The 55328-nt window shown below is 61.1% G+C and carries 58 protein-coding genes (2 of these 58 only partly in view); 38 read left to right on the forward strand and 20 right to left on the reverse strand.

Annotated features, from left to right (window positions below):
* From tal to VM94_RS06615, 4 genes are all read left to right on the forward strand, one after another.
* On the forward strand, positions 1-74 hold the final stretch of the coding sequence (gene tal, locus VM94_RS06600) for a transaldolase (protein WP_046682754.1). The gene continues 877 nt to the left of window position 1, outside the view; 74 of the gene's 951 nt are visible here — the last part of the coding sequence; its start codon lies off the left edge, out of view; it ends in the stop codon at positions 72-74.
* Between the two features lie 55 nt (positions 75-129).
* Positions 130-1065, forward strand: coding sequence for an ABC transporter substrate-binding protein (locus VM94_RS06605; RefSeq protein WP_138829099.1), 936 nt, complete (start codon positions 130-132; stop codon positions 1063-1065).
* A gap of 83 nt (positions 1066-1148) precedes the next feature.
* Positions 1149-2648: a sugar ABC transporter ATP-binding protein gene (locus tag VM94_RS06610; RefSeq protein WP_046682755.1), complete on the forward strand. Its 1500-nt coding sequence runs from the start codon at positions 1149-1151 to the stop codon at positions 2646-2648.
* Between the two features lie 36 nt (positions 2649-2684).
* Positions 2685-3695, forward strand: a complete 1011-nt coding sequence (locus VM94_RS06615; RefSeq protein ID WP_046682756.1) for an ABC transporter permease subunit — start codon at positions 2685-2687, stop codon at positions 3693-3695.
* 108 nt (positions 3696-3803) lie between these two features.
* Here the strand turns inward: VM94_RS06615 and VM94_RS06620 are convergent, their stop codons facing one another.
* A complete protein-coding gene (locus VM94_RS06620) occupies positions 3804-4229 on the reverse strand; it encodes a GNAT family N-acetyltransferase (RefSeq protein WP_046682757.1) in 426 nt (141 codons plus the stop codon).
* Between the two features lie 68 nt (positions 4230-4297).
* On the reverse strand, positions 4298-5098 hold the full coding sequence (locus tag VM94_RS06625) for an AraC family transcriptional regulator (RefSeq protein ID WP_046682758.1): 801 nt from the start codon (positions 5096-5098) through the stop codon (positions 4298-4300).
* Positions 5099-5223: 125 nt separating this feature from the next.
* Between VM94_RS06625 and VM94_RS06630 the strand changes: the two genes are divergently transcribed.
* Complete coding sequence (locus VM94_RS06630; protein ID WP_046682759.1) at positions 5224-6420, forward strand: FAD-dependent oxidoreductase; 1197 nt, start codon at positions 5224-5226, stop codon at positions 6418-6420.
* 73 nt (positions 6421-6493) lie between these two features.
* Here the strand turns inward: VM94_RS06630 and VM94_RS06635 are convergent, their stop codons facing one another.
* The 3 genes from VM94_RS06635 to VM94_RS06645 all read right to left on the reverse strand — a co-directional run bounded on the left by VM94_RS06635 (position 6494) and on the right by VM94_RS06645 (position 9185).
* On the reverse strand, positions 6494-7492 hold the full coding sequence (locus VM94_RS06635) for an NADP-dependent oxidoreductase (RefSeq protein WP_046682760.1): 999 nt from the start codon (positions 7490-7492) through the stop codon (positions 6494-6496).
* An 85-nt stretch (positions 7493-7577) separates the two neighbouring features.
* Positions 7578-7880 (reverse strand): Dabb family protein, encoded by a 303-nt coding sequence (locus VM94_RS06640; RefSeq protein ID WP_046682761.1) that lies wholly within the window; start codon positions 7878-7880, stop codon positions 7578-7580.
* A gap of 126 nt (positions 7881-8006) precedes the next feature.
* Complete coding sequence (locus VM94_RS06645; protein ID WP_046682762.1) at positions 8007-9185, reverse strand: acetyl-CoA C-acyltransferase; 1179 nt, start codon at positions 9183-9185, stop codon at positions 8007-8009.
* Between the two features lie 230 nt (positions 9186-9415).
* Here VM94_RS06645 and VM94_RS06650 point away from each other — a divergent pair, with 230 nt between their 5' ends.
* Complete coding sequence (locus tag VM94_RS06650; RefSeq protein ID WP_046682763.1) at positions 9416-11116, forward strand: MFS transporter; 1701 nt, start codon at positions 9416-9418, stop codon at positions 11114-11116.
* 87 nt (positions 11117-11203) lie between these two features.
* Here the strand turns inward: VM94_RS06650 and VM94_RS06655 are convergent, their stop codons facing one another.
* Positions 11204-11407 carry a hypothetical protein gene (locus VM94_RS06655; RefSeq protein ID WP_046682764.1) on the reverse strand — a complete coding sequence of 68 codons (204 nt, stop codon included), beginning with the start codon at positions 11405-11407 and terminating at the stop codon, positions 11204-11206.
* Positions 11408-11602: 195 nt separating this feature from the next.
* Between VM94_RS06655 and VM94_RS06660 the strand changes: the two genes are divergently transcribed.
* The gene (locus tag VM94_RS06660) at positions 11603-12352 is read left to right on the forward strand and encodes a nucleotidyltransferase domain-containing protein (RefSeq protein ID WP_046682765.1); all 750 of its coding nucleotides are present in this window, start codon (positions 11603-11605) and stop codon (positions 12350-12352) included.
* On the opposite strand, the gene VM94_RS06665 is transcribed toward VM94_RS06660, so the two are convergent.
* The gene (locus VM94_RS06665) at positions 12349-13254 is read right to left on the reverse strand and encodes a LysR family transcriptional regulator (RefSeq protein ID WP_046682766.1); all 906 of its coding nucleotides are present in this window, start codon (positions 13252-13254) and stop codon (positions 12349-12351) included. The two genes, VM94_RS06660 and VM94_RS06665, sit on opposite strands and share 4 nt — an antisense overlap.
* 96 nt (positions 13255-13350) lie before the next feature.
* Between VM94_RS06665 and VM94_RS06670 the strand changes: the two genes are divergently transcribed.
* The 3 genes from VM94_RS06670 (at position 13351) to VM94_RS27150 (ending at position 15099) form a co-directional block, all read left to right on the forward strand.
* On the forward strand, positions 13351-13644 hold the full coding sequence (locus VM94_RS06670; RefSeq protein ID WP_046682767.1) for a DUF2798 domain-containing protein: 294 nt from the start codon (positions 13351-13353) through the stop codon (positions 13642-13644).
* 101 nt (positions 13645-13745) lie between these two features.
* The gene (locus VM94_RS06675; RefSeq protein ID WP_046682768.1) at positions 13746-14144 is read left to right on the forward strand and encodes a VOC family protein; all 399 of its coding nucleotides are present in this window, start codon (positions 13746-13748) and stop codon (positions 14142-14144) included.
* Between the two features lie 106 nt (positions 14145-14250).
* Positions 14251-15099 carry an alpha/beta fold hydrolase gene (locus VM94_RS27150; RefSeq protein WP_052755582.1) on the forward strand — a complete coding sequence of 283 codons (849 nt, stop codon included), beginning with the start codon at positions 14251-14253 and terminating at the stop codon, positions 15097-15099.
* Between the two features lie 108 nt (positions 15100-15207).
* Here VM94_RS27150 and VM94_RS06685 read toward each other — a convergent pair whose 3' ends face one another.
* Positions 15208-17295, reverse strand: coding sequence for a 3-hydroxyacyl-CoA dehydrogenase NAD-binding domain-containing protein (locus tag VM94_RS06685; protein ID WP_046682769.1), 2088 nt, complete (start codon positions 17293-17295; stop codon positions 15208-15210).
* Positions 17296-17915: 620 nt separating this feature from the next.
* On the opposite strand from VM94_RS06685, the gene VM94_RS06690 reads away from it, so the two are divergent.
* Genes VM94_RS06690 through VM94_RS06705 form a run of 4 tightly spaced genes read left to right on the forward strand, consistent with a single transcriptional unit; the run spans position 17916 to position 22778 of the window.
* A complete protein-coding gene (locus VM94_RS06690; protein ID WP_313902978.1) occupies positions 17916-19916 on the forward strand; it encodes a methyl-accepting chemotaxis protein in 2001 nt (666 codons plus the stop codon).
* Positions 19917-19919: 3 nt separating this feature from the next.
* Positions 19920-20744: a CheR family methyltransferase gene (locus VM94_RS06695; protein WP_046682770.1), complete on the forward strand. Its 825-nt coding sequence runs from the start codon at positions 19920-19922 to the stop codon at positions 20742-20744.
* A complete protein-coding gene (locus VM94_RS06700) occupies positions 20741-21265 on the forward strand; it encodes a chemotaxis protein CheD (RefSeq protein WP_046682771.1) in 525 nt (174 codons plus the stop codon). Before VM94_RS06695 ends, VM94_RS06700 begins: the two co-directional genes overlap by 4 nt.
* Positions 21252-22778, forward strand: a complete 1527-nt coding sequence (locus VM94_RS06705; RefSeq protein ID WP_235432865.1) for a chemotaxis protein CheW — start codon at positions 21252-21254, stop codon at positions 22776-22778. The genes VM94_RS06700 and VM94_RS06705 overlap by 14 nt, the downstream gene beginning before the upstream one ends.
* A gap of 6 nt (positions 22779-22784) precedes the next feature.
* Here VM94_RS06705 and VM94_RS06710 read toward each other — a convergent pair whose 3' ends face one another.
* Positions 22785-24437, reverse strand: coding sequence for a 3-(methylthio)propionyl-CoA ligase (locus VM94_RS06710; RefSeq protein WP_046682772.1), 1653 nt, complete (start codon positions 24435-24437; stop codon positions 22785-22787).
* Positions 24438-24663: 226 nt separating this feature from the next.
* Here VM94_RS06710 and VM94_RS06715 point away from each other — a divergent pair, with 226 nt between their 5' ends.
* The 7 genes from VM94_RS06715 (at position 24664) to VM94_RS06745 (ending at position 30038) form a co-directional block, all read left to right on the forward strand.
* Positions 24664-26142, forward strand: coding sequence for a protein adenylyltransferase SelO (locus VM94_RS06715; RefSeq protein WP_082127628.1), 1479 nt, complete (start codon positions 24664-24666; stop codon positions 26140-26142).
* 9 nt (positions 26143-26151) lie between these two features.
* Positions 26152-26553, forward strand: coding sequence for a peptide-methionine (R)-S-oxide reductase MsrB (gene msrB, locus VM94_RS06720; RefSeq protein WP_034756083.1), 402 nt, complete (start codon positions 26152-26154; stop codon positions 26551-26553).
* A gap of 80 nt (positions 26554-26633) precedes the next feature.
* Positions 26634-27263, forward strand: coding sequence for a septation protein A (locus tag VM94_RS06725; RefSeq protein WP_046682773.1), 630 nt, complete (start codon positions 26634-26636; stop codon positions 27261-27263).
* Positions 27260-27547 carry a BolA family protein gene (locus tag VM94_RS06730; RefSeq protein WP_046682774.1) on the forward strand — a complete coding sequence of 96 codons (288 nt, stop codon included), beginning with the start codon at positions 27260-27262 and terminating at the stop codon, positions 27545-27547. The genes VM94_RS06725 and VM94_RS06730 overlap by 4 nt, the downstream gene beginning before the upstream one ends.
* Positions 27548-27631: 84 nt before the next feature.
* Positions 27632-28411: a peptidylprolyl isomerase gene (locus tag VM94_RS06735; RefSeq protein ID WP_034756076.1), complete on the forward strand. Its 780-nt coding sequence runs from the start codon at positions 27632-27634 to the stop codon at positions 28409-28411.
* A 111-nt stretch (positions 28412-28522) separates the two neighbouring features.
* Positions 28523-29299, forward strand: coding sequence for a peptidylprolyl isomerase (locus VM94_RS06740; RefSeq protein WP_034756072.1), 777 nt, complete (start codon positions 28523-28525; stop codon positions 29297-29299).
* Between the two features lie 58 nt (positions 29300-29357).
* Positions 29358-30038, forward strand: coding sequence for a DNA alkylation repair protein (locus VM94_RS06745; protein WP_046682775.1), 681 nt, complete (start codon positions 29358-29360; stop codon positions 30036-30038).
* On the opposite strand, the gene VM94_RS06750 is transcribed toward VM94_RS06745, so the two are convergent.
* Positions 30001-30684 carry a TetR/AcrR family transcriptional regulator gene (locus tag VM94_RS06750; protein WP_046682776.1) on the reverse strand — a complete coding sequence of 228 codons (684 nt, stop codon included), beginning with the start codon at positions 30682-30684 and terminating at the stop codon, positions 30001-30003. The genes VM94_RS06745 and VM94_RS06750 overlap by 38 nt on opposite strands.
* Before the next feature lie 107 nt (positions 30685-30791).
* Between VM94_RS06750 and VM94_RS06755 the strand changes: the two genes are divergently transcribed.
* Complete coding sequence (locus tag VM94_RS06755) at positions 30792-31490, forward strand: DAPG hydrolase family protein (protein ID WP_046682777.1); 699 nt, start codon at positions 30792-30794, stop codon at positions 31488-31490.
* Between the two features lie 9 nt (positions 31491-31499).
* Here VM94_RS06755 and VM94_RS28900 read toward each other — a convergent pair whose 3' ends face one another.
* Positions 31500-32393: a GNAT family N-acetyltransferase gene (locus VM94_RS28900; RefSeq protein WP_082127598.1), complete on the reverse strand. Its 894-nt coding sequence runs from the start codon at positions 32391-32393 to the stop codon at positions 31500-31502.
* A 153-nt stretch (positions 32394-32546) separates the two neighbouring features.
* Between VM94_RS28900 and ypfJ the strand changes: the two genes are divergently transcribed.
* Positions 32547-33437, forward strand: a complete 891-nt coding sequence (gene ypfJ, locus VM94_RS06765; protein WP_046682778.1) for a KPN_02809 family neutral zinc metallopeptidase — start codon at positions 32547-32549, stop codon at positions 33435-33437.
* A 53-nt stretch (positions 33438-33490) separates the two neighbouring features.
* Here the strand turns inward: ypfJ and VM94_RS06770 are convergent, their stop codons facing one another.
* The 5 genes from VM94_RS06770 to VM94_RS27155 all read right to left on the reverse strand — a co-directional run bounded on the left by VM94_RS06770 (position 33491) and on the right by VM94_RS27155 (position 40472).
* On the reverse strand, positions 33491-34249 hold the full coding sequence (locus VM94_RS06770; RefSeq protein ID WP_046682779.1) for a substrate-binding periplasmic protein: 759 nt from the start codon (positions 34247-34249) through the stop codon (positions 33491-33493).
* Entirely contained in the window at positions 34249-35115 is an 867-nt protein-coding gene (gene nadC / locus VM94_RS06775) for a carboxylating nicotinate-nucleotide diphosphorylase (protein WP_046682780.1), read from the reverse strand. The genes VM94_RS06770 and nadC overlap by 1 nt, the downstream gene beginning before the upstream one ends.
* Positions 35112-36245 (reverse strand): quinolinate synthase NadA, encoded by a 1134-nt coding sequence (gene nadA, locus VM94_RS06780; protein ID WP_034756048.1) that lies wholly within the window; start codon positions 36243-36245, stop codon positions 35112-35114. The genes nadC and nadA overlap by 4 nt, the downstream gene beginning before the upstream one ends.
* A 237-nt stretch (positions 36246-36482) precedes the next feature.
* Positions 36483-38081 carry an ABC-F family ATPase gene (locus VM94_RS06785; RefSeq protein ID WP_034756044.1) on the reverse strand — a complete coding sequence of 533 codons (1599 nt, stop codon included), beginning with the start codon at positions 38079-38081 and terminating at the stop codon, positions 36483-36485.
* A gap of 519 nt (positions 38082-38600) precedes the next feature.
* Positions 38601-40472 (reverse strand): polysaccharide deacetylase family protein, encoded by a 1872-nt coding sequence (locus tag VM94_RS27155; RefSeq protein ID WP_052755585.1) that lies wholly within the window; start codon positions 40470-40472, stop codon positions 38601-38603.
* 1135 nt (positions 40473-41607) lie between these two features.
* Between VM94_RS27155 and VM94_RS27165 the strand changes: the two genes are divergently transcribed.
* The 4 genes from VM94_RS27165 (at position 41608) to VM94_RS06815 (ending at position 44475) form a co-directional block, all read left to right on the forward strand.
* On the forward strand, positions 41608-42156 hold the full coding sequence (locus VM94_RS27165; protein WP_052755588.1) for a DUF2939 domain-containing protein: 549 nt from the start codon (positions 41608-41610) through the stop codon (positions 42154-42156).
* A 98-nt stretch (positions 42157-42254) separates the two neighbouring features.
* Positions 42255-43151, forward strand: a complete 897-nt coding sequence (locus VM94_RS28135) for a hypothetical protein (RefSeq protein WP_138829100.1) — start codon at positions 42255-42257, stop codon at positions 43149-43151.
* A gap of 157 nt (positions 43152-43308) precedes the next feature.
* A complete protein-coding gene (locus VM94_RS06810) occupies positions 43309-43980 on the forward strand; it encodes a hypothetical protein (protein WP_046682784.1) in 672 nt (223 codons plus the stop codon).
* Between the two features lie 48 nt (positions 43981-44028).
* Positions 44029-44475 carry a GNAT family N-acetyltransferase gene (locus tag VM94_RS06815; RefSeq protein WP_046682785.1) on the forward strand — a complete coding sequence of 149 codons (447 nt, stop codon included), beginning with the start codon at positions 44029-44031 and terminating at the stop codon, positions 44473-44475.
* Positions 44476-44552: 77 nt separating this feature from the next.
* Here the strand turns inward: VM94_RS06815 and VM94_RS06820 are convergent, their stop codons facing one another.
* Positions 44553-45245 carry a DUF3334 family protein gene (locus VM94_RS06820; RefSeq protein WP_034756036.1) on the reverse strand — a complete coding sequence of 231 codons (693 nt, stop codon included), beginning with the start codon at positions 45243-45245 and terminating at the stop codon, positions 44553-44555.
* Positions 45246-45551: 306 nt separating this feature from the next.
* Positions 45552-45809 carry a DUF1488 family protein gene (locus VM94_RS06825; RefSeq protein WP_046682786.1) on the reverse strand — a complete coding sequence of 86 codons (258 nt, stop codon included), beginning with the start codon at positions 45807-45809 and terminating at the stop codon, positions 45552-45554.
* A gap of 232 nt (positions 45810-46041) precedes the next feature.
* Here VM94_RS06825 and VM94_RS06830 point away from each other — a divergent pair, with 232 nt between their 5' ends.
* The 10 genes from VM94_RS06830 (at position 46042) to VM94_RS06875 (ending at position 53251) form a co-directional block, all read left to right on the forward strand.
* Entirely contained in the window at positions 46042-47712 is a 1671-nt protein-coding gene (locus VM94_RS06830; protein WP_046682787.1) for a DUF6138 family protein, read from the forward strand.
* A gap of 97 nt (positions 47713-47809) precedes the next feature.
* On the forward strand, positions 47810-48484 hold the full coding sequence (locus VM94_RS06835) for a hypothetical protein (protein WP_046682788.1): 675 nt from the start codon (positions 47810-47812) through the stop codon (positions 48482-48484).
* 25 nt (positions 48485-48509) lie between these two features.
* Positions 48510-48842: a hypothetical protein gene (locus tag VM94_RS06840; protein ID WP_046682789.1), complete on the forward strand. Its 333-nt coding sequence runs from the start codon at positions 48510-48512 to the stop codon at positions 48840-48842.
* A 129-nt stretch (positions 48843-48971) separates the two neighbouring features.
* Complete coding sequence (locus VM94_RS06845; RefSeq protein WP_052755589.1) at positions 48972-49574, forward strand: hypothetical protein; 603 nt, start codon at positions 48972-48974, stop codon at positions 49572-49574.
* Positions 49575-49659: 85 nt separating this feature from the next.
* On the forward strand, positions 49660-50511 hold the full coding sequence (locus tag VM94_RS06850; RefSeq protein ID WP_046682790.1) for an alpha/beta hydrolase: 852 nt from the start codon (positions 49660-49662) through the stop codon (positions 50509-50511).
* 96 nt (positions 50512-50607) lie between these two features.
* Positions 50608-51462 (forward strand): undecaprenyl-diphosphate phosphatase, encoded by an 855-nt coding sequence (locus VM94_RS06855; RefSeq protein WP_046682791.1) that lies wholly within the window; start codon positions 50608-50610, stop codon positions 51460-51462.
* 60 nt (positions 51463-51522) lie between these two features.
* A complete protein-coding gene (gene mntP, locus VM94_RS06860; protein WP_046682792.1) occupies positions 51523-52092 on the forward strand; it encodes a manganese efflux pump MntP in 570 nt (189 codons plus the stop codon).
* A gap of 94 nt (positions 52093-52186) precedes the next feature.
* Positions 52187-52393 (forward strand): hypothetical protein, encoded by a 207-nt coding sequence (locus tag VM94_RS06865; protein ID WP_046682793.1) that lies wholly within the window; start codon positions 52187-52189, stop codon positions 52391-52393.
* A gap of 233 nt (positions 52394-52626) precedes the next feature.
* On the forward strand, positions 52627-52932 hold the full coding sequence (locus VM94_RS06870) for a hypothetical protein (protein WP_046682794.1): 306 nt from the start codon (positions 52627-52629) through the stop codon (positions 52930-52932).
* A 73-nt stretch (positions 52933-53005) separates the two neighbouring features.
* Positions 53006-53251: a hypothetical protein gene (locus tag VM94_RS06875; RefSeq protein ID WP_046682795.1), complete on the forward strand. Its 246-nt coding sequence runs from the start codon at positions 53006-53008 to the stop codon at positions 53249-53251.
* A 7-nt stretch (positions 53252-53258) separates the two neighbouring features.
* On the opposite strand, the gene VM94_RS06880 is transcribed toward VM94_RS06875, so the two are convergent.
* The gene (locus VM94_RS06880; RefSeq protein WP_046682796.1) at positions 53259-53480 is read right to left on the reverse strand and encodes a hypothetical protein; all 222 of its coding nucleotides are present in this window, start codon (positions 53478-53480) and stop codon (positions 53259-53261) included.
* Positions 53481-53622: 142 nt separating this feature from the next.
* Between VM94_RS06880 and VM94_RS06885 the strand changes: the two genes are divergently transcribed.
* Positions 53623-54339: an SOS response-associated peptidase gene (locus VM94_RS06885; RefSeq protein WP_082127601.1), complete on the forward strand. Its 717-nt coding sequence runs from the start codon at positions 53623-53625 to the stop codon at positions 54337-54339.
* On the opposite strand, the gene VM94_RS06890 is transcribed toward VM94_RS06885, so the two are convergent.
* Positions 54336-55328, reverse strand: the 3' portion of a protein-coding gene (locus tag VM94_RS06890; protein ID WP_052755591.1) for a DUF418 domain-containing protein. 150 nt of this gene lie beyond the right edge of the window; the window shows 993 of its 1143 coding nt (coding positions 151-1143); the start codon falls outside the window, past its right edge — the gene reads right to left on this strand; its stop codon occupies positions 54336-54338. The genes VM94_RS06885 and VM94_RS06890 overlap by 4 nt on opposite strands.

Raw genomic sequence — 55328 nt, forward strand, 5'->3', positions numbered from 1 at the left:
CCGAAGGCATCCGCGGCTTTGCCGTCGATGCGGGCAAGCTGGACGCCATGATCGAGAAATTACGTAATCAATAAGTTTTTCACCCGTAGCACCGTTTGTTTTTCACAATAAAAACCCTTGGAGATCCACATGAAAAAAGTCATTACCGCCTCCCTGCTGTTGTCCGCCGCCTGCGGCGCTTTCGCCGCTGACAAACCGCTGAAATCGATCGGCGTGAGCGTGGGCGACCTGGCCAACCCGTTTTTTGTCGCCATTGGTCGCGGCGCGGAAGAAAGCGCGAAAAAGCTGGGCGGCCCTGGCGTGAAAGTCACCACTGTTTCCAGCAAGTATGACCTGAACACCCAGGTGGACCAGATTGAAAACTTTATTGCCAACAAGACCGACATCATCATCCTGAACGCCGTTGATTCCAAGGGCATCGCCCCTGCCATCAAGAAAGCGCGCAATGCGGGCGTGGTCGTGATCGCCGTCGACGTGGGCGCCGTAGGCGCTTCGGCCACCGTGATGTCCGACAACACCATGGCTGGCGACGTGTCGTGCGCCTACCTGGCCAAGCAGATCGGCGGCAAGGGCAATGTCGTGATCCTCAACGGCCCGCCGGTCACCTCCGTGATCGACCGCGTCAACGGCTGCAAGAAAACCCTGGCCGCGTTCAAGGACATCAAGATCCTGTCCGACAACCAGAACGCCGGCGGCAGCCGCGACGGCGGCATGACCGTGATGTCGAACCTGCTGACGGCCTATCCGAAGATCGACGGCGTGTTCGCCATCAACGATCCTACCGGTATCGGCGCCGAACTGGCGATCAAGCAATCGAAGCGCACGGACGTCAAACTGATCACGGCCGTCGATGGCGCGCCCGATGGCCAGAACGCCCTGAAAAACAAGGCTGGCCTGTTTGCCGCCACCTCGGCGCAAAACCCGTACCGCATGGCGACCGACGCCGTGCAGATGGGCTACGACATCATGAACGGCCGCACGCCGAAACAGACGATGGTGCTGTTGCCGACCCCGGCCATCACCAAGGAAAACGTCGCCACCTATACGGGCTGGGTAAAGAACTGATCTGCCTGACCTGAACCACGTGTTGCCCGCCCCGGCCCCGGCCCAAGGGCGGGCAACAGTTTCAAAAGCAAGGAAGGACAGTCATGAGCGACAATATTATTTTTGAAATGCGCGGCATCGAGAAGCGCTTTGGCGCCACGCGCGCGCTGCGCGGCGTGCACCTGACAGTGCGCAGCGGCGAAATCCATGCCGTGATGGGCGAAAATGGCGCCGGCAAGAGCACCCTGATGAAGATTTTATCCGGCGTCTACACGCCGGACGCGGGCGAGATCATTCTCGACGGCAAGCCGATCCGCATCCGCAACCCGGGCGAGGCACGCGCGCTGGGCATCAACCTGATCTACCAGGAATTGAGCGTGGCCAAGAACATGACGGTGGCGCAGAACGTCTTCATGGGCAGCGAGCCGAAAGGACCGTTCTGGACCGTCAAGGGCGGCGAAATGCGTGCGCGCACGAACGCCATCCTGGCCGACCTCGGTTCCCGTTTCGACGCCGACACCATGGTCTCGACCCTGTCGATCGCCGAGCAGCAGCAGGTGGAAATCGCCCGCGCCCTCGTGCACGAAAGCCGCATCCTGATCATGGACGAGCCCACTGCCGCCCTGTCCGACCGGGAAACAGAACAATTATTCCGCATCATCGAAGAACAGCGCGACAAGGGCCTGGCCGTACTGTACATCAGCCACCGCATGGCCGAAGTGGAACGCCTGGCGCGCCGCATCACGGTGCTGCGCGACGGCGCCTATGTGGGCGAGCTGGGCAAGGATGAACTGGATCAAAAGAAAGTCGTGCAAATGATGGTGGGCCGCCCCGCCGACGACTTTTATTCGCACCAGCGGCGCACCACGCGGGGCGCCGAGCGCTTGCGCGTGGAAGACGTCGGCGGCGGCAAGGTCAAGCCGGCCTCGTTCACCCTGCATGCGGGCGAAGTGACGGGTCTTGCCGGCCTCGTCGGTGCGGGCCGCACGGAACTGGCGCGCCTGATCTTTGGCGCCGACAAGAAACAAACGGGGCAAGTGTGGCTTGATGGCCAGGAAGTGCACATCCACCGGCCGCTGGCAGCCATCCGCCACGGCATCGGCTACCTGCCGGAAGACCGCAAGAGCCTGGGCCTGTTCATGCAATTGTCGGCCATGGAAAACATGTCGATGAATATCCTGTCCAAGCATGCGACGGCGGGCGTGGTCAACCGTGGCGCCCTGACCCAGCTGACGCGCGAGGCGATAGCCAACCTCAACGTGAAAGTGTCGGGACCGGACGGCATCGTGGGCGGCCTGTCCGGCGGTAACCAGCAGAAAGTCTTGCTGGCGCGCTGGCTGGCCATCGCCCCGAAAGTGCTCATCCTCGACGAACCGACGCGCGGCGTGGACGTGGGCGCGAAGAGCGAAATCTACAAGATCATCCACCAGCTGGCGGACGCAGGCACGGCCGTGCTGTGCATTTCCAGCGAACTGGCCGAGCTGGTCGGCATTTGCGACCGCGTGATGGTGATGTGCGAAGGACGCCTGACAGGCGAAGTGACGGGCGACGATATCACGCAGGAGAACATCCTTGCTTATGCCACCCATCTGGAAGCGGCATAAAAATACGCATTAGCATAATTATTCAGGAGAATTAACATGACAACGAGTACCACCAGCGGCGCCGCACGCGCCGGCGAACCCTTCAATGCCTCGAACCTGATGCGCCGCCTGGGCATGCTGCCCGTGCTGGTGGTGCTGTACCTGGCCATGTATGGCCTGACCGTGTACTTCTCGGCCGACGGCACGTCGACGTTCATGACCAGCAATAACACCATGAACATCTTCCGCCAGGTATCGATCAACATCGTGCTGGCATCCGGCATGACCTTCGTCATTCTGACCAGCGGCATCGACCTGTCCGTCGGTTCCGTCTTGGCCGTCTCGGCCGTGGCAGGCATGCTGATGTCGCTGTCGGCCCAGTTCGCCGGCTTTTCGATCCCCACTTTCATCATCGTCGGCCTGCTGCTGGGCGCGCTCAATGGCGTGCTGGTCGCCCTCGTCGGCCTGAACCCCTTCGTGGTGACCCTGGGCACCATGACGGCCCTGCGCGGCGCCGCCTACCTGCTGGCTGACGGCACCAGCGTGCTGAACACGGAAATCCCAAGCTTCGAATGGATGGGTAACGGCAGCTTCCTGGCCGTGCCCTGGCTGATCTGGCTGGCGGCCGCCGTCGTCGTGCTGACGTGGTTCATCCTGCGCAAGACCACCCTGGGCCTGCATATCTACGCTGTCGGAGGCAATATCCAGGCGGCCCGTTTGACCGGTATCAAAGTCGGCCTCGTGCTGATGTTTGTCTACACGATCAGCGGCCTGTTCGCCGGCCTGGGCGGCGCCATGTCGGCCAGCCGTCTGTATGCGGCCAACGGCAACTGGGGCACGGGCTATGAGCTGGACGCCATCGCGGCCGTCGTGCTGGGCGGCACGAGCCTGATGGGCGGCGTGGGTTCCGTCTGGGGCACCGTCATCGGCGCCCTGATCATCGGCGTGATGAACAATGGCTTGACGATTTTGGGCCTGTCGTCGTTCTGGCAGTATGTGGCCAAGGGTGTCGTGATCGTGCTGGCCGTGATTCTGGACAAATGGCGCCAGTCGCACGCGCAGAACTGATTGTGACGTGGTGCGTCGGGTTACGCGCTTTGCGCTAACCCGACCTACCATTGACGTAACAGGTCGGTGTAGGTCGGATTAGGCCGCAGGCCGTAATCCGACAACACCCTAGAACACCAGCCGCATCTCCACATGCGCAATCCCCGCCTCTTCAAATTGTTCCCCCTGCTGCACGAAACCGTGGCGCGCATAGAATGGCGCGGCCACGGTTTGTGCGTTCAGCACCACCGCTGCATCGCCCCGCTCGCGGGCTTTCTCCATCAGCAAGGTCAAAATGGCGCCACCCACGCCCGTGCCGCGGCCCGGCTGGTGCACGGCCATGCGGCCGATGTGGCCGTCTGGCAATAACCGGCCCGTGCCGATGGCGTTGCCGACGGCGTCATAGGCAACGGCGTGCAGGCAGACGGCATCCATGTCGTCGAGTTCGATCTCGGCCGGCACTTTCTGTTCATCGACGAAAACTTCAAAACGGATGGCGGTGGCGTCAGGGCCCAGTGTGGCCCAGTCGCCGAGGCGGATGGTGTGCTTGGTCATGGCATGCGGTAATAAGGGAGGGGCCGCCATTGTCGCACGGCCCGCCACGCCTTGGCAGGTGGTGCGGCTCAAGCGTTCGATTTCAAGTAACGTCCAGGTGTTTCACCGAGTATTTTGCGAAACATGACGACAAAATTGCTCGCGTTCTCGTAGCCCAGGCCCTCTGCGACATGCTGGACCGTGGCGCCCCTGGCCATCCATTGCAAGGCGAGCAGGATATGCAGTTGCCTGCGCCAGCGTCCGAAACTCATGCCGGTTTCCCGGGACACCAGGCGTGACAGCGTGCGCGCACTGATGCCCATCCGCTGCGCCCACGATTCGATGTTGCCTGGATCGGATGGACGCGCCATGATCCACTCGACCAGTTTGCGTAGCCGCTTGTCTGGCGTCAGGGGAAGATGAACCTGACCGGGCTGCGCCAACGCCATTTCGTCGAGAAGCAGTGTCATCACCCGTGACGCCATGCCGCCCTCTTCGTAGCGCATCGGCAATGCCGCTGAACGGATCACCAATTCACGCAGCAGCGGCGTGGTCGACAAGGTGCAGCACTCCCGCGGCAACGCGTCGCCCACCGCAGGATCGACATACACCACGTAACAATCGACCGTGCCGGCCCCATCCATTCGATGTTGTGTGCCGCCTGGTACCCAAATGGCGCTCCCCGGCGGCACCAGCCAGAAGCCGCCGTCGACCTCGCAGGTGAGCACGCCCCGCATCCAGAGCAGGAACTGGCCTTTTCGATGCTGATGAAAATCCTTCTCCTGGCGGCTATCCATCTCACGGCCCACGGCGCCAAGCGTAACCACCGGCCTTGGCACGCAGTCGGGATCTTCCCAGTCGCTGGACGAACCGTCGCTGAAAACAGGCATCGGGCACCTTTCAAGGGTCAGAATCAGTGGCAAGAATTCAATATAACATGACCTGTTGGCTCATTGTGACCAACACGTGGCGCGCCTAACATGGACGCTGACATCACAACCACGAAAGCTGTCACATGGAACAAACGAAGAAAATCCTGATCTGCGGCGGCGGCATCGCCGGCCCTGCGTGTGCCTGGTGGCTGACCAGGTACGGCTATTCCGTGGTGCTCGTCGAAAAGGCCGACGCGCCCAGGGTCGGCGGGCAGAACGTCGATGTGAAGGATGCCGCGCAGCAGGTCATCAAGCGCATGGGTTTGACGGAACAGGTCGAGGCGCACAACACGCTGGAATGCGGACAGAAGTGGCTCGACGCGGCCGGCAAGGTGGTGGCTGTTTTCCCCAAAGGTAGTATCGGCGGACTGACCTGCGATTTTGAAATCCTGCGCGGCGATTTCGCCCGTATTTTGTTCGATGCTACCCACGGCACTTGCGAATACCGTTTTGGCACGTCCGTCAGTGGCGTTGAAGAGATTGAAAATGGCGTGCGGGCAACCTTTGCCGATGGCACGGCAGAGGACTTCGAACTGGTGATCTGCGCCGACGGCGTGAGCTCGCCGACCAGAGACCTGGCGCTGGCCGCTGAAACGCGCATGCGTTACCTCGGCGCCTACATGGCGTTTTTCAACATTCCCCGGCGACCGGAAGACGACTTCTGGGCCTGCTCCGTCAACGGCATAGGCGGGACGATGATCAACCTCAGGCCAGGTGGCTTGACTGAAACTACCGTGCTGACGACCTTTCCAGCCGCTGAGCCTGGCGTGCGGAGTCCGACGGCGCCGTCGCCGCGCGAGACGCTGCGGGCGGCACTGGTGGGCCGGGGCAAGGTGGCCGATCGTATCATCGCCGAGCTTGATAACGTCCAGGAATTCTACTTCGGACCGATGAGCCAGGTGCAAGCTTCCACCTGGTCAAAAAGCCGACTGGTCTTGCTGGGCGATGCGGCGCACTGCCCCACGCCATTCACGGGCAAGGGCACGGCTCTGGCGCTGGTGGGAGCCTACGTGCTGGCGGGGGAAATCAAGAGATGCGCGAGCCACACCCAGGCTTTCGAGGCATACGAACGCATCCTGCGCCCGTATGCCGAGCGTACACAGCGGGAGCTGAGCCCTCGCCTCATCCGCCTCATGCACGTGCGGACGCGCTTCGGCATAGCCATCGCGCATGTACTGCAACGGTGCGTCGGCAGCGCCCTGATCCAGTCGCTGTTGCGACCGAACGCCAAGACCAAGGCGCGCAGGATCGACGAGGATTTCACGCTCCCGATCTATTGAAAGCATTGCTGTGCTACCGGGCGCAGCCGGGCAAGGAACTGGCGGCGCACCCGGTCACTTCAAAACAGCCCGCTTACAACTTCACCAGTTGCTTGCCGAAGTTGCGCCCTTTTAAGAGGCCGATGAAGGCCTCGGGCGCGCTGGCCAGGCCATCGGCCACGGATTCGCGGAATTTCAGCTTGCCCGTCGCCACCAGGCTGCCCAGTTCCGTCAGTCCCTGCGGCCAGAATTCCGGCTGCTCGGAAACGATAAAGCCGCGCACGGTCAGGCGGTTGGTGAGGATCAGGCGCGCATTGTCGAGCGGCGTCGGCTCGCCGTTGTAGCCGGCGATCCAGCCGCACACGGCCACGCGGCCAAACGCATTGGTGCGCGCCAGCGCCGCATCGAAGATGGCGCCGCCCACGTTTTCAAAGATGGCGTCGATGCCGTCGGGCGTGGCCGCCGCCAGATCGGCCTCAAGATTGCCCGCCTTGTAGTCGACGCAGGCGTCAAAACCCAGTTCCTCGACAACATAGCGGCATTTTTCCGCACCGCCCGCGATGCCGACGACACGGCAGCCTTTCAATTTCGCCAACTGGCCCACGACGCTGCCCACGGCGCCGCTGGCGGCCGACACGACCACGGTTTCGCCCGACTTCGGCGCCATGATCTGGTTCAAGCCATACCAGGCCGTCATGCCCGGCATGCCGACGGAACCCAGGTAAGCCGAAGCAGGAATGTGCGTCGTGTCGACCTTGCGCAGCATCGTGCCGTCCGATACGGCCACCTCCGTCCAGCCCAACGTCCCCACGACGGTGTCGCCCACGGCAAACTTCGGATGCTTCGATTCCAGCACCACGCCCACCGTGCCGCCTATCATGGTTTCATCAATCGCCTGCGGCGCCGCATAGCTTTTATTCGCGCTCATGCGCCCGCGCATGTAAGGATCGAGCGACAGGTACTGGTTACGCACCAGCAACTGCCCATCCGTGATGGCGGGAATCTCTTGAGTTTCCAGACGAAAATGTGCCGGCTGCACTTCCTCATTGGAAGCGGGGCGCGAGGCGAGGACGATGCGTTGGTAGGTGGTCATGAATGCTCCTTGTCGATAGGTAGAGTCAGCGAAAGGCTGGGGTCAGACCCGCCGGGTCTGACCCCGGATGTCTGTTGCGTAACGACTAAATCTCATAATCCATACACTGCCGTGCTTCCCGTACCGCCCCAAAAAACGGCTTGATTTTCACGTGCTCGGGATGGTTCTGGTAGGCATCGAGCGCTTCGCGGCTGGCGAACTCGCTGTACAGGACGATGTCGTAGGTCGCTTCCAGGCCCGGCTGGGCCACGGCTGCTTCGAATTTCAGGATGCCGGGCACCAGGTCGGAACAGGAGTCGAGCAGGGTTTTCAGTTTCAATGCGTTCGTGGCGCGGTCGGCGCCCTCGGCGTGGTCTAACAGTTTCCAGAAAACGATGTGCTTGATCATGGCGGCAGGCTGCTTGTTTATTAATGAAGCATTACTGTAACCGCTATCGGCGCGCCTTGCAGGAAGCAGGCGCGCAATGCAAACGGGCGGCCCTGGAAGCCGCCCGCAGACTGGGTTTCATTTAAATCACAGCACTTCGAACAGGCCAGCCGCGCCCTGCCCGCCGCCGATGCACATGGTCACGACCACGTATTTGACGCCACGGCGCTTGCCTTCGATCAAGGCGTGGCCCGTCAGGCGGGCGCCCGACACGCCATACGGGTGGCCGACGGCAATCGCGCCGCCGTTGACGTTCAGGCGGTCCATGGGGATGCCCAGGGTGTCGGCGCAGTACAGCACTTGCACGGCGAACGCTTCGTTGAGTTCCCACAGGCCGATGTCGGCAACAGTCAAGCCCGCCTTTTTCAGCAGTTTCGGAATCGCGTAGACGGGGCCGATGCCCATTTCATCAGGTTCGCAGCCGGCCACGGCAAAGCCGCGGAAGATGCCCAACGGCTGCAAGCCTTTCGCTTCGGCCACTTTCGCATTCATGACGATGGCCATGGACGCGCCATCGGAAAACTGGCTGGCGTTGCCTGCGCTGATGACGCCGCCAGGAATGGCCGGGCGGATCTTCGCCACGCCGTCATACGTCGTGTCGGCACGGATACCTTCATCGGCGACAATCGTCACTTCGCGCGAGACCAGCATGCCGCTGGCCTTGTCGGCCACGCCCATGATGGTGGTCATCGGCACGATTTCCGCGTCGAACAGGCCGGCCGCCTGGGCCGCGGCGGCACGCTGCTGGCTTTGCGCGCCGTAGGCATCCTGGCGCTCGCGCGAAATCTGGTAGCGCTTGGCGACGGTTTCAGCCGTCTGCAGCATGGGCCAGTACACTTCCGGCTTGTGCTGCTGCAGCCAGACCTCTCGGTACATATGCGTATTCATTTCATTTTGTACGCAGGAAATCGATTCCACGCCACCGGCCGCATAGATATCGCCTTCGCCGGCGATGATGCGCTGCGCCGCCAGGGCGATGGCCTGCAAGCCCGATGAGCAGAAACGGTTGACGGTCATGCCGGCCGTCGTGACGGGGCAACCGCCGCGCAGGGCCACCTGGCGCGCGATATTGCCGCCCGTGGCGCCTTCCGGAAAGGCGCAGCCGACCAGCACGTCTTCCACTTCCTCCGCCTCGATGCGCGCGCGCTCGACGGCGGCGGCCAGCACGTGGCCGCCCAGGGTGGCGCCATGCGTCATGTTGAACGCGCCCTTCCAGGACTTGGCCAGGCCCGTGCGGGCGGTCGATACGATGACGGCTTCATTCATGCTGTGTCTCCTTGTGGGAAATATTATGGGGTGAGATATCTGTGGAATGAGAATAGCACATTTAAGTACGGTCGTTCGCAAAGTTCTGCCGAACAGTGATTTGTAAGCTTGGTGTAAGTTTCAAGCAAGCATGACGTAAGGTTCGGAGAACACACTCGCCTCCAGCTGTTGCAAGAATGGTCAAAAAAGACCGCGGCACCAGTTCACTATAAAACATAGGGAGACAAACCATGGCATCACCATCCGGCTCGGCCGACGTACGGAAGACTTCTACCAAGGGAACGCCGATTACGCCCGAGGAACGCAAGGTCATCTTTGCGTCCTCGCTCGGCACCGTTTTTGAATGGTACGATTTTTATCTGTACGGCTCGCTCGCTTCCATCATCGCCAAGCAATTCTTCATCGGCGACCCTACCACCACCTTCATCTTCGCGCTGCTGGCCTTTGCCGCCGGCTTCATCGTGCGTCCATTCGGCGCGCTGGTCTTCGGCCGCCTGGGCGACATGATCGGCCGCAAGTACACCTTCCTGATCACCATTTTGATCATGGGCGGCTCCACCTTCATCGTCGGCTTGCTGCCGGGCCATGCGTCCATCGGCATCGCCGCACCGATCATCCTCGTCATCCTGCGCATCCTGCAAGGCCTGGCGCTGGGCGGTGAATATGGCGGCGCAGCCACCTATGTGGCCGAGCACGCGCCTGAAGGCAAGCGCGGCGCGTTCACGGCGTGGATACAAACGACGGCAACCCTGGGCTTCTTCCTGTCGCTGATGGTCATCCTGGGCACCCGCCTGGCGACCGGCGAGAAGGATTTCGAAGCATGGGGTTGGCGCATTCCCTTCCTCGTCTCCGTCATCCTGCTGGGTATTTCCGTGTGGATCCGCCTGGCCATGAATGAATCGCCGGCGTTTTCCAAGATGAAAGCCGAGGGCAAGACCTCGAAAGCCCCGCTGACGGAAGCGTTCGGCCAGTGGAAAAACCTGAAGATCGTCATCCTGGCCCTGATCGGCCTGACCGCCGGCCAGGCTGTCGTGTGGTACACGGGCCAGTTCTACGCCCTGTTCTTCATGATCCAGACCCTGAAAGTGGACCTGGCAACGGCCAACGTGCTCGTCGCCATCGCCCTGCTGCTGGCCACGCCGTTCTTCCTGTTCTTCGGCAGCCTGTCCGACCGCATCGGCCGCAAGTACATCATCCTCGGCGGCTGCCTGATCGCCGCAGCGACCTACTTCCCGATCTTCAACGGCCTGACCCACTTCGCCAACCCGCAGCTGGAAGCGGCTCTGAAGAACTCGCCAGTGGTGGTGGTGGCCGATCCTGCTTCCTGCCACTTCCAGTTCAACATGACGGGCACGAAGAAATTCCCATCGTCGTGCGACATCGCCACGGGTTTCCTGTCGAACAGCTCGGTGAACTACACGAAGGAAGACGCACCGGCCGGCAGCATCGCCAAGGTGCGCATCGGCACAAAGGAATTTACGTCGTTTAACGCCGTCATGACAGCCGATGGCTTGAACTTCGATGCGGAAAGCAAGGCCCACGAAGCGGCGCTGAAGAAAGAACTGGGCGCCGGCATCAAGGAAGCGGGCTACCCTGCAAAAGCCGATCCGGACCAGATCAACAAGCCGATGGTCGTGTTGCTGCTGTTCATCCTGGTGCTGTACGTGACCATGGTGTATGGCCCGATCGCCGCCATGCTGGTGGAAATGTTCCCGACGCGTATCCGTTACACTTCGATGTCCCTGCCTTACCATATCGGTAACGGCTGGTTCGGCGGCTTGCTGCCGACCACGGCCTTCGCGCTGGTGGCCTTCAAGGGCGATATCTATTACGGCCTGTGGTATCCGATCGTCGTCGCCCTGGCGACTGTCGTGATCGGCACCCTGTTCGTCAAGGAAACGAAGGACAACAACATCTACGCCGACGATTAATCTGAGGCAAACCCCGGTCGCAAGGCCGGGGCCGCAAAGCAAAACGCCGCTGACTGGTCAGCGGCGTTTTTTTATGTGGTTGCAAGCTTACTTGTCGCTCTTGCTCTTTTTCAGCTGGTCGCGCTGCTGCACGTATTCCTGGTAACTGGTCTGGTTGCGCTTGCGGCAAGCGTTGCGGTCGTCGAAATTATTGAGGCTGTTGCAGTACTCGCCGATCTTGTCCCGGTTCGCGTCATACAGTACTTCGCAGCCGGTCATGGCCAGCAAGAAGGGAACGATCAGATATTTCATTGCTACTCTCATGGATAGGGACGGGATTGCGCGAAAAAACACCAGATTGCCCGCTGGATAAGCAAGCAGCTTTATCTTAACGCGATCCCGGCGGAAAGTACAAGCGCTCGGTATTACTAAATGGAAAGGATTCCCGGCGTGCCCGGCACGCCACATGCTATGGTGGAAGTTTCTATCACCGGACTCGTGCCAGGTATGCCGACCATCGCCCCCGCCCCCTGCGGGCCGCTGCACCACCATTTCGACGCCTTGCTGCAAGACGTCTGCGCCAGCCTGGCTAGGCACGCCGGTCACTGGCTCGATGGCATCTACCTGTATGGCAGCATCGCCCGTGGCGACGCCACGCCGGGCATGTCCGATCTCGACCTGACCCTGGTGCTGCGCCAGCCGCCCACGCCACAGCAGGCGGAGGCGCTGGAAGCGCTGCGCCTGGCCTTGCAGGCACGCCACCCGGAAGTACTGAAAATCGATTTCGATATCGGCCACCGGGCCCAGGTGCTGGCGCCCGAGCACCTGTACAGCTGGGGCTACTGGATCAAGCACCAGTGCCGCTGCCTGTGGGGCGACGACCTGGCGCCGCACTTTGCGCCGTTCGCGCCCTCGCGCGCCATTGCCATGGCCGTGAATGGCGACTTTGCCCGGGTGCTAAACGACTATGCGCGGCGCCTCGACGACGAGCGCGACCCTGCCGCCATCGTCCGCCTGCAGCGCGAAGCGTCGCGCAAGCTGATCCGCTCATGCAATATCCTGCGCCAGAATGGCGATCCTTGCTGGCCCGCCAGCCTGGACGAGCATGCGGCGCACTTGCTGCGCCGCTATCCCGCCATGCAGGCGCAGATGGCGTATTTCCTTGCCCAGGCGAGGCCCGGCGCCGCACCAGCCAGCGGCTTTACCCCGGCGTTGCGCCAGTTTACGCAGTGGCTGGTACAGCAACAAACGAGCTAAACGCCAAGCTCCTCGTTCAACAGCGGATTTCCAGCGGCAAACGCCGCCAGGTGTTCGAGCAAGACGCGCACGCGGGCCGGCAGGTAGCGCCGCTGCGTCCACACGGCATATACGTGGCGCGGCTGCGGCATCCAGTCGGGCAAGACGCGCACGAGGCTGCCACTGGCCACTTCGTCGCGGCATTGCAGCAGCGGACACAGCAGGATGCCGATGCCCGCGTCGGCCATCTCCACAGCCAGGCGCATTTCATTGACGCGCAGGCGCGCCTGCGGTTCGATCACCATTTCGGCGCCGTCGCTGGGCCGCCGCAAGCGCCAGGTGCGCAGCGGCTCGGCCACGATCAGCTCGTGCTGTTCCAGTTCCTGCAAGTCGCGCGGCACGCCGGCGCGCGCCAGATAGGCGGGCGCGGCCACCATCACCAGCGAAGCGCTGCCCAGCCGGCGCTGCATCAGCGAGGAATCGTCGAGCGCGCCCACGCGGATGGCCAGGTCGGCGCCGCTGCCCACGAGGTCTTGCAGCAGGTTCGACAGCTCCAGCTCCAGGCGGATATCCGGGTACTTCTGCATGAAGCTGACCCAGGCCGGCGTCAGCAAGCCGCTGGCGAAGTTGACGGGCGCCAGCACGCGGATGCTGCCCGAGACGGCCGACAGGCTGGCGTCGAGCTGCTGCGTCGCCTGCCGCAAGGCATGCACGAGGGGCCGGCACTGCTCGTAGTATTGCCAGCCTTCCGCCGTCGGCTGCAGGCGGCGCGCGCTGCGATTAAGCAAGCGGTAGCCGAGCTGGCTTTCCAGTTTTTGCAGCCGGCGCGTGACGGTCGCGGCGGGCAAGGCTTCCTTGACGGCCGCCGCATGCAGGCTGCCAGCCTCGACAATGGCGACAAACAGGGCTAAATCATCTAACATGATTGCATTTTCGGAATTTGAAATTAAAAATATGGCTCTAGTATAGATTGCTGCAAGTTGTTACGCTGCCATATCTTGATACTTTGAAAGTGCCCCATGTCCGAAGCCCTGCGTTTGCGCTGCGTATTTGCCTTCCTGATGTCGCTGCTCATGACCTTGCTGATGAGCGCCTGGGTCACATGGCTCAATATCGGCCTGCAGGCGGACTTCCTGCCCCGCTGGCGCCATGCCTTCTTTGCCGCCTGGCCCGTGGCCTTCTGCGCCGTGATGCTGTTCGCGCCCCGCGTGCAGCTGATGAGCCGCAGCATCGTGGCCAGGCTCGCGCGTCCGGCGCCAGCCTGCCCCGCCTGCCCGGCAGATGCGCCATGCGCATGCGCCAGCCGCCCTTAACCGGCAGTCGGCCAGCAACAGTATCACTCGGTCACTCCCGCCCACGGCTGCCCTGATCCGGGCTATGCTATGGCCGTCCTTGTCTTTACAGCGGAGTGTCCATGCTCGATCACGTTTCCCTCACCGTCAGCGATCTGGAACGCGCCGAGCGCTTCTATGACGCCATCTTTGCCGCCCTCGCCGTGCCTAAGGTGGGCAGCGACCATGCCCATGCGTGGATAGGTTACGGCGAACGCAGCGATGCGGAGCATCCTGAACGCAGCTATTTTTCCGTGCGCCTGGGCCCGCAGCCAGACGACGCGCCGCGCCGCCATTGCTGCTTCAAGGCCTCCTCGCACGCAGCCGTGGAAGCGTTCTGGCAGGCGGGACTGGCGCACGGCGGCATCGACCTGGGCGCGCCGGGCCTGCGCCACTATCACGCCAGCTATTACGCGGCCTTTTTGTTTGATCCGGACGGCAACCGCATCGAAGCCGTCTGCCATCGCGCCGACGCCGGCTGACAGGACGGGAAACCCGGCTCTGTTCGGCATTTCCACTTCGATACGTTTTGCCTATAATGGCTGTCAAGCCATACCGTCCCCGGTCCGTGCACCAAGAAGGAGATTCATGCATCATCTATTCGTCGGCCGCCCCGCGCGCACCATGCTCCTCTCCAGCGCCGGCCTGCTGCTGGCAGGCTGTTTTACCGGCTGCTCCCTGTTGCCATCCACGCCGGTCACGCCGGGCGTGCCGGCCACCGCCGCCCTGCCCGACGCCAGCATCGCCTATACCCTGAGCGGCCAGAGCGGCTTGCCCGTGGTCTTCCAGTCGGCCATGGGCGACGGCAAGGATGTGTGGGCCAAGGTCGCGCCCGAAGTAGCCCGGCAGCACAGAGTGCTCGTGTACGACCGTCCCGGTTACGGCGACAGCCAGAAAACCACCACGCCACGCGCCCCCTGCACCATCGCCGCCCAGCAGCGCGCCCTGCTGGCGCAAGCGGGCCTGAAGCCGCCGTATGTGCTGGTCGGCCATGGCTTGGGCGGGCTGTACCAGTATGTGTATGCGAGACTGTACCCGCAGGACGTGGCCGGCCTGGTGCTGCTCGATCCCATCCACCCGCAGCAGTGGAACCGCCTGCAACAGGACGCGTCCACCTACGCCATGCTCGTGAAAACGCGGCGTAAACTCATGTTCAACAGTACGGAATCGGCCGAATTCGATGCCCAGACGCAGTGCTTGCAACACGTCGACATGAGCAGTCCGCTGCGCGTGCCCGCCATGCTGCTGGTGCGCGACAAGTTCGGCATCGAGGAAATGGGCTCGTTCGAGAACGTGGTACGGGCCCAGGAAAAGGATTGGCAGCGCCTGTCCGGTGCGCCGGCCATCGAGCGCATCACGGGCGCTGGCTACTACATCCAGAAAGACAACCCCGTCATCGTCAACGAGGCGATCAAGATGGTGGCGAAGAAGAAGTAGTGGTGTCGGATTACGCGGCGATTGAACCCCTTGTCGACGCGTAGGTCGGATTAGCGTGGCGAAGCCGCGCGTAATCCGACAATATCGGGCGTCAACGGCAGCGCCGGATCAGCTATTGAAACCCTTGCCCTCGCCCGCCAGTTTCACCAGCAGCGGCGCCGGCGTCCACGCCTCGCCGTGGCGGCCTTTCGCGTAGCCGGCAATCGTGTCGAGTACGTTAGGCAAGCCGACCGTGTCCGCGTAGAACATGGGGCCGCCGCGGAACAGCGGGAAGCCGTAGCCCGTCAAATACACCATGTCGATGTCCGAGGCGCGCAAGGCGATGCCCTCTTCCAGGATGCGCGCGCCCTCGTTGACGAGCGCATACACGAGGCGTTCGACGATTTCCTGGTCGCTGATCTTGCGCCGCGCCACGCCGATGTCGGCGGAGTGCTGGATAATCATGGCGTTGACCTGCTCCGACGGATAGGCCTTGCGGTCGCCCGGCTTGTAGTCGTACCAGCCGGCGCCCGTCTTCTGGCCAAACCGCCCCAGTTCGCACAGCAAATCGGCCGTCTTCGAATACGTGACGTCCGGCTTTTCCACGTAGCGGCGCTTGCGGATGGCCCAGCCGATATCGTTGCCGGCCAGGTCGCCCATGCGGAACGGGCCCATGGCGAAGCCGAATTTCTCGACCGCCTTGTCGACCTGTTCCGGCAGACAGCCTTCTTCCAGCAGGAAACCGGCTTGGCGGCTGTATTGCTCGATCATGCGGTTGCCGATGAAACCGTCGCACACGCCCGAGACGACGCCCGTCTTCTTCAGCTTTTTCGACAGGGCCAGCGCCGTGGCCAGCACGTCCTTGCCCGTTTCCTTGCCCCGCACGATTTCCAGCAGTTTCATGACGTTCGCCGGACTGAAGAAGTGCGTGCCGACCACGTCCTGCGGCCGCTGGGTGAATGCGGCGATCTTGTCCAGGTCCAAAGTGGACGTGTTCGAGGCGAGGATGGTGCCCGGCTTCATGACGGCGTCGAGCTGCTTGAAGACGGCTTCCTTGACGCCCAGCTCTTCGAAGACGGCTTCGATGACGATGTCGGCCTGCGCAATGTCCGCATAGACTAACGTGCCGCTGACCAGCGCGATGCGCTGCTCGGCCTTCTCTTGCGTCAGCTTGCCCTTCTTCACCGTGTTTTCATAATTCTTGCGGATCGTGGCCAGGCCCTTGTCCAGCGCTTCCTGCTTCGTTTCCAGCAGCATCACGGGAATGCCCGCGTTGGCAAAGTTCATGGCGATGCCGCCGCCCATGGTGCCGGCGCCGACAATGGCCGCGCTGGCGATCGTGCGCACGGGCGTGTCGGCCGGCACGTCGGGCACCTTGCTGGCGACGCGCTCGGCAAAGAAGGCGTGGCGCAGGGCTTTCGATTCCGGCGACTGCACCAGTTGCATGAACAGTTCGCGCTCGTACTTCAAGCCGTCGTCGAATTTCATCGTCACGGCGGCGGCCACGGCATCGACGCATTTGAGCGGTGCGGGGAACGGGCCGGACATGGCTTTGACGGTATTGCGCGAAAACTGCAGGAAAGCTTCGTGGTTCGGGTAATCGACCTTGCGCTCGCGCACTTTCGGCAGCGGACGCACATCGGCCACTTTCGTGGCGAAGGCCACGGCGGCGGCCAGCAAGTCGGCGCCGGGCGCGATGACTTCGTCGAACAGGGCCGTGCCGGCCAGTTTTTCGGATGCGACGGGCGTGCCCGAGACGATCATGTTCAGGGCCATCTCCAGGCCCAGCACACGCGGCAGACGCTGCGTGCCGCCCGCGCCCGGCAAGATGCCGAGTTTGACTTCCGGCAAGGCCATCTGCGCGCCCGGTGCGGCCACGCGGTAGTTGCAACCGAGCGCCAGCTCCAGGCCGCCACCCATGCAGACGCTGTGGATGGCCGCCACGACCGGCTTGGTCGACTGTTCGACGACGTTGATCAGGGTGTGCAGGGTCGGTTCCGTGAGCGCCTTGGGCGAATTGAATTCCTTGATGTCGGCGCCGCCCGAAAAGGCCTTGCCGGCGCCCGTGATGACGATGGCTTTGACGGCCTCGTCCGCCAGCGCCTGGCGGATGCCAGCCACGGCGGCCGTACGCGTCGCCAGGCCCAGGCCATTGACGGGCGGGTTGGCCAGGGTAATGACGGCAACGGCGCCGTTCACTTGATATTCAGCACTCATGTCTCTTCCTTATTGATTTTTGCTCAGCGATGAGGTGGTTGCAAGGGATGAAGCTTCACTATACCGCATAAAAGAACGCTCGTATTATTTTTGTCGTGGCGCGCCCGGCGCCAGCATGCTACGCCATGGTACAACATCGTTTGCGGAAAGATTCTGCTGCAAGCAGCAAGCTATTGTAGAAGCTATCACTTGGATATTCATTTAAATAATAAAACAGCAATAATAATAACGATGTTTTATTATGTAAAAGAATGCGTTTGTTATATGCCGGCATGGGGCAATTGCGACAGTTTTTACATTATTTATTCCCGCCCCTTGTTTTTCGCCAGACGCTGGGGAATAATAAAATTGTTGATTCAAATCAATACTCTACAATTTATCCACGATAAGGCAAACTGCAGGGCAAACACTGGCGGCCGTTGATTGCGCACATTCTCACCGATTATCACCAGATGCCGGCCCATGCAATAACATTCCCGCCTTATAGGGATAGCAGAAAAAATAATAAAAGCAGCCTTATCGCTCCCATTCCTCTTCTCACCCCCGAAGGAAATACTATGGACGCAGCCAGCCATGTCAGCCACTCCCAGGATCTGGACTTACAAGCGATAAACACTGCATTGAACCGTGTCCAGGCCGTCATCGAATTCGAACTCGACGGCACCATCCTGCATGCGAATGACAATTTCCTGCGTGTCGTCGGCTATAGCCTGGCCGAGGTGCAAGGCAAGCACCATGCCATCTTTTGCGATCCCGACTACGTCAAAACAGCCGAATACGCCAACTTCTGGACCAAGCTGGGACGCGGTGAATTCGACCAGGGCGAATACAAGCGCCGCGCCAGGGATGGCCGCGAAGTGTGGATCAACGCTTCCTACAACCCCATCCTCGACGCGGACGGCAAACCGTATAAAGTCATCAAGTTCGCCACCGACATTACGGCAAGCAAGCGCCGCAATGCCGATTACGAAGGCAAGATCGACGCCATCAGCAAGGCGCAGGCCGTGATCGAGTTCCAGCTTGACGGCACCGTCATCCGCGCCAACGACAACTTCCTCAAGTCCGTCGGCTACACTCTGGACGAGATCGCAGGCAAGCACCACCGCATGTTTTGCGAACCCGAGTACGCCAAGAGCGAGGAATACGCGCAATTCTGGCACAAGCTGGGACAAGGCCAGTTCGATGCGGGCGAATACAAGCGCGTCACCAAGGACGGCCGCGAAATCTGGCTCAACGCTTCGTACAACCCCATCTTTGACGCGGAAGGCCGGCCCTTCAAGGTGGTCAAGTTCGCCAGCGACGTGACGGCCCTGAAAAAGCGCAACGCCGAATACGAAGGCAAGGTCAGCGCCATCGGCAAGGCGCAGGCCGTGATCGAATTCGATATGCAGGGCAAGGTGCTGGACGCGAACGACAATTTCCTCACCGTCATGGACTACGACTTGAGCGATATCCAGGGTGAGCACCACCGCATGTTCTGCGAGCCCGAGTATGCCGGCAGCGCCGAGTACAAGAAATTCTGGCAAAAGCTCAACCGGGGCGAATTCGACGCGGGCCGCTACAAGCGCCTGGGCAACCATGGCAAGGTGGTGTGGATACAGGCCACCTACAACCCCATCCTGGACTTGAACGGCAAGCCGTATAAAGTAGTCAAGTTCGCCATCGACATCACGGACCAGGTGAACCTGGAAAACAGCATCCAGGCCAAGGCCGCCAACGACAGCCGCAAGGTCAATGCCCTGCTCGACTCGGTGGCGCGCGCGGCGCAAGGCGACCTGACTTGCAATATCGTGCCCGAAGGCAGCGAGCCGATCGATTTGCTGGCCGGCGGCATCAGCAAGATGATCGTCGACTTGCGCGGCGTGATCGGCAACGTGGTCTCGGCGGCCAACGGCTTTGCCGACGCCTCGAACGCCATCGCCGAACGGGCCACGGGCGTGGCCGTGGGCACGCAGGCGCTGGGCGCCACGGTGGAAGAAATGAACGCGTCCATCGACGGCCTGACGTTTTCCATCAATTCCATCGCGGAAAACACCTCGAACGCCGATTCCCTGGCGAAAGCCACGCAGCAGGAGGCGGAAGCGGGCGCGCGCGCCGTCGCCAAGTCGATCGAAGCGATGGACTTGATCAACCGCTCGTCGGAAGACATCGGCGAGATCGTCAAGGTCATCAGCGAGATCGCCAACCAGACGAATATGCTGGCCTTCAATGCGGCCATCGAGGCGGCGCGCGCGGGCGAGCACGGCCTGGGCTTTTCCGTCGTTGCCGACGAAGTGCGCAAGCTGGCCGAGCGCTCGTCGCAGGCGACCAAGGAAATTTCCAAGCTGATCAACGAATCCGTCAAGCGCGTTTCCACCGGCAGCGAGATTTCGCGCCAGGCCAGCGACGCCTTCGACAAGATCGTCTCGGGCGTGGCGAAGACCACCCTGGCCATTTCCGATATCTCGAAGGCGGCCAACGAACAGCTGCTGACGGCGCGCGAAGTGTCGACGGCCATCCAGTACATCGCTGAGGAAACGGAAAAGTCGGCCGCCAACTGCGACAGCATCGCCCGCTCGACGGATGGGCTGAACGAGCGTGCGGGCAGCCTGAACCAGACTGTCTCCGGCTTCGTGGTGTAAGCCATGAGCCACGCGGCCACCTTGACGCCCGAGGTGCTGACGACCCTGATCGCGCTGGTGCGCCAGCATACGGGGATCGCCATGACGGCGCGCAAGAGCGTCTTGCTGGAACGGCGCTTGCAGCCACGGCTGCAGGCGCTGTCCCTGCACAGCTACCAGGCTTACCTGGAGCGCGTGGCCAGCGACCGCGACGAGGTGGCCCACTTCATCGACCTGGTGACCACCAACGACACCCTGTTCTTCCGCACGCCGCAAATCTGGGATTACTTCCGCGACCGCTACCTGCCCGCCTGGGCCCGCGCCCATCCGGGCGATTGCCTGGCCATCTGGTCGGCGGCGGCCGCCAGCGGCGAGGAACTGTATTCGATCGCCATGCTGTGCGAACAATTCAAGCTGCAAGTGCCGTCTTTCCGCTACCAGATCCTGGCCAGCGACATTTCGCAGCAGATCCTGGGTGCGGCGCGGGCCGGCCAGTACAGCGGCCGCTCCGTCGAGCGTATCCGTTTGTCGCACCCGGACTTGCTGCGCAAATATTTCACGCCAGCACCGTATGGCGTCACGGTCAACGAGGAATTGCGGCAACACGTCAGCTTTGCCCAGCATAACCTGCTCGAAGCGCTGCGCCCGGCGCGGCAGTTCGACCTGGTATTCCTGCGCAATGTGCTCATCTATTTCGATGCCGAGCACCAGGAAACCGTTCTGCGCCAGGCAAGGCTCAGCCTCAAGGACGAAGGCCGGCTGATCCTGGGCGAATCGGAAACCATCGCCCGCCTCGGCACCGGCTATCAATTCGAGTTTCCCATGATTTACAAGGCGGGTACCGCATGAGCATCATCATCGACCATCACCTGCCGCTGCACCATGTCGGCATGGGTCAACTGAGCGTGGGCACGCATGGCGAGCAGCTGCAAGCGCTCCTCGGCTCCTGCATCGGCATCGGCTTCATCTGGAAGAACGGCCCATGCTGCGGCCTGGCCCATTGTTTGCTGCCGGAAGCGCCGGGCGCCGACAGCGCCATTGGCGCTCGCTATGTAAGCCAGGCCGTGCCCTCGTTGCTGCGCCTGATGGGCGTGCGGCAAGCCGACTACGCCGACATCGAAGTGGTGCTGGCGGGCGGCGCCAGCATGTTTGGCCCGCGCAACGGACGCCTGCAAGTGGGCCGGCAAAACGCGGAAGCGGCGCAAAAGTACCTGGACCAGTGCGGCTTGCACGTCAGCTTTTGCGCGCTGGGCGGCCGCCACGGACGCCAGTTGCTGATCGATTGCGCCAATCACAGCTACGCCGTCACCGATGTCGTGGCGCCACCCGAATTGATTCCACGCAAGGAAGGCGTATATGGATATGCATGAAGCGACGGGCTTGCAAGCGCAGGCCAGCGGAGAAACGGCCACCGAGCTGTTTGGTTCCTTCCACCTGGGCGACGATGAATTCGCCCTGCCCGCCAGCTGCATCCGCGAAGTGGTGAACTATCCCGCGAAAGTCACGGCCCTGCCCCTGTCGCCCGCGTATCTGGAAGGCATGTTTACCTTGCGCGGCAGCGTCATTCCGGTGGTCAACCTGGGCCGCTTGTTCCGCGCCGATGCGCCGCGCGCCGTGGCCACGGACAAGATCGCCATTCTCGACTTCCAGCAAGTGTTGATCGGCATCGTCTTCCAGGATACGGGCGAAATCCTGCGCGTGCCCGCCAGCGCCCGCAGCGCCCTGCAATATGCGGCCGGCGACAGCCACGCCGTCATCGCCGGCACGATCTTGCTCGATGGCGGCGCGCGCCTGCTGCAAGTGCTCGACCCGCATGCCCTGCTGCGTATTGAAAACGTGCCCCATGTGCTGGCCCTGCAGGCGACGGGCGCCAAGCTGAGCACGGCCCGCTACCATGCGCAAAGCGAACGCCGCCAGTGCGTCAGCTTCCATGCGGCCGGCGCCACGTTTGCCTTTGAAATGCTGGCCATCCAGGAAATCATCCGGGTGCCGGAACTGCACAGTTCCCTGCTGAACAGCGAACTGTGTCTGGGCCGCATGCATTTTCGCGGCAGCCAGGTGGCCGTCGTCGATTTCGGCGCCCTGCTGCAGGCGCCCGGCTCCGGCACGGCGGCCACTGGCGACCAGCGCATCATCGTCGTGCGCCTCGATGACACAACCGTGGGCTTCCTCGTCGACTCCGTCGACAGCATCGTGCATTTCTTTGGCGACGAGGTGTTGCCGATTCCCCTGCTGAGCAAGGCGCGCGCCGCCATGTTTGCCGGCTGCATCACGAAAGAAGGCCTGGGCGACGTCATTTTCCTCGACCACAAGGGCATCCTGTCACAGGCCGAGATCGTCGAGATGCGCGACGGCCACGCGCGCCTGTATCCGGCCGACACGGACGCGAACACGGCCGCCACCCGCAAGGCGCCGCGCCGCGTCTACATCACGTTTACCGTGGAAACCCGCTTCGCCGTGGAAATCGGGCAAGTGCGTGAAATCATCGATTTCAGCGGCGCCATCACGACGCCGCCGGGCATGCCGGCCTGCATGCGCGGCATGCTCAACTTGCGCCAGCAAATGATCAGCATCATCGATTTGCGCCAGCTGTACGCCATGCCCGCCTTGCCGGACGCCAGCGCCGGCAAGATTCTGATCGTGGAACGGGGCGCAGAGCGCTACGGCTTTCTCGTCGACCACGTCGACAACATCATGACCATTTCCGACAGCCAGCGCTTCGCGGCGCCGCAAATCATCCGCACGGGAGAACATGAGGACCTGCGCAGCGAAATGGATGAAATGATCGATATCGGCACGGATGCGCAGCGCCAGACCCTGTCCGTCTTCCAGTGCGACCATCTGCTGGAAAAACTGGGGGCGGCGCTGCCGCAGGCTGCCTAGGCTGCTTTACATCCCCGGCAGCTGGTGCCCCTTGAACTGCTCGCGCAGCTTGTTCTTCTGGATCTTGCCCGTGGCGCCCATGGGCAAGGCGTCGATGAACAGCACGTCGTCCGGCGTCCACCACTTGGCGATCTTGCCTTCAAAAAATTGCAACAGCGCTTCGCGCGTGACGGTCATGCCGGGACGCAGCACGACGACGAGCACGGGGCGCTCGTCCCATTTCGGGTGGAACACGCCGATGCAGGCCGCCTGCAGCACGGCCGGATGCGCCATGGCAAGGTTTTCCAGGTCGATGGTGCCGATCCACTCGCCGCCCGACTTGATCACATCCTTGCTGCGGTCCGTGATCTGCATGTAGCCGTCCGTGTCGATGGTGGCCACGTCGCCCGTGGGGAACCAGCCATCCTGCAGCACGTCGCCGCCCTCGTTCTTGTAATACGACGAAATGATCCACGGCCCCTTCACCAGCAGATGGCCATACGCCACGCCGTCCCACGGCAATTCCTTGCCGTCGTCGTCGACGATCTTCATGTCCACGCCGTAGATCGCATGGCCCTGCTTTTGCAGTATCTTGCGCTGCTCGTCCTTCGGCAAGTCCAGGTGCTTGGTCTGCAAGCCGCCCGCCGTGCCCAGCGGCGACATTTCCGTCATGCCCCAGGCGTGGATGACTTCCACGTCGAACTTGTCGATCAGGGTATCCATCATGGCCGGAGGACACGCCGCGCCGCCGATCACGGTGCGGCGGAAAGTGGAAAATTGCAGATTATTCTGCAAGGCATGGTTGAGCAAACCCAGCCAGACGGTGGGCACGCCGGCCGAAAACGTCACTTTTTCCGCCTCGAACAATTCATACAGCGACTTGCCGTCCAGCGCCGCGCCGGGAAACACCATGCGCGCGCCGGACAGGGGCACGGAATACGGCAAGCCCCAGGCATTCACGTGGAACATGGGCACGACGGGCAAGACCGTGTCCGAGGCGCGCACGTTCAGGGCGCTGGGCATGGCCGACGCGTACGCGTGCAGCACGGTCGAACGGTGCGAATACAGGGCGCCCTTGGGATTGCCCGTCGTGCCCGAGGTATAGCACAGGGTGGCGGCCGAATTCTCGTCGAACAAGGGCCACGTGTAACCGTCGGAATGCGTGGCGATCAAGTCTTCATAGCACAGCAGGTCGGGAATCGTGCTGCTGGCGGGCATGCGCTCGCGGTCGCACATCAGCACGAAGTGACGCACGAAGGTGCAATCGGCGGCGATCTTTTCCACCACGGGCAGGAAAGTCAAATCAAACAGCAAGACCTGGTCTTCAGCGTGATTCGAGATGTAAGCGATCTGGTCGGGAAACAGGCGCGGATTGATGGTGTGCAGCACGGCGCCCGAGCCGGACACGGCATAGTATGCTTCCAGGTGGCGGTAGCCATTCCAGGCCAGGGTGGCGACCCGGTCGCCCATGCCGACGCCTAGGCCATGCAAGGCGTTCGCCAGGCGCCGCGCGCGCTGGTGGCAATCGCGGTAGGTGTAGCGGTGCATATCGCCTTCCACCCGCCGCGAAATGATTTCGCTGCCCCCATAATGACGCGCTGCAAACTCGATAATGCTGGAAATCAGCAGGGGCTGACTCATCATCTGGCCCATCACTGGACTCAAGGGGAATGCCGACATCGTGTCTCCTGAAAGTGGATACTCGGTTATTGTTGGAATTTAAAGACTTTCCTTAGTTTCGTACGGTCGTGCGGAAATCGTCAACGCATTTCGATATTGCGATGCAGCATGGAATTTTCGATTCCGTTTCTTGCTATGCAAACACCTGCCAGAGCGCTCGCCACGCGCCTTGGCGCTGTGCGGTAAAATCGCATTCCAGGCTGGCGCACCTTGCCGGTCCATCTTACTGACTGGAATTGCCATCACCGCTCATACCTTACCACTGGATAACGCCTTTGCGGCCTTGCCGCCCGCGTTCTATACGCGCTTGATGCCCACGCCCCTGCCCGCCCCGTATTTCGTGGCCGCCAGCGCGCCAGCCGCAGCCCTGATCGGCCTCGATGCGGCGCGCCTGGCCGAGCCCGATTATGTAGCGCTGCTGAGCGGCAATGCCGTGGCCGAGCGTTCGCAGCCCCTGTCGGCCGTGTATTCCGGCCACCAGTTCGGCGTCTGGGCCGGCCAGCTGGGCGATGGCCGCGCCATCTTGCTGGGCAATATCGCCACGGCCGATGGTCCGATGGAGCTGCAGCTGAAAGGCGCGGGCGCCACGCCATATTCGCGCATGGGCGACGGACGCGCCGTGCTGCGCTCGTCCATCCGCGAATTCCTGTGCTCGGAAGCCATGGCGGCGCTGGGCATACCCACGTCGCGCGCGCTGTCCATCATGGGCTCGCAGCAAGGCATCATGCGCGAAACCGTCGAGACGGCCGCCGTCGTGACGCGCATGGCGCCCACTTTCGTGCGCTTCGGCTCGTTCGAACACTGGTTTTACCGCAAGCAGCCGGACGAGCTGAGAATCCTGGCCGATTACGTCATCGACAGCTTCTACCCCGACTTGCGCGCTGCATCAAATCCATATCAAGCCTTGCTGGCCGAAGTATGCGTGCGCACGGCGCACATGATCGCGCAGTGGCAAGCCGTGGGTTTCATGCATGGCGTCATGAATACGGACAATATGTCGATCCTGGGCCTGACCCTCGATTACGGCCCTTTCGGCTTCATGGAAGCGTTTGATGCCGAGCACATCTGCAACCATACGGACCAGCAGGGACGCTATTCCTACGCCAACCAGCCGCAGGTGGGCCACTGGAACTGCTACGCGCTGGGCCAGGCGCTGCTGCCGTTGATCGGCGAAGTGGAATTGGCGCAGGCGGCGCTGGACAGCTACCAGAGCGCCTTTGCGGAGAAGATGAATACCTTGCTGCGCGCCAAGCTGGGCTTACGCGAAGTGCAAGACGAAGACACGGTGCTGTTCGACAGCATGTTTGCGCTGATGCAAGCCAATCACGTGGATTTCACCAACTTCTTCCGCGCCCTGGCGACACTGCAAGTAGACGCCCCCGAGCACGACACGGTGCTGCGCGACATGTTCATCGACCGCCCCGCGTTCGATACGTGGGCGGCACAATACCGCGCGCGCCTGCGGCAGGAGTACAGCGTCGATGCCGAACGGCAAGCGGCGATGAACCAGGTCAACCCGAAATACGTGCTGCGCAACTACCTGGCGCAAGTGGCCATCGAAAAAGCCCAGCAGCAGGACTACACGGAAGTGGCGAGATTGCTGGAAGTTTTGCAAAAGCCATTTGACGAACAGCCCGAACACCAGCACTATGCGGCCCTGCCGCCCGACTGGGCCAGCCACCTTGAAGTCAGTTGCTCATCCTGAGGAGTCATTATGACCACGAATAAAGTCAAGAAAACCGACGCCGAATGGCGCGCCATGCTCGATTCGATGCAATACGAAGTCACCCGCCACGCGGCCACGGAACGGGCCTTCACGGGCAAGTTCTGGGACCACCATGAACATGGCGTCTACACCTGCGTCTGCTGCAACACGCCCCTGTTCGCTTCGGACACCAAGTTCGATTCCGGCTGCGGCTGGCCCAGCTATTTCCAGGCCCTCGACCCGGCCAACGTGACGGAAATCGTCGACCGCAGCCACGGCATGGTGCGCACGGAAATCGTCTGCGCCGTCTGCGACGCCCACCTGGGCCACGTCTTCCCGGATGGCCCGCCGCCGACCGGCTTGCGCTATTGCATCAATTCGGCATCGCTGCGCTTCGATCCGCAACCGTGAGACACTGGAATGGCGGGCGGGCATCTTGCTCCTAAGCCATTCCTAAGATGAATGTAACAAGACCCGTGTAAAGTCTCGCCATGAAATTTCTATTCGACCTATTCCCCCTGATCGCCTTCTTCGCCGCCTTCAAACTGGGCGGCATGTATGAAGCGGCCACGCATGACTTCGTACAGCAATATTTGTCCGGCTTCGTGTCTGGCGGCCTGATCAAGGCCGACCAGGCGCCGTGGATACTTGCCACCCTCGTCGGCATCGTCGCCACCGCCTGCCAGGTCAGCTATCTGCTGCTGCGCGGACGCAAGGTGGACGGCATGCTGTGGTTGTCGCTGTTCATCTTTGTCGTGTTCGGCGGCGCCAGCATTTACCTGCATGACGATTTCTTCCTGAAATGGAAGCCGACCCTGATCTACTGGCTGTCCGGCCTGGCCCTGTTGATCGCCCACGTGGGCTTCAAGAAAAACCTGATCCGCAAGACCATGGAAGCGCAAGTGCAATTGCCCGATGCTGTGTGGAACCAGCTACTGGCCGCATGGATCATCTTCTTTGGCGCCATCGGCGCACTGAACCTGTTCGTGGCCTTCGTACTGTACAAGGGCGACATGGCCGCTTGGGTCAGCTTTAAAGCGTTTGGCGCGACGGGCATCTTCTTTGCCTTTATCGTGGCGCAAACCCTGTTCCTGGCCAAACATATCAAGGAAGACGCATGATGACGAACGACACGGCAACGCGCATGGAGCGCATTCGTGCCCGCCTGGAAACGGCACTGTCCCCTCTGGAATGCGTGCTGGAAGATGACTCGGCGCGCCACCGGGGCCATGCGGGCGCCGCCTCGGGCGGAGGCCATTACAATCTACGCATAATTTCTAGTCAATTTGAGGGGCTCAGGCTCGTCATGCGCCATCGACTGGTGTATGATTCCGTGCACGATATGATGCATAATGAGATACATGCATTGGCGATTGTGGCCCTGGCGCCATCCGAAGTAGTGTAAGGATGGCGTTTTGGCGTACCCGAGCCATGTTATCAATTTCTTTCCATGCGTTTTTTACGAAACTTTCCCTAACAGGATTTAATAATGACTTTTAAGCCAGCCCGCTTGCTGATCGCACTACTCGCCGTTGTCGCGGTACCTGTTTTTGCGCAAAATGTTGCCGTTGTTAATGGCAAGCCTATCCCATCGTCGCGCGTTGATGCAGTCGTCAAGCAAGTCGTCGCCCAAGGCCAGCAACCGGATTCGCCGCAACTGCGCGAAATGATCAAGAAAGACTTGATCGGCCGTGAAGTGCTGATGCAAGAAGCGGAAAACAAAGGTTTCGGTAAAGATGCAGCAGTCAAGCAGCAAATCGAGAACGCACGCCAGGCCATCGTCATCAACGCCCTGGTCGGCGACTACCTGAAAAAGAACCCCGTCAACGACGCTGAAATCAAGGCCGAATACGACAAGTTCGTGGCCCAGACCGGCGACAAGGAATACCACGTGCGCCACATCCTGGTCGGCACCGAAGCGGAAGCGAAAGATATCATCGCCAAGCTGAAAGGCGGCGCCAAGTTCGAAGATCTGGCCAAGCAATCGAAAGATACCGGCTCGGCCGACAATGGCGGCGACCTGGACTGGGCAGCCCCATCGTCGTTCCCGAAAGTGTTCTCGGACGCTTTCGTGAAACTGCAAAAAGGCCAGGTCACCGACACCCCGGTGCAAACGCCTAATGGTTTCCACGTGATCAAGCTGGACGACACCCGCGCGGCAAAACTGCCGACCCTGGAAGAAGTCAAGCCACAGATCGCCGAAGCGCTGCAGCAAAAGAAACTGCAAGCGTATCAGGAAGAAATGATCAAAAAAGCGAAAGTTCAGTAAGAACTGACCTCCCCGGCGCCCTTTTCGGCGCCGGTCGTGTATTCTGCGCCTGAATGCGCACTGCGCGACAGTCGCGTATATCGATTTTTAGTATATTTATTAGGAATGAACATGATTTTGAAGCCAGCCCGCCTGATCTTAGCCCTGGTCGCCGTCGTAGCGATCCCTGCGTTCGCGCAAAACGTCGCCACCGTGAATGGCAAGGCCATCCCATCGTCGCGCGTCGACCAGGTCGTCAAGCAAGTCGTCGCCCAAGGCAAGCAAGCTGATTCGCCGCAATTGCGCGAAGCCATCAAGAAAGACCTGATCGGCCGCGAAGTGCTGATCCAGGAAGCCGACAAGCAAGGCTACGGCACGCGTCCGGAAGTCAAGTCGCAGATCGACAATGCCCGTCAAAGCATCATCATCAACGCCCTGCTGGCCGACTACGTCAAGAAGAACCCCGTCAAGGACGCTGAAATCAAGGCCGAGTACGACAAGTTCAAGGCGCAAGCGGGCGACAAGGAATACCATGCACGCCACATCCTGGTCGCCACCGAAGCGGAAGCGAAAGACATCATCGCCAAGCTGAAAGGCGGCGCCAAGTTCGAAGAACTGGCAAAAGTATCGAAAGACGGTTCCGCAGCCAATGGCGGCGACCTGGACTGGGCTAGCCCAGCTTCGTACGTGAAGCCATTCTCCGACGCCATGGTTGCTTTGAAACCAGGCCAGGTCACGCAAACGCCGGTGCAGTCGCAATTCGGCTTCCACGTGATCAAGCTGGAAGAAACCCGCCCGACGAAGCTGCCGGCACTGGAAGAAGTCAAGGGTCAAGTGGCCGAGTCGCTGCAACAGAAGAAACTCGCCGCCTACCGCGATGAGTTGATGAAGAAAGCAAAAATCCAGTAATATCGGATGAAGATGAAAAGGCGCTCCACGGAGCGCTTTTTTTACGCCTGGAGATGACATGAATCTACATGCAGAACTGAAAGCCGCGCTGGAAGCGGCCGCCGACCCGGGCCGTGCGGCGCCCATGCAGGCCTATATGCGAGACCAGTTCGTTTTCCTGGGCGTGGCAGCGCCGCAGCGGCGGCTGGCCGCCAGGGGCTTGCTGGCGGGCCTGAAGGGCATCGATGCCGCGACCTTGCTGGAACACGCGCAGCTGCTGTGGCAGCAGCCGGAGCGTGAATACCAGCACGTGGCGCTCGACATGCTGGCCCTGCACCGGCGCCAGTTGAACATCGGGCACATCCCCGCCCTGCTCGGCCTGGCGCGCCAGCGGGCATGGTGGGACAGCGTCGACGGCATGACGGACATCGTCGGCGACGTGCTGCAGGCGGAGCGCCAGCGCGGCGGCGACGGCCATGCGCACATGGATGACGCGCTGCGCCACCCAGACTTCTGGCTGCGCCGCATCGCCATGCTGCACCAGTTGGGCTGGCGCGCCGACACGGATGCCGGCTGGCTATTTGACGCGGCGCTGATGCTGGCCCACGAAGACGAGTTTTTCATCCGCAAGGCCATCGGCTGGGCCTTGCGCGATTACGCGCGCCACGCACCGGCAGCCGTGCTGGCTTTTGCCACGGAGCACCGCCAGCGGCTCTCTCCCCTCAGCTACCGCGAAGCACTGAAACACCAGCCACGCTGAACGACTGGCCACCCAGCAATCGCAGCGCCGCATCGATGCGGGGCGCGGCATCCCAGGCCGGCACGGGTGCCAGCAAGCCCAGCGCCATCTGCCGCAGCGGCTCGGCGATCACCATGGCCAGCAGCAAGCCGGCCAGTTCGTGCCCATCGTGCCCATCCTGCAAGGCCAGATGGCCGCGCGCGGCCTGGCGTCCCAACCAGTCGGCCAGCAGAGCCGTGCCCCGCTCGATGCCGTTGCGCTGATACACGGCCAGCAAATCCGCGCGCGCGGGAAACTCCGTGCACAGCAGGCGGAACAACCCCACGGCGTCGGCAGTCAGCACGCGCGCCGTCATCGCCTGCAAGATCTCTTTTAATAGCGGCAAGACCTCGCCTGGCCCGGCCGCATCGTACGCCATGGCCGGTAAAAATGCGTCCGTCCAGCCGCGCACCACCAGTGCGACCAGCTCTTCGCGGTTGGCCGCGTACTGATACAGCGACTTCTTGGCCATGCCCGCGTGGCGCGCCACCGCTTCCATGGTCGTGGCCGCATAGCCTTCGTGCAACAGCAGCCAGGTGGCCGCCTGCACTGCCGCCTCGCGCGCTTCCTCGGGCGGGCGTGCCGGGCGGCCCCGTCCACGCACAGCCTTGCTGTCTTCTTCCTGCATGCCGACTCCAAGCTTGATCGATGGGCAATTTTACACTGAAACATATTTAGGAAACGCAATTCGTTTCTTTAATATATAATCAGCTCACCCCAACAAAGGAGAACGACATGACGCAGCATATTCAATTCCCATGGAGCATCACCAGCACTGGCGACTTGCTCGACCCGTTCCCGCTGCGCCTGGAAACGGGCATCACGCGCCTGGAAGACGGTTGCCTGCTGGTGGCGGCGCGCACGGAACTGCACGGCTGCAGCGGGCGCATGCTGGACTGGTGGTTTACGTTTTTCGAAACGACGCAGCACATCAAGTGGTGGCATCCGCACGATCACGTGGCCCATCACGGCTGGAACAGTGCGTGGAAAAAGGGAGAGAGTTACTATGGCGCCTCGATTGAGGCCGTGGAGTCCCTGGGCGACATTCCGCCCGTGAAAGCCAAGCTGAAGTTCCATAATCCGAAGGAAGTATTTGATCCGGCGCAACTGCGGCAGGCCAAGGAAAGCGGCGCCCTCTCGGCCGCCATCTGCGCGCGCATCGGCTTTGGCGAGCACGTGCAACTGGACCCACTGGGCGATCCGCTCGATGGCGAAATGCTGCATTTGACGCGCGACACGCCTACGGGCTGCGTGCTGCGCAGTCGCTTCTTGCTGGGCCGCAATAGCCTGAATCCCGTGCGCGACGTGCCCGATGTGCTGGGCCTGAATTTGCTGCGCCATTGCTACAGCGAATTTACCTATCTGTCGCGCTTCCTGCCGTCGCTGTATTACGGCGAGCATGCCAACGGGGAAAAGGCGCCGCTGCCCTGGTGAAACATGGTTTTACAACTGCTTGTGCATGCGCGCCAGCGGCAGCTTGATGTCATCGGGCAAGTCGAGGTGAAACTCTTCCGTCACGGCAAAGCCGCTGGCCAAATACAGCGGCACCCCGGGCAAAGTGGCGGCCAGTTCCAGGGCGGTAAAACCGGCGGCCAGCGCCTGGCGTTCGCAATGGCGCATCAGCATGCTGCCCAGGCCCTGGCGGGCGGCGCCTGGTTCGACAAAGAAGGCGCGGATGCGGCCCGGCTGGCTGGCCGGATCGAGCAGCGGATCCGGCCAGCTCTTGGCGCGGTCGGCGCCATACAGGGTGGCGCGCTGGCTCCAGCCGCCGCAAGCGAGCATGGCGCCGTCGCGTTCGATCACGAAATACGTCCGGTCGGCAACGAGCTGCGTATCGACGCCGAACACGTGGCGCGTCACGGCTTCGGCCTGTTCCCGCGTATAAAACCCCGCACTCAGCGCCACGCCGGAACGGGCGATCAGCGCATTCATGGCCGGCACGTCGGCCGGCAGCGCCACGCGCAAGCGCGTCAACGCGCCAAAGCTGAACCAGGCACGGCTGATGCGTCCCTGCTCCACCTCGTACGTCGCCACCAGTTCCTGGGCCGACACGCCATCGTCCGTATCGCCATGGACGATTTCATGGTCGATCACCAGCTTGCCGCAGGCTATGCGATTGAGCAACTGCGCCCGCGGCCGGCTTGCCGCAAAACGGGCCGTGAAACGGGGACCGATCTGCGCGCTGCCCTGGGCCAGCAAGGTATCGGGGTGCTGGAATTGCTGTGCGTCATCGGCATAGATGGCCAGCAAGGCCGGCACGTCGTGCGCGTTGTAGGCGTCCAGTTGCGCCTGGACCACCGCCGTTGGCGAAATGAGTGTATCGTTGGCAAGCGCCATGCGTGTACCTGTTGTGGAGTGGGTGGAAAGTTGCAAAGGGTAACATTGTCACCTCTTTCGCGACGCAGTTTACTGCGATAATAACAAGATTCGTCGCAAGAAACATATTCAGGCGTCACCAATCAATCGCAAATCGCAGCAGGAGTAAATATCATGAAATGGGAAGGCAATCGCGAAAGCGACAATGTGGAAGATCGCCGTGGCGAAGACGGTGGTGGAGGCGGCGGTGGAGGCTTTGGTTTTGGCGGGCGCTCGATCGGCATCGGCACCATCGTCATCGCCCTCGTCGGCTCGTATGTGCTGGGCGTCAATCCCCTGACCCTGCTGAACCTGCTCAGCGGCGGTGGCGGCCAGGTCAGCACCCAGCAAAGTCAGGCGCCGGCGCGCCAACCACCCGAATCGGACGAGATGGCCCGCTTCGTGAAAACCGTGCTGGCCGATACGGAAGACACGTGGAGCGCCCTGTTCAAGGCCGAAGGCGGCAGCTATGTGAAACCCAAGCTGGTGCTGTTCTCGGGCAGCACGCCGACCGCGTGCGGCACGGGCCAGAGCGCCAGCGGGCCGTTCTACTGCCCCGGCGACCAGAAAGTCTATCTGGACCTCGATTTCTTCAACCTGATGCAGCAGCGCTTCAAGGTCTCGGGCGAGTTTGCCGAAGCCTACGTGATTGCGCATGAAGTGGGCCACCACGTGCAGAACCTGATGGGCTTGTCCGAGAAGGTCGACAATGCACGCCGCACGGCCTCGGAGCGCCAGGCCAACGCCATGTCCGTGCGCCTGGAATTGCAGGCCGACTGCTTTGCCGGCGTATGGGCGTATCACGCGAACCAGGACCGCAAGATCCTCGAACAGGGCGACGTGGAAGCGGCCTTGAAAGCGGCCACGGCCATTGGCGACGATGCGCTGCAGCGCCAGTCGCAAGGCCATGTCGTGCCGGACTCGTTTACGCATGGCACCTCGGATCAGCGCGTACGCTGGTTTACCAAGGGCATCGAGAGCGGCCAGATTGCCCAGTGCAACACGTTCGAGGCACGCCAGTTGTAGTAGCACCTACGAACACCCGCGCATGCCGCCTTGCGGGGCGGCATGCGTAGCGGTTACGGCACGCTGACGTCGTAGCGCTTGCCCAGTCTTTTCAGCTCGCCCGTCTCGATCAGATTATTCAGTTCCTGGTCGAACTGCAGGCGCAGCTTGTCGAAAGTGGGCGAGCGGGGGAAGGCGAAATAGCCGTTTTGCAGTTCGATGATTCTGGACAGGGGTTTTACCTGACGGCCATAGCCCAGGCGGGCGATGACGGGGTCGGTATTGCGGCGGTTGCTGACAAACACGTCGACGTGATTGTGCACCAGCATCTTCAAGCCATTTTCCACATTGTTGGCCACGCTGACCTGCAAATCGGGCCGCACTCTTTCCCAGTCCGCGCCATAGGCCCAGCCATTGAGCATTACCACCCTGCGGTTCTTCAGCACCGCGTAGTCACCATCCCAGCCGAAGCTGGCGTCCTGGCGCGTATAAAACACCATCTGATCCTGGTAAAACGGCTTGTCGGAAAACGCCATGCTGGCGATACGCTCGGGCGTCTTGTAGGGACCGATCAGGATATCGGCCTGGCCCTGCACCAGCATGGCTTGCGCGCGCGCCCACGGCACCATGCGAAAACGCACGGTGTTACCCGTGCGCGCCGCCATCAGGCGCAGCAGTTCCGCGCCCAGGCCGCCATATTCACCACTGTCCTGGTATTCGAACACGCGCTCGAACTGCGCGCCGACGGCCAGCAGCTCGCGTGCCTGCAGGGGCGCGGCAAATGCCGGCCACAGCAACGCCAAGGCCAGCAGGCGCCGCCCTGCTTTTTCCATCAGCCGACGATGCGCAAGGAGTAATCGGTGGCCCGCACATCCTTGGTCAGGCTGCCGATCGAAATGCGGTCCACGCCCGTTTCCGCAATGGCGCGCACGGTATCGAAATTGATGCCACCGGACGCTTCGAGCAAGGCACGGCCGTTCGTCACTGCCACAGCTTCGCGCATCATGTCGTTGCTAAAGTTGTCGAGCAGGACGGAGACGGCGCCCGCATCCAGCGCTTCGCGCAATTGCGCCAGGGTTTCCACTTCGATTTGCACGGGCACGCCCGCATCGAGGTTGCGCGCGTTTTCCAGGGCCTGGCTGACGCCGCCCGCCGCCGCGATATGGTTTTCCTTGATCAGGATACCGTCGTACAGGGCCAGGCGCTGGTTCTTGCCGCCACCGACGCGCACCGCATACTTTTGCGCCAGGCGCAGACCCGGCAAGGTCTTGCGCGTATCTAAAATGGACGCTTTGGTGCCAGCGATCACGTCAACATACTGGCGCGTGGCCGTGGCGACCGCCGACAGCAACTGCAGGAAATTGAGGGCGCTGCGCTCGGCCGTGAGCAAGGCGCGCGCCGGCGCTTGAATCGTGCAGACGACGCTGTCGGCCGTCATCATGTCGCCTTCAGCGTAATGCCAGGCAATATCGATGCTGCGGTCCAGGCTTTTCATGATGCCTTCGAACCATGGCGCGCCGCACAGCACGGCCGCTTCGCGCACGATCACACGGGCCGTGACTATATGGTCGGGCGGCACCAGCTCGCCCGTCAGGTCGCACTGACCCACGTCTTCCAACAAGGCGGCCAGCAAATTGCCTTCGAACGCGCGCGCCAGGGCCGGATCGAAAGGAGCGAAAGAATTGACGAGGATACTCATGCTGGACCGATTCCTTGGAACAATGTGGTTTCTTTTGCCAGGTCAGCACCCGGCTTGAGGCCCGCCTTCTTGGCGGCGGCGAAGTCGAGCATGCGGTTGATCGAACGCACGGCCAGCTGGCCGACGGCGGGATCGACGTGGATTTCGTTGTGCATGTTTTCCAGCGTCTGCGCCAGATTCAGCAAGCCATTCATGGCCATCCACGGGCAGTGCGCGCAGCTTTTGCACGTGGCGCTGTTGCCGGCCGTGGGCGCTTCGATGAAGCGTTTTCCTGGCGCGGCGGCGCGCATCTTGTGCAGGATGCCGTTGTCGGTGGCGACAATAAAGGTATCCGTATCCATGGTTTGCGCTGCCGCAATCATTTGCGACGTGGAACCCACCATGTCGGCCAGCGCCACCACGTTCGCGGGCGACTCCGGGTGCACGAGTACCTTGGCTTGCGGATACTCTTCCTTGAGCAGATCGAGTTCGATGCCCTTGAATTCGTCATGCACGAGGCAGCTACCCTGCCACAGCAGCATGTCGGCGCCCGTCTGCTTCTGGATGTACGAACCCAGGTGCTTGTCTGGCGCCCACAGGATTTTCTTGCCCTGCGCATGCAGGTGAGCAACGATGTCGAGTCCGATGGACGAGGTCACCATCCAGTCCGCACGCGCCTTGACGGCCGCGCTGGTGTTGGCGTACACCACCACCGTGCGGTCCGGATGGGCGTCGCAGAAGGCCGTGAATTCATCGACCGGGCAGCCGAGGTCGAGCGAACAGGTCGCGTCGAGGTCGGGCATCAAGACGGTTTTCTCAGGACTGAGGATCTTTGCCGTTTCGCCCATGAAACGCACGCCAGCCACGACGAGGGTCTTGGCCGGATGGTCGCGCCCGAAGCGGGCCATTTCCAGGGAATCGGAGACGCAGCCGCCCGTGGCTTCGGCCAGGTCTTGCAGGTCGGCATCAACGTAGTAGTGGGCAACGAGCACGGCTTCGCGCTCGATCAGCAGGCGCTTGATGCGCGTGATCAGTTCGGCTTTTTCAGCCGGGGACGGCGTCGCTGGCGTGCGTGCCCAGGCGTGGGCAGTGCAGCTGGCTCCGTCTTGTGGATGTTCGTACTCGACGGATTTGATGGCTAAAGTTTGCATGGCTGTGTCAAACAAAAACGGGATAGACCGGCACGATTGCAATGAAGCAGGTGCGCCGGAACGAATGGACCGCGGCGCGTCGGTGTGGTGCTGGGTGGCTGGCGGTTGGCAACGCCGGCTTGGATTGTCGGATTACGCTCCGCTAATCCGACCTACGCGACCTACGCGACCAACTCACCCTGACGTAGGTCGGATTAGCGCACAGCGCGTAATCCGACGCAACGTTACCCTACATAATTAATCAATACCTTGGCTCTTGAGGTAATCCTCATAGTTGCCACGGTAATCAACCACTTCATCTTCCTTGATCTCGATGATGCGGTTGGCCAGCGACGAAACGAATTCGCGGTCATGCGACACGAAGATCAGGGTGCCCGCGTATTTTTCCAGCGCAATGTTCAGGGATTCGATCGATTCCATGTCCATGTGGTTGGTCGGCTCATCGAGCATCAGCACGTTGTGGCGGCCCAGCATCAGCTTGCCGTACATCATGCGGCCCTTTTCACCACCGGACAGCACCTTGACAGCCTTCTTGACATCGTCGCCGCCGAACAGCAGGCGGCCCAGGATGGAGCGCACGGCCTGGTCGTCGTCGCCCTCTTTCGTCCACTGGCCGATCCAGTCGGTCAGATTCGTGTCCTTGGCGAAATCTTCCGTCGGATCTTGCGGCATGTAGCCGACGTTGGCGTTTTCCGCCCACTTCACGCGGCCTTGATCAGGCTGCAAGCCGGCGATGTCGCCCGCGATGCAGCGCAGCATGGTGGTCTTGCCGGCGCCGTTGGCGCCGATGATGGCGATGCGTTCGCCCGCTTCCACCATGATGGAAAAGTTCTTGAACAGCTGGCGGTCGAAACCTTTCGAGATATTCTCGACTTCCACGGCCAGGCGGTGCAGTTTCTTTTCGCCGTCGAAACGCACGAACGGATAGGCGCGCGACGATGGCTTGATGTCGTCGACCTTGATCTTTTCAATCTGCTTGGCGCGCGACGTCGCCTGGCGGGCCTTCGACTTGTTCGCGGCGAAGCGGCGCACGAATTCCTGCAGCTCGGCAACCTTGTCTTTCGCTTTCGCGTTGTTGGCCAGCTGCTGGTTGCGCGCCTGGGTCGAGGCGAACATGTATTCGTCGTAGTTGCCTGGATAAATCTTCAGCGTGCCGTAGTCCATGTCGGCCACGTGGGTGCACACCTGGTTCAGGAAGTGGCGATCATGGGAAATGATGATCATGGTGGAGTTGCGCTCGTTGAGCACGTCTTCCAGCCAGCGAATCGTGTTGATGTCCAGGTTATTCGTCGGTTCGTCGAGCAGCAGGATGTCCGGGTTCGAGAACAGCGCCTGCGCCAGCAGCACGCGCAGCTTCCAGCCTGGCGACACATTGCTCATCGGACCTTGATGCAGGTCGATGGCGACACCAGCGCCCAGCAGCAGTTCGCCGGCGCGCGATTCGGCCGTGTAGCCGTCGTATTCGGACACTTTGCCTTCCAGCTCGGCCGCCTGCATGTAGTCGTCGTCCGTCGCTTCCGGGTTCGCGTAGATCGCGTCGCGCTGCTGGATGGCGGCCCACATTTCCGTGTGGCCCATCATGACGACGTCGAGGACGCGCATGTCTTCAAAGGCGAACTGGTCCTGGCGCAGCTTGCCCAGGCGTTCGTTGGTATCGAGCATGACGTTGCCGCCCGACGGGTCCAGGTCGCCGCCCAGGATCTTCATGAACGTCGACTTGCCGCAGCCGTTGGCGCCGATCAAGCCATAGCGGTTGCCGTCGCCGAACTTGACGGAGATATTCTCAAACAATGGCTTGGCGCCAAACTGCATCGTAATATTTGCTGTAGATAGCATGTGATATTGGGTCTTTATTCAGTTAAAACAGCTAGTTAAGTACTTTCCCTCCATTATACAGCAACCCCCATGAACCACTGTATAACACCTCCTAAAACAATGACTTACAACTGTATATTCAACAATTTTCGGTGAACAATCGATAGCACCAGCACACCAAAAATAGGAAATTGATTTCAAGGCAAGATTTAACGTTGACCTGTCGATTTACCCACCTTTAGCTGCGGTACCCGACATTCGCACGACATTTGCAATATTCGCAAAATGACGGCGGATAGCGGCGGCTGATTTCGTGGCGGAGTCGATGGCCGTCAAGATGTCGAGCAATTCCCTGGCCTTGGCGACGCTGGAGCCGATGTCGAGCACAGCGGGCGTGACAGCCGTGGCCGCCTTTTCCTTTTACAGACCGCTCATCCGCATCAAGTGATTGACCTCAGCCTCGTCCAAGTCCTGAGCGCCGCGCTGCGCAAGACGGGTCCGCCATGCTCCGCACCACCTAAAATCTGGTGCGCTTGCCTGCTATACGCGGCAGCGATCTAGCAGTGTGGAAAAATTGATCGCCACCAGAGTGCCGGCGGTAATCCGGTCGGCAATTTCCTGGCACAATGCGATGTGGTCCGAATAATTCCAGTACAGCGTTCCCGGTGGCACGCCGCCGGCCGCAGGATAGTCAGGTGAGAATGACCACATGCCATTGGCAGTCGTCGCGGTACCAGCCGTAACGCCCGTGGCCCTGAACGTATAGCTATTCGCTGCGGCGTTCTCAACGATGCCAGGTACGTTCAATTCCATCTGATTTGCCCCGCGATGATGTACGAGGCTGCCGTTCGGGTAGCCATGCCCCGCAGACGTTACCGTGACCACGCCACCAGCGTGCGTCATCGCCGTGACAGATTTGGAGGTGATTCGATGGCCATAGAGTATCTGGATGCACTTGTACAGCTCTGCCGAGTCGAGGCATTTTTTAACCTGTGCCAACGTTTTTCCGCCCAGGTCACGACTGCCGACGGCCGACGGGTTATCGATGCCCTGCGCGGTAGGTAGCCAGCCCGGCCGGCTCCAGCGAGAAACGTGATAGCCAACTGCTTTTGCTGCAGCCAGCAGTCGGTCGTTTCCTACGTTCTGTGGAAATGCAAAAACATCCGCGGTACGCGAAAAACCCTTGGCGAGGAGCCAGCTTCGCGAATCCGCCATTTCGGTAATAGCAGCACTCAATGGAATGGTGTCGAGTACGACGTGGTCCGTCGTGTGCGCAAACAAATCCGTCCCGGCATCGTACACGGTACGCAACTGCGATTCCGACATTTGACTACCCAAGCCAATGGTACCTGTCACCACGCCCAGCGAAACTGGGATTTCGTAGGAGCGGTACAAATTGCACAGGTCCACGCTATCTTGGTGGCAATCGTCAAAATTCACCAGCACGGCCGCTTGGCCCTCCCCGCCCTGAAAAACGCCACCCAAGTACAGTACCGGTGTCGTCGTGGCCATTGGCTGCATGCCACTGACGACTAGGCGCATGTATGGGTAGCTCGTATCTGCGCCGCCAGGCGTCGTGCCCCCATACGTCCATGCCGGCACGCCCGTAGTATTCAGACTTCCATCATCTGCACTATTCATTTGTAGCGCATTCCAGCCACTGCGCAAAAACTGCGCGCTGGTCATCGTGAACGATGCGGCCGTAGTGTGGGAAAATCCGCTGTCGGCGCTCAGAACCACCTGAACGCCACACCCACGGTATGTGGGAGGCGTAGGTGGGGTATTTGAATAGTCAGTGGGCATCTCGGTAATGTAGAGGTGAACCGTGACCGTGCCGGCACTGGGAACAATCGGTTTTTGCAACGGCCCTTGCAGTCGCTCGAAACTGGACAGCCCAGAAATTTTCATCGCGCTGAAGCATCCCAGAGAGTCCTTGACGAATTCTTGAGAATTAGAGATTGCTGCAGTCCCGCCAAACCGCGTCCAGCGCATCGCACCGGAAACTGCCGCTGACATATCATCGATCACAGCAAAGCGCTTTCTACGAAAATTATCTTTTTTCCATTCTGGGCGTCGCTCAATTGCCGTGGCACTACCCCATGCACCGACCCCGATAACACGGCCAAACGCATCCAGCGCCACTGCCGCGTCATTGAGTGATGCGCTGCTGGTCGCAACATCCACAGAGCCTGCCATGCACGTCACCACAAAACGCTCCTGACCAGCATATGGCCCAATGGACGCCAGCGCGCCAGCGCCGACCAGCCATGACTGCGGCAAATTCGTTTCATCCAGCACTTGGTCGAGCCGGTAGATGACAGCAGCCGCACCGGGGCTGCCGCTGGCATTCAGAACCTGGCCCTCGGGCAACGTGATGGTTTGCGGCGTGCCGCCGGCGGGAATGGTTGGCATATTGGCTTTCCGGAGTACAGTTTGTGAAATGCCCCTGTGCGCGGGGCGGCGCTGGCCAGGGATGACGCCTGGCGGCCTTGACTGGATTTTCGGCCGTGGCCGGTGCAACTTGCGACTGTGCGGCAGCAGCGCCCTTGGCAGTCTGAAGACTCGCGGCTTCGTCGCGCAGGCGATGCGCTTCGGACTCGTTGGCCCGTGCCTGCTCGGTGACATAGTCCATCTCAGCGATCAGGCTTTGGTCGCGTTCGTTCAATTCACGCCCGCGTTCCGCCAGTTGATCGCGGGCACCCAGCCCCCGGTCGTCGGCGTACAGCTCGCTCAGACATGAAATGATCGTAAAAAAATCCGCAGAAGCGGACTGGCTTACTTTTGTATAACGACAGCCCTTTCCCCCTTGAGCAGGCAGCCAACGCAGATAATCTGCCGTGTCCCGCTTATGAATTTCCCGCCTTCAGCATCGTGCCGATCCACGCTTCCGTGACTTCACGCCCGCCGCAGCGCTGGCATTGGCACGTCGGCGGGCTTTCTGGCTGAGACGCGGCGCACGCCCCTCGATTGCGGCGGTTCGGCTTTAGGGATGATGTGTAAAGTCATTCTTCATGTTAGCCTACCGAGCGACCATCCTCGCATCGCGCACTGCACCTTCCTTGAGCAAAATCGAAAGTTCTTTGTATTGACGGAAGCCGCGTCGCTCAAGCCGTCCTTGCCGTACCGCGCGACTGGATCAAGGGCCAGGTCACGGGCATCGAAGTCGGCATCCCGACCCTTGACTCGGAGGGAAAGGAAAAGAGCACCCTATTTTGTTCGGCGCCCGGTGGTGCGCGCGTTGATCGACGGCCGCAAGACGCAGACGCGGCGGCAAGGAACGTTGCACCGAACGAATTCCTCGACGCCCGGCAGTCTCCAGGGACTATTTAATGCAAGCAATAGTCTTGGCACAGCACGCATCAGACCGTTGCGCTGGCACGCCGTCTTCGCAGGCAGGGACGTGACAAGCGCATCTTTTGCGACCCGATAACGTCCTGCGGCACGACCGGCTCCGCAGCGCAGCGCAGCGCAGCCATCGTGGCGCCGCCAGGCGCGCAGTACAATGGCGGGACAGGTACTCCTATCACTTTCATCTCACAGGCATCACTTGAAAAAAATTACCATCGCCACGGCCATGGCCGCCGTTGCCGTCGCCGTCGCCGCCTATTCTTCGCCCTACTATGCCTTGCACCAGATCAAGACCGCCCTGGCCGAACGCAATGCCGAAGCCCTGGCCGAACACGTGGACTTTCCCGCCCTGCGCGCCAGCGTCAAGACACAGCTGGAGGTCAGCATGGCGCGCAGCATCGCGGCGACCGCCGGCAGCGACAACCCGCTGGCCGCACTGGGCCAGTCGATCGCCAGCGCCATGCTGGGCAAGATGGTCGACACCATGGTCTCGCCAGCAGGCGTCGTCGCGCTGGTCAACAAGAGCGCCGTCAGCCCGCAAGCAAGCGACACGACAGACACACCTGCCGATGGCGCGCAGAAAAAGGCCGAGTATTCGGCAGGCTATGCCGGCGTGAACACCTTCGTCGTGCGCGCGAAAGACGGTAATGTACAGGAAGGCGCGCTGGTCCTGCAGCGCCATGGCGTGTGGGGCTGGAAACTGAGTTCGATCGAGATCGCGTCGGCGATGACTGGGCGCCAGGAGTGAGGTTGTCGATATTATTCGGCATTATTATGCGACTGGCATTTAAACGCGAAAGCGATAAAGCTTAAAGTAAAACACATAAATTCCACGATAAAAGCCCCATGAAAAATATTGCACTTATTTCCGCATCTTCTATTGCAGCACTATTTATAGCAAACCACTCAATTGCAGCTGATTATGTTAGAAAGCCCGCTTTCAAATCCAGCACAGATGGATTTATAAAGGAAGAAGTTGTTCGCATAAAGAAATTTCAAAGTACTTTGGATCGCGAAACAAAGGCTGCCTTACCAAGTTATTTGCAAACTTCTTTCAATGCCTCTCAGGACGCACTTCCAGAAAATTTTAAGGGAAGTAGTTGCCGTGCAATCGCCAAAGCATTAATCCCCCTCAAGCCAGAAAAAGATGCATTTGAAACCTCAGCGGCTTACGAAGTGAGGGCAGAAAAAATTCGGCAGGACAAACTGTATGGCAATGTGAACGCCAGCAGCCTTTTAGCATTTGTAGATCCCATAAATATCGATTGGCGCTCTTACGATCCTGATTCGAAAAAAATGAATGTCAATATATCAATTTCATTTAGCCAAAAAATATGGGACAGCGGTCCTGACAATAGAGCGATCGATCTGGATGCAAAAAAAGAATACAGCAGAGCGTATGTTGCCAAAACCAGCTTTGGCGAGACCATCAATGCCACAAGCATTCTTTATAATGTTTGCGCTGTAGCATTTGAAAACTTGGATGTTGCCGGGAGCTCAGATATCTCTTCCTCCTTCGAAGTCGCGCCGGAAATTGCGAGGAAGCTCAAAGGCAATTTACGCGCGCTCTACATAGGAAAGCTCACTACGCCCTTCATGGGGGAGTATCACCGATATGCCGATGCAACGATAATCGATCCCGTTCAACTGATGTCAGGTGGCGATATTATCGTGATCAATCTTGAACAGATATGGCTTTTTGACTCAAAAACGGGAACTATTCTGTCAAAAATCCAACGATAAATACTTTTCCCTTCATGCAAAGCCCGCGTTGAACTGCAAGACATGGCGCACGCCAGGAATAGCGCAAAAGCAGCAATCTGATACACAATGCGTGTCATTTTTCTCTGCGGCCAGACGCGTTCAAGCTCGCCTGACCGCAAGCATCCCAGGAGCATTCATGCTGAAACATACGGCCTTATCGCTGGCCATGGCCCTTGCCGGCGCCGCGCCATTCGCCCACGCCCTCGATGGCACAACCGGGAGCAGCCACTCGGTTGCCGCGCGCATGCAGGCGGAAACGTCGAAGGCCGCCGATCCCGATGCGCCCGCGCCGCTGCCCGTGCCCAGCGACATCTCGCTGGCCGAACTGGAACGCCGCCTGGCATTGGGCCAGGCGCAGGCCGCTGAAAAACACTATAGCAGCGCGCTCGATCCGGCCGCGCTGACCGGCCTGGCGCGACAGATGGGGTGCCAGGATATCGTCGGCATACAGCCGTTCGGCTTCCCGCTGGACCAAACGCAGCCCGCCATCCTCAGCGGCGCGCACCTGCTGGCCCGCTGCCCGGACCGGGCCTACGTGACGATTACGGCAATGTCGATGGCAGGCAAGACGGGCAAGCGCGCCCGCATGGCGGCGCAATCGTTCAATCAGACGGTGGATGGCAGGCCCGCGCGGCGCCTGTATTACAAGGCGCCCAACGGCCGCCAGAAGGAAACGCTGACCATCGTCGATGGCAGCTATGCGTATGCGCTCGAATACTGGTCGCTCGATGACAGCCAGCAAAGCGGCATGGTCGGCAAGCGCCGCATGGACACATTGACTTTGCCGCAACAAGTCGGGCGTGAATAGATAAAATACTGTATATTCATACAGTCATCCACTATTGCCCTGCCCAGCATGCCCGCACACCCGCACATTGCATTACCCTACACTATCTGCGTCAGCGCCACGATCGACGCGGAGGTCGAGCAAACCATCCTCGAGGGCTTGAACGCCTACAACGATGCGATCACGGGATACCAGGACAGACAGGCATTGAGCGTGGTCGTGCGCGACCGCGACAGCCAGCGGGTGCTGGGCGGCGCAATGGGCCGGACCTCGCTGGGCCTGCTGTTTCTCGATTTGTTTTATTTACCCGTTGCCATGCGGGGCTCGGGCCTGGGCAGCCAGATACTGGCGCAGTTCGAAGAGGAAGGACGCCGGCGCGGCTGTGCCTCGGCGGTGCTTTACACCATCAGTTTCCAGGCACCCGAATTTTACGAGCGCCGCGGCTGGCGCCGCTTCGGCAACATTGCCTGCAGTCCCGAAGGGACGAGCCGGGTATTCATGAGCAAGACCTTGTAGGCTGTAAATGACAATGGCCGGCGGCAAACCTGCCGCCAGCCATTGTCAAGCACTCAAGTACTGTCAACAAGCTCTGCTTACATGCCCAGCGACTTGAGCAGGTCGGCGTTGTCGTCGTCTTCCGGTTCCGCCGCAGGCGCCGGGGCGGCGTTCCGTTCGCGGTTCGCGAATTCGCCATCCATCAGCGAGTCGGCGTCGACTTCGCGCGAATCGAAATCGTGCAACTTGATGAATTCGGTACGGTCGATCGCCAGTTCCAGATAGAAAATATTGTTCTTTTCCGTGTAGAAAGTGACGCGGCGCATTTCCGGGCGGTCCAGCGGCGTGTCGACGCTGAGCATCACCTGCTTGTTCAGCACCAGCATCTTCGGCTGGCTCTGGGTGATGTTCGTTTGCAGCTCGCGCCGTACCTTGCCCGTGAAGTCGCCGACGATCTGGTTCATCAGCTCGCCCATGATGTTCGACACTTCGTCCGACGTGTAGAAGCTGGCCAGCTCCGACTTCGGCATACCCATGTGCAACATGTAGCGCTCGTAGATTTCCATCGCCGTATCGGCGGCAAAATTGAGCACGACCAGGCCCGTGAAACCGCCATCGAACATCACGAAGCAGCCGATGTCCGGCTTCAGGCCCGTCTTGGTGATGCGCTGCACCATGCCTGAGTAATTGACCTTGCTTTGCGTTGCAACGTTGAGCACCCGCACCACCGAGTTGCACAAACTCATCAACAAATCTTCTGTACCGTACACAACATCCTTTTCTGCATCCATGAGCAACCTCTCCTACTATTTTAAAGATGACAGCACTGTTCCCTGTCCGCCGCGAGCCGAAACACGACCGTTTCGCTCAGCAAGCGGACGACTTCACCTTTGCATGCCTGACCTTGCTTGGCAGTGCGCGCCGCGTTGCCGCCGGCCCGAACCGCCCTCTTAACTTTTTCTGTATAGAAATAAGTATCAGATGCGCAGAATACCCAGATGTAACATTTCCGTCCAGCCATACCTGCATTTACTTGACGATCTGTGCGGAAATACCATACCTGGCCAAGGCGCGCGCATCAGCGCAGGAAAAAGTGACTAGAAATCAAGGGCGCGCAAGACCACGCCGCTGACCAGCAAATCGCGGCTCAGGTAGGAGAAGGCGCGCTGGCCGATGCGCAGGCGATGGGTGTCAAAGATGACCAACAAGTCGCCGCCCTGCCCCTGGTCCAGGCTGCGCAATGCCGTGACGGTGATGCGGCAAGTCTTTTCCACCCCGAAGACGGACAAATGGAAGCGGATGGCGTCACCCGCCTGCTCGAGCGCGATGCTGTCGCGGAGAATTTCATAGGGCATGGCCGGGTGGCTCCTGACAAGGTTGTCGCGGCAATGGCGCGCAAGCTCGGCGCAATTTTCCGCTGGAAATACGCCGAGAATAGCGACAAGGCGCACAAGCTACCGTCTGCCACCGAACATAAGCGCATACCAGTAGTCGCTCGTGTGTGGCCCTTGTTGCAGCCGGCCCTATCCACCTAAAATAGTGCTTTATATTAAACATGGCACTGTCACGCGCAATGCAAGGAAGTCAATGAGCACACTGTTAGAGCAGGCAACACAAGAAATGACGACGGCCATCCACGCCTGGTTCGATGAGCGCCTGCAGCGCACGGACCTGGAAGACGCTGTGAACCGGACCACCTTGCAGATGGGTGTCTTCAATGATTTATTGCTCGATTACAAACCGGGCCGCACCGCTGCCGATGAAATCGACCTGGGCTTCGACGACGACGTGCGTCCCCGGACGCCGGCACGCCTTGATGATGCGCAAGTGCGTGACTTGATCGCGCCACAGTTGGTGGCGCTGGTGCAAGCCCGCCTGGCGCCGCTGGTGGACACGCCGATGATCGACTACCGCTTCACCTTGCGCGGAAAGTTCCAGACGGCGCAGGGCAAGCTGCACCTGACCTTGCTGGAACACGTCAACGACGGCAAGCGCCAGGCCTTGCTGAAAAACATACATGCGTATATCGAACAAAAGCTCACGCATGGCAGCAGGCCGACGAAAAAGCTGGAAACCTTCTTCCTGACGCGCCACCTGCTCGATCCCCAGCTGTTTCCGCAGCCCGATATCGCCTGGACGATCGCGCAATTCGAACGCATCGAGCAGCTGAACAAGTCAAGCCCGCAGGCACTGACCGAACATCGCGGCGATATCATCCGGGCCGTGTCGGCGTGGGCGGAAAAACAGTTCCTGCCGCGATTTTATGATGTGCAGAAATCAAGCTACCGCAGCGCGGAGTACACCTTGAAAGCGGACACGGCGCCCGATGCGCAAGCGCTGCCAGCGATCGACCTGCTGCTGTATGGCGCTGTGATGATCTTGCGTCACGAACCGAGCTATGCCAAATCGACCGGCCTCACATTCCTGGAAATCGCGCGCGAGCTGGGCAGCGGACGGGCCGTGCGCATGCTCAAGGAAGGCAGCGGCACCTTCCCCGATGCCGACATCCACGTAAAAAATACGCTGCTGGAATGCCGCGCCAACGATGTGTTTGCCACGATCAACATCACCATCACGCAGGAAGAAGAAGGCGCGTATGCGCAGGCGCTGGCCTTCATCACGCATTTGCTGCAAGCCGGTTTCCCGAAAAGCTACCAGATCAAGCTCAAATCCAAGGCCAAGGCCTATTTGCCGATCAAGGGACTGGCGAAATCCGACACGCACCGCTTCTTTGCCAACGCCCTCGCCCATGCGTCCCTGCAACCGCAGCTGGAAGCGTATGCGCGCGCGGCCATCGAGCAATTCGAATTCTATGCCGACACGGAAGGCGAAAAGAATTGCATGCCTGGCAGTTACGCCGTGTTTGGGCTGGGCTTGCTCGATGCCCGCTATTTCCCGCTCGTGCAGCACTACATGGCCAACGTCGACGAGGAACACCAGTCCGTGCAGGACCAGTTCACGGCGGCCTTTGCCGAGCAACACGGCGTCACGCGCGACTCCGCTCCCGTGCTGGCGGCGTGCCTGCGCGTATGCACGGATAACGCAAAGGTCAAGATCCAGGCGGAACTGGAGGAGGTGGAAAAATTGGAGCTGTTCTGCCAGCAACTGCAAGGGCTGGACGGCTATCTGGTGGAACACATGCTGTATCCCGTCTGGGGCAAGCTGGAAAAACTGGCTGCCCTGGCGCGCAAGGCGGAAGGACGACGCAAGGAGCTGCTGCTGTCCTTGCTTGAAGCGGCCAGCAAGGGGGACGCCTAAGGTGTGCAACGTTATGACTTTCACCATCTATAATGCGCGCGCCAGAGTTGCTACGGAGCATCTTTTGGCTCCTGACATTGAATCGTGGAGAAAATACATGCACAAGCAATTCCCTGCCGCCAGACTGCTGGCTGCCACCTTCGCCGCCGCGCTGATGCAGCCCGCCATCGCCGCCGACGCCGCAGAGCTGGCGCCGCTCGAAGTGACCAACCTGTACATCAAGACCATCATCAACCAGGATGAAGCCAGCGTCGCCAAGCTCAACGCCTACCTGCGCCCTACCCGTCTGGCGGGTCAGCAAAGCGCCGAGTATGCGTCGTACAGCGCCCTGAAGGAAGCAGACGCCCAGTTTCCAACGCAAACGGGCAAGCTGATCGCGGACCTATTCCCCGCCGACATGCGCGCGGCAGTGACGCCGACCGCTGAACTGCTGGCCGCGAACGTCATCGCTGCCAAGAATGGCGCCGCCTGCCAGGCCACCAAGGCGGACCCGGTGACGGTGGAAAACGGCATGCAGACGGCCGCCGTCAGCTTCGAATGCCAGGTTGTCAAGGTCCCGGTGGCATGGGCAACCGCCGCCCAGCAACTGGCGAAGAGCGGCTGCAAGGTCGAGCAATGCAAGGCCGGCCTGGAAAAGATCGCCGCGACCTACACGAGCTCGCCGAAGCAGACGTGGCGCGCCGTGTTTGCCGTCAGCCGCGAAAAGAACTCGGAAGCGTGGCGCAACGATTTCGCGCGCGAAACCTTCGATGAAATCTGGGAATACCTGTAATCCTTTACGGAGTTCTAAACTGCTGATGGACAAGCCCAAACTGACCCCGGTCGCCCAGCCCGCAGGCCTGGCCTTGCTGCGCATGCTTGCCCCCGAGCATGTGGAGGTCACGCTGGGCGTGCAAGTGCTGGCGCAAGATTTAACTGCGCTGCACGGCAAGCAATTGCTGGCGCTGCTGCGCCGGCTGCGCGCCGCTCAATCCAACCAGCAGCACTATGCGGGTGCCAGCGTCGAGCAGGCCGAACAACTGTTCGGCGCCGCCATCGCTGCCGTCAAGGCCGAGCTGGCCACGCGCCCGCACATCCCCAACAAGCAGGAAGCCAAGGCCTTGCGCCAGGCGGCGGCAAAAAAGCGTTAATCGAGGCGCAAGCCGGACGTTCCGTGCGCGCTTGCACGCCAACCCCCTTCTATAATCGGCAACTCTTGTTTCCGCTATTGAAAGACGTCCATGCTCACACGATTTTCCCGCCACGTATTTTGCTGCGCCATGCTGGCCTTATCCAACTTGGCGGCCGCGCAGGCGGCCAGCCTCCCGCCCATCGGCCCCATCGACGCGCGTGCCGTCTGGCAGGAGCGCTCGCTGTCGGCTTGCCGCAGCGAACAATCGCCCACGGCGCCCGACGTCTGCCTGCTGCGCACCATGCAGCGCAGCGGCGCGCATCCGCAAGCCATCGCCGCCGCCCGGATGCTGGTGAAGGCAAACAAGGCCGGCTTCATCTCCGCCTGGCGCCCGCTGGGCAAGGCGGCCCTGGCTACCGTCACCTATCCATTCCGCGCCAACACGAACGAAGGCACCTTGCTGATCGGCAGCGATGGCGCGGCCATCGACGTCGACGAAGGCTCCGTGCGCGAGGAAGACCGCGCCACACCGGCCTGGCGCGCGTTTGCCGCCGCCCATCCAGACTCCGTCCCGTTTGCGCCCGCCGATTTCGTCGGCAGCACGGCCACCAGCGATGGCGGCCAGCGCCTGCTGTTTTCCACGCCCCTGATCACCTGCCACGCCTGCGCGGAGGATGGCGCGCTGCTGGTCGCCTACACGGTCGACAAGGCCGGTATCGTGCGCGAGCGTCAGCTCTTGACGATCAAATAATGCTGCTTCAAAGATAAGATAGAATCACCCGATGGCATGTCTGTAAGAGTACATGCCATCGATCCACTATTTATTACGGGAACACATGCGCCACTCCTGCCTTGCACTGCACCTCACCGCCGCCCTGCTGCTGTCCAGTTACTTCCCCCTCGCCGCCACCGCTGCCGCCAGCGCCGCCACGCCGCTCGTCATCGGCGAAAGTTTCAGCATCGATTCGCTGGCGCTGAAAGAAAAGCGCCACATCAATGTGTACATGGCGCGCGCCTGGGATACGCCGCCCGATGCACCGCTGCCCGTGCTGTACATGCCGGACGGCGGCGTGGCGGAAGATTTCCTGCACGTGGCCGGTTTGCTGCAAGTGTCGGTAGCGAATGGCACGATGCGCCCCTTCATGTTGGTCGGCATGCAAAACACGCAGCGCCGGCGCGATTTGACGGGGCCGACGGACAGTGCCGAAGACCGCAAGATCGCCCCCGTCGTGGGCGGCGCGTCCGCCTACCGGGCCTTCATCCGCGACGAACTGATGCCGGAAATCAAGCGCCGCTACCGCACGACGGGTGAGACTGCCATCGTCGGCGAATCGCTGGCCGGCCTGTTCGTTGTGGAAACCTATCTGCTGGAACCGCAGCTGTTCGACCATTACCTCGCGTTCGACCCCAGCCTGTGGTGGAATGGGGGCGCGCTGCCGCGCCAGGCGGCAGCGCTGATGGCCAGGGGCAAGCCAGGCAAACACAGCTTGTATCTGGCGTCCAGCAGCGAGTCAGGCATCGCCATCGAAGTGCAGCGCCTGGCCGACGTGCTGGCGAAACAGGCGCCGTCCGGCTTGCAATGGCATGTGGAAAAGATGCCGGAAGAAACCCACGGCACCATCTATCACCCGGCAGCTCTGCGGGCTTTTCGCGCCGTGTTCAAGCCGCAAGGAGCGGCCGGCCAATAACAAGATGGACAAACTGTAATCTTGCGCGGGGCTGGCGCGCCACATCTGGCGGGTAAAATCGGCGGCCCTGCTTTTCCCGCCCGAGTACAGATACCCATGAGCTTCTTGCAACTATTTATTCTTTCCATCGTCCAGGGCTTTGCCGAACTGCTGCCCGTGTCCAGCTCCGCCCACGTCATCATGGCGGAAAAGCTGATGGGCCTGGACCCCACGTCGCCGGAGCTGACCATGCTGCTGGTGATGCTGCACACGGGCACCATGTTTGCCGTCATCGTGTATTTCTGGAAATCCTGGCGCGCCACGTATTTCAGTTCGGCCAGCGCCTTCCGCAGCAATGTCCTGCTGCTCGCGGCCGCCACGGCCCTGACGGGCATCGTCGGCTTCGGCTTGCTGAAGGGTATTACCCATTTCATGAGCAAGGATGCGCCCGGATTCGAGATCGAACACCTGTTCGGCAACGCGAAGCTGATGGCCGCCGCGCTGGCCGCCGCCGGCGTGCTGATCATTGTGTCCTCGCGCCAGCAAGCGCGCCAGCATGGCACCTTGTCCATCGGCAAGGCGATGGTGATCGGCGCCGTGCAAGGCCTGTGTCTGCCCTTCCGGGGCTTTTCCCGCTCGGGCGCCACGATTTCCGCCGGCATCGCCATGGGCGTGCCGCAGCGCCGCGCCGAGGAATTCAGCTTCGCCCTGGCCGTCGTGCTGACGCCGGCCGTGCTGGTCAAGGAAGGCTGGCGCTTTTACCAGGCCGTGGCCAGCGGCAGCCTGGACCACCTGGAACACGGCAACAGCCTGCTGCACTTGCTCGGCCCCAGTCTGCTGGGCATGCTGCTCTCGTTCCTGGCCGGCTTGCTGGCCCTGCGCTGGCTGTCGCGCTGGCTGGAACAGGGTCGCTGGCATCTCTTTGGCGCGTATTGCCTGGCCGCTTCCATGGTCGTGCTGTACCTAGGGTAAAATCGCCGGGTTTATAGTTTGTAACTTACCATCCCAGCCAGGTTTTACTGAAAGCCAACGATGAATTTCGCCGCCACCGCCGCCCTCTCGCTTGCCATGTCCACCGATGCCTTCGCGGCCGCCGTGGGCAAGGGCGCCGCCCTGCACAAGCCGCAATGGCGCGAGGCGCTGCGCACGGGGCTGATCTTTGGCGTCATCGAAGCCATCACGCCCATCATCGGCTGGGCCCTGGGCAGCGTGGCAGCGCCCTACGTGGAAGCGTGGGACCACTGGATCGCCTTCAGCCTGCTGGGCATCATCGGCTTGCTGATGATACGCAATGCCCTCGGCGATAGCGACGAGGAGGAAGCGCCGGCCCAGTCGCACTCGTTCTGGGTGCTGGCCGTGACGGGCCTGGCCACCAGCATCGACGCCATGGTGGTGGGCGCGGGTCTGGCCTTGCTGGGCGCAAATATTGTCGTGACTGCCGCCGCCATCGGTTTTTCCACCTTCGTCATGGTGACCCTGGGCGTGATGCTGGGCCGCGTGCTGGGCACGGTGGCGGGCCGGCGCGCCGAACTGGTGGGCGGCCTCGTGCTGATCATCATCGGCTGCGTGATCCTGTACGAGCATATCGGCCATCCGGCCTGAGGCCTAGGCACGCACGGCAGACAAGCATCGCCGCCGCCGGCCTGCTTTGTGCTACATTAAATGCTCTGCATTCCTGTCTCGCAAGGTGACCATCATGGAAACTATTGAGCTGCTTTTTGCCTCGCTGGTGCGCGAAACGGCCGAATCGATACGCGACCACCACATTCCCTTTGCCATCAAACACGACGAGCGCGCCTATTTCGAGTGGATGGATGGACACCCGATCAATGGTTATATCCAGGAAGCGTATCGGGAGATCGAGGAAACGGCCCAGCAGATCCGCGCCATTCGCGCTGGGTGATGACGGCTGTCGCAAGCTACTGCGCGGGGCGCCTTGCGGCTGGCGATGCGCACCGCACCAAAGTGCGGTTGCGCTTCTCAACCACAAATCAACTCCGCTCGCTACGCTTGCGACAAGCGTCGATACGTTCGTTAAAGCTTTTCTATGAACGTATTGATTCAGATCAAACACTCAGCTATTCCAATCGAATTGATAGTCCAAAGCCATGACAATCAGGTCTGGAGGCGGGAGACATGGATCAGGGACAAAAGCACCAGATCAGGGGGTATGAATTTCATGTGGCGGGGGCGCTGGAGAAGGATGGGCGCTACCGGGGCATGATTTTGATCAGCAGGCGCGGCGATACGCAGCAGGTGTATGCCAAGCCCGTCTTGATTGAAACGCCGAGCAGTTTCAAGTCCGTGCATGCGGCCTTGATCGAGGCGTCGGCGTATGCCCAGGAACTCATCTATAACGGCGCCATCAAGGCGCTGCTGCCAGCCGATGGCCAGCTGGCCGGGAAACAGGCCTCGCAGCCGCCGGATTTCGTCGGTAACTGAAGCCGGCAAGCCCATCCGGTCACCCGGGGTGGCGCGTATAATGACGCGCTTTCCCGGATGAAAACTCAACACCATGGAATTTGTGAATTTACCGCTGGTCTTCCTCGTCGGCTGCGCACTGATCGCCTTGCTGGCGAAGAAAAATGGCTACTCGTGGTATTTGTTTTTCTTCGCGGTTGCCGTGCCCGCGCCCTTGTTACTGCTGGCCTTGCCCCATGTGCTGGGCGTGGAGACCGCTTCCCTGACCTCCGTACGGCTGGGCGCCGCCCTGCTGTTTCCATTTGCAGGCCTGCTGCTGGCCCTGCGGGGCAAGCGCTAAGGCCGTTTCAGCGTGCCGGCACGCCATCGGCCAGGCGCCAGCCGACCGACAAGGCCAGTTGCTGCGCTTCTTTTTCATTGCTGCAATCGTCATAGTCGCAGGTATCCGCATACGCGCCGCATGCCTGGTTCTGGCTGACGTACGAGCCGACCCAGCGGCCATCGCGGCGCTGGCTGGCCGTGGCGCTGATAATAAAACCTTTGTGGATGGTGGGATTTTCAAAAGACATATTTCCTCCGAGGCGAGAGCGTCAGGGATCTGACTGACTTCACTGTGCGCCCGCGCGCGTAAGCAGTCTGTACGTTTGATCACACACAGAAAGCACGCACGCGCCTGCCTCGCGGCGCCCGGCGATCAGGTATGATTTGGCCATGTGTGGACGACTCGATCAAAATGACACGGCGCCCGAGCTGGCGTCATCGTTTGGCTGGACCGACGCGGTGTTCGACAGCGAGGCCGAGCCGCACCTGAACGTGTCGCCGGGCACTTACCGGCCCGTGCTGCATATCCAGGATGGCGTACGCAGGGTCGATGATGTCTTCTGGGGCTACCGCCCCGCCTGGGCCGCCCAAGCCGTGCCCGCTCCCGGCAAGAAAAAAATCCCCATCGCCATCAATGCCCGCCTGGAAAAACTCGCCGGCGCCTACTGGAAACCCTTGTTGCGCGCGGGGCGCGGCATCGTCAGCGTTTCCGGCTGGTATGAATGGACGGGAGAGAAAGGCAGCAAGCAGCCGTGGCATATCCACCGCAAGGATCGCGCGCGCCTGTTCCTGCTGGCGCTGGCACAATTCGGGCCATACAAGCACAACCGCGAAGAGGCAGGTTTTGTGCTGGTAACGGCCGACAGCCTGGGCGGCATGGTCGATATCCACGACCGCCGCCCCGTGGCCGTCAGCCTGGAAGACGCGCACCGCTGGATCGACCCCGCCTTGACACCCGAGCAAGCGCTGCACCTGGCACGCACCTGCATGCTCGATGTGGACCTGTTCGAGTGGCATGCCGTCGATAATCCACTGGTACCGTCCGCCAAACCCAAGCCGCCGCCACCGGCCGCAGCGCAAGGCGCGTTTGACTGGGGTACGGATTAAGGCAACCGCGCCAGCCGGCGCCACAGCGTTTCCATCGGCCCCTGGCGAAAGTGCCGCAGCCAGTAACGGCTCAGCAGCACCTGCCCCGCCATGATCACTACCGCCAGGCCCAGCATCTCGGCCGGATGCAGGCTTGCGCCCCAACCCAGGCCAGGCCCCTGCAGCAGCCAGGTACCGATCACCGATTGCAGCAGATAATTGCTCAGCGCCATGCGTCCCACGGGCGCCAGCCATGCGCCTAGCCAGCGCAGCATGAAAGGACCGGCCAGCATCAGCGCCGCCACATAGCCGGCTGCCAGCACGGGCCCGCCGGCGAACAGGCCCACTTCGAACAGGGCCGTATCGAATACCGTCTGATATGGATCGGCCACCTGCCAGGCGACGGCGCCCGCCGCCAGCAGGTTGAACGGCAAGCCCACGCCCAGCCCTACGGCACGCACGCGGCGCCACAGACGCTGATGGCGCTGCGGCTGCGTCAGCCAGCCCAAGCGCACGGACAGGATGCCCAGCAGGAACAGCACGATGATGTGCGGCAGCATGACGATGGCGTACAGCAAGGAGACGAGGAAATCGTTGGCTCGCAGTCTGGCCACGGTCAATACATTGCCTTGCGTGTAGATGGCGTAACGCTCCGCAAAGCCTTGCAGGTCGCGCGCAATGTCCGGCGCACCGCCCTGCTGGCCCACGGGAATGAGCAAGCACATGAACAGCAGGAAACCGGCCGCCACCAGCCAGGCGCGGTTGCGTATGCGGCTCAGTTTGGCCGCTGCCAGCGGCAGGATCAGCATGCCGGCCAGCGCATACGAGGTCAGCACGTCGCCGCTCCAGATGAGGAAACCATGCAGCAGTCCAAACACGAGCAGCCAGCGCAGCCGGCGTCGATATGCCGCTTGCGCCTGCTCCCAGCTGCCCAGCTGGCGCTTCAGGGAACGTGTCTGCAGGGCAAAGCCGGCGCCGAACAAAAAGGCGAAGATGGGATAGAACTTGAA

It is taken from the genome of Janthinobacterium sp. KBS0711 (assembly GCF_000988085.1).
Lineage (GTDB): Bacteria > Pseudomonadota > Gammaproteobacteria > Burkholderiales > Burkholderiaceae_D > Janthinobacterium > Janthinobacterium lividum_E.

Excerpts from the sequence above, each read along its gene's own strand:
- VM94_RS06825 (WP_046682786.1), bottom strand. The coding sequence starts at position 45,809 with ATGCCCTATGAAATTCTCCGCGACAGCATCGCGCTCGAGCAGGCGGGT.
- VM94_RS06725 (WP_046682773.1), top strand. The coding sequence starts at position 26,634 with ATGAAATTTCTATTCGACCTATTCCCCCTGATCGCCTTCTTCGCCGCC.
- VM94_RS06620 (WP_046682757.1), bottom strand. The coding sequence starts at position 4,229 with ATGACCAAGCACACCATCCGCCTCGGCGACTGGGCCACACTGGGCCCT.
- VM94_RS06850 (WP_046682790.1), top strand. The coding sequence starts at position 49,660 with ATGCGCCACTCCTGCCTTGCACTGCACCTCACCGCCGCCCTGCTGCTG.
- nadC (WP_046682780.1), bottom strand. The coding sequence starts at position 35,115 with ATGAGTATCCTCGTCAATTCTTTCGCTCCTTTCGATCCGGCCCTGGCG.
- VM94_RS27155 (WP_052755585.1), bottom strand. The coding sequence starts at position 40,472 with ATGCCAACCATTCCCGCCGGCGGCACGCCGCAAACCATCACGTTGCCC.
- VM94_RS06710 (WP_046682772.1), bottom strand. The coding sequence starts at position 24,437 with ATGTCGGCATTCCCCTTGAGTCCAGTGATGGGCCAGATGATGAGTCAG.
- VM94_RS06845 (WP_052755589.1), top strand. The coding sequence starts at position 48,972 with ATGCTGGCCTTATCCAACTTGGCGGCCGCGCAGGCGGCCAGCCTCCCG.
- VM94_RS28900 (WP_082127598.1), bottom strand. The coding sequence starts at position 32,393 with ATGGCGCTTGCCAACGATACACTCATTTCGCCAACGGCGGTGGTCCAG.
- VM94_RS06675 (WP_046682768.1), top strand. The coding sequence starts at position 13,746 with ATGCTCGATCACGTTTCCCTCACCGTCAGCGATCTGGAACGCGCCGAG.
- VM94_RS06645 (WP_046682762.1), bottom strand. The coding sequence starts at position 9,185 with ATGAATGAAGCCGTCATCGTATCGACCGCCCGCACGGGCCTGGCCAAG.
- ypfJ (WP_046682778.1), top strand. The coding sequence starts at position 32,547 with ATGAAATGGGAAGGCAATCGCGAAAGCGACAATGTGGAAGATCGCCGT.
- VM94_RS06740 (WP_034756072.1), top strand. The coding sequence starts at position 28,523 with ATGATTTTGAAGCCAGCCCGCCTGATCTTAGCCCTGGTCGCCGTCGTA.
- VM94_RS27150 (WP_052755582.1), top strand. The coding sequence starts at position 14,251 with ATGCATCATCTATTCGTCGGCCGCCCCGCGCGCACCATGCTCCTCTCC.
- VM94_RS06830 (WP_046682787.1), top strand. The coding sequence starts at position 46,042 with ATGAGCACACTGTTAGAGCAGGCAACACAAGAAATGACGACGGCCATC.
- VM94_RS06745 (WP_046682775.1), top strand. The coding sequence starts at position 29,358 with ATGAATCTACATGCAGAACTGAAAGCCGCGCTGGAAGCGGCCGCCGAC.
- VM94_RS06625 (WP_046682758.1), bottom strand. The coding sequence starts at position 5,098 with ATGCCTGTTTTCAGCGACGGTTCGTCCAGCGACTGGGAAGATCCCGAC.
- mntP (WP_046682792.1), top strand. The coding sequence starts at position 51,523 with ATGAATTTCGCCGCCACCGCCGCCCTCTCGCTTGCCATGTCCACCGAT.
- VM94_RS06695 (WP_046682770.1), top strand. The coding sequence starts at position 19,920 with ATGAGCCACGCGGCCACCTTGACGCCCGAGGTGCTGACGACCCTGATC.
- VM94_RS06700 (WP_046682771.1), top strand. The coding sequence starts at position 20,741 with ATGAGCATCATCATCGACCATCACCTGCCGCTGCACCATGTCGGCATG.
- VM94_RS06615 (WP_046682756.1), top strand. The coding sequence starts at position 2,685 with ATGACAACGAGTACCACCAGCGGCGCCGCACGCGCCGGCGAACCCTTC.
- VM94_RS06730 (WP_046682774.1), top strand. The coding sequence starts at position 27,260 with ATGATGACGAACGACACGGCAACGCGCATGGAGCGCATTCGTGCCCGC.
- VM94_RS06630 (WP_046682759.1), top strand. The coding sequence starts at position 5,224 with ATGGAACAAACGAAGAAAATCCTGATCTGCGGCGGCGGCATCGCCGGC.
- VM94_RS06635 (WP_046682760.1), bottom strand. The coding sequence starts at position 7,492 with ATGACCACCTACCAACGCATCGTCCTCGCCTCGCGCCCCGCTTCCAAT.
- VM94_RS06705 (WP_235432865.1), top strand. The coding sequence starts at position 21,252 with ATGGATATGCATGAAGCGACGGGCTTGCAAGCGCAGGCCAGCGGAGAA.
- VM94_RS06820 (WP_034756036.1), bottom strand. The coding sequence starts at position 45,245 with ATGGATGCAGAAAAGGATGTTGTGTACGGTACAGAAGATTTGTTGATG.
- VM94_RS06875 (WP_046682795.1), top strand. The coding sequence starts at position 53,006 with ATGGAATTTGTGAATTTACCGCTGGTCTTCCTCGTCGGCTGCGCACTG.
- VM94_RS06770 (WP_046682779.1), bottom strand. The coding sequence starts at position 34,249 with ATGGAAAAAGCAGGGCGGCGCCTGCTGGCCTTGGCGTTGCTGTGGCCG.
- VM94_RS06670 (WP_046682767.1), top strand. The coding sequence starts at position 13,351 with ATGTCCGAAGCCCTGCGTTTGCGCTGCGTATTTGCCTTCCTGATGTCG.
- VM94_RS06655 (WP_046682764.1), bottom strand. The coding sequence starts at position 11,407 with ATGAAATATCTGATCGTTCCCTTCTTGCTGGCCATGACCGGCTGCGAA.
- VM94_RS06735 (WP_034756076.1), top strand. The coding sequence starts at position 27,632 with ATGACTTTTAAGCCAGCCCGCTTGCTGATCGCACTACTCGCCGTTGTC.
- msrB (WP_034756083.1), top strand. The coding sequence starts at position 26,152 with ATGACCACGAATAAAGTCAAGAAAACCGACGCCGAATGGCGCGCCATG.
- VM94_RS06785 (WP_034756044.1), bottom strand. The coding sequence starts at position 38,081 with ATGCTATCTACAGCAAATATTACGATGCAGTTTGGCGCCAAGCCATTG.
- VM94_RS06660 (WP_046682765.1), top strand. The coding sequence starts at position 11,603 with ATGCCGACCATCGCCCCCGCCCCCTGCGGGCCGCTGCACCACCATTTC.
- VM94_RS06855 (WP_046682791.1), top strand. The coding sequence starts at position 50,608 with ATGAGCTTCTTGCAACTATTTATTCTTTCCATCGTCCAGGGCTTTGCC.
- VM94_RS06870 (WP_046682794.1), top strand. The coding sequence starts at position 52,627 with ATGGATCAGGGACAAAAGCACCAGATCAGGGGGTATGAATTTCATGTG.
- VM94_RS06840 (WP_046682789.1), top strand. The coding sequence starts at position 48,510 with ATGGACAAGCCCAAACTGACCCCGGTCGCCCAGCCCGCAGGCCTGGCC.
- VM94_RS06610 (WP_046682755.1), top strand. The coding sequence starts at position 1,149 with ATGAGCGACAATATTATTTTTGAAATGCGCGGCATCGAGAAGCGCTTT.
- VM94_RS06835 (WP_046682788.1), top strand. The coding sequence starts at position 47,810 with ATGCACAAGCAATTCCCTGCCGCCAGACTGCTGGCTGCCACCTTCGCC.
- VM94_RS06665 (WP_046682766.1), bottom strand. The coding sequence starts at position 13,254 with ATGTTAGATGATTTAGCCCTGTTTGTCGCCATTGTCGAGGCTGGCAGC.
- VM94_RS06755 (WP_046682777.1), top strand. The coding sequence starts at position 30,792 with ATGACGCAGCATATTCAATTCCCATGGAGCATCACCAGCACTGGCGAC.
- nadA (WP_034756048.1), bottom strand. The coding sequence starts at position 36,245 with ATGCAAACTTTAGCCATCAAATCCGTCGAGTACGAACATCCACAAGAC.
- VM94_RS06750 (WP_046682776.1), bottom strand. The coding sequence starts at position 30,684 with ATGCAGGAAGAAGACAGCAAGGCTGTGCGTGGACGGGGCCGCCCGGCA.
- VM94_RS06885 (WP_082127601.1), top strand. The coding sequence starts at position 53,623 with ATGTGTGGACGACTCGATCAAAATGACACGGCGCCCGAGCTGGCGTCA.
- VM94_RS06865 (WP_046682793.1), top strand. The coding sequence starts at position 52,187 with ATGGAAACTATTGAGCTGCTTTTTGCCTCGCTGGTGCGCGAAACGGCC.
- VM94_RS28135 (WP_138829100.1), top strand. The coding sequence starts at position 42,255 with ATGAAAAATATTGCACTTATTTCCGCATCTTCTATTGCAGCACTATTT.
- VM94_RS06605 (WP_138829099.1), top strand. The coding sequence starts at position 130 with ATGAAAAAAGTCATTACCGCCTCCCTGCTGTTGTCCGCCGCCTGCGGC.
- VM94_RS06880 (WP_046682796.1), bottom strand. The coding sequence starts at position 53,480 with ATGTCTTTTGAAAATCCCACCATCCACAAAGGTTTTATTATCAGCGCC.
- VM94_RS06815 (WP_046682785.1), top strand. The coding sequence starts at position 44,029 with ATGCCCGCACACCCGCACATTGCATTACCCTACACTATCTGCGTCAGC.
- VM94_RS06650 (WP_046682763.1), top strand. The coding sequence starts at position 9,416 with ATGGCATCACCATCCGGCTCGGCCGACGTACGGAAGACTTCTACCAAG.
- VM94_RS06640 (WP_046682761.1), bottom strand. The coding sequence starts at position 7,880 with ATGATCAAGCACATCGTTTTCTGGAAACTGTTAGACCACGCCGAGGGC.
- VM94_RS06810 (WP_046682784.1), top strand. The coding sequence starts at position 43,309 with ATGCTGAAACATACGGCCTTATCGCTGGCCATGGCCCTTGCCGGCGCC.
- VM94_RS06685 (WP_046682769.1), bottom strand. The coding sequence starts at position 17,295 with ATGAGTGCTGAATATCAAGTGAACGGCGCCGTTGCCGTCATTACCCTG.